This is a genomic window from Streptomyces shenzhenensis, assembly GCF_021462265.1.
GTDB lineage: Bacteria > Actinomycetota > Actinomycetes > Streptomycetales > Streptomycetaceae > Streptomyces > Streptomyces shenzhenensis.
Genome location: NZ_JAJONF010000007.1, coordinates 227,958 through 285,628 on the forward strand (window position 1 = coordinate 227,958; position 57,671 = coordinate 285,628).

A 57,671-nucleotide genomic window follows, 5' to 3' on the forward strand; every position below is an offset into this window, starting at 1 on the left:
CGCCGCTGCCCGACGCCGAGCCCCTCACCAGTGAACCGCCGCTGGCCGACGCGGTCCCGCTGACCAGCGAGCCGGGGTTGTAGATGAACGAAGCCCTGGACCCGGGGCTGTGCCGGCTCGCGGAGCTGCACGGCGTCGCCACCTCCTACAGCCCCGCCCCGGACCGTACGGTCGCCGCCTCCGCCGGGGCCGTGACCGCCGCGCTGGGCGCGCTGGGCGTCGACGCGAGCGGCCCGGAGGCCGTCCGCGCCGCCCTCGCCGACCGGGAGCGGGAGCTCGCCGGACGGCTGCTGCCGCCGACGGTCGTCCACTGGGCGGGCACCGGCGAGATCGCCCTCGGCCTGCCCGCCGGCACCCGCCTTCAGGTGCGGACGGAGGACGGGGAGAGCCGGGAGGACGTGCGGGACCTGCCGCCCGGGGTGCATCTGCTGACCGCCGCCGCGCCCGACGGCCGCACCGCCCGTGCCCACCTGATCGTCGCCCCCGACCGGCTGCCCACCCCCGCCACCCGCTCGTACGGCATCCTCGTCCAGCTCTACTCGCTGCTGTCCCGCCGCTCCTGGGGCATGGGCGACCTCGGGGACCTCGCCGAGCTGGCCGACTGGGCCGGACGCACGGCCGGGGCGGGGTTCGTACAGGTCAACCCCTTGCACGCGGCCGTACCCGGAGCCCCGACCGACCCCTCCCCCTACCGCCCCTCCTCCCGCCGGTTCCCCGACCCGGTGCACCTGCGGCCGGAGGCCGTCCCCGAGTACACCGCGGTCCCTGCGGTCACGGACCGTGCCGGGCGGCTGCGCTCCGCCGTCCTCGACCAGGGCGCCCTCATCGACCGGGACGCGGTGTGGGAGCTGAAGCGCGAGGCGCTGGCCACGGCGGCCGCCGCACCGCTCGGCCCCGACCGGCAGGCCGCCTACGACGCGTTCCGCGCCGCGGAGGGGCAGGCCCTGGACGACCACGCCACCTGGTACGCGCTCGCCGAGCGGCACGGCCCCGACTGGCACCGGTGGCCCGAGGCCCTGCGCGACCCCCGCTCGCCGGAGACCGCCCGCGCCCGCGCCGAGCTGGCCGACCGCGTCGGCTTCCACGCCCGCCTCGCCTGGCTCACCGTCAGCCAGCTCACCGCGGCCCAGCACGCCGCCCGCGAGGCCGGCATGCCGGTCGGGATCGTGCACGACCTCGCCGTCGGCGTGCACCCCGCGGGCGCCGACGCCTGGGCCCAGCAGGACCACTTCGCCGCCGGGATGTCCGTCGGCGCCCCGCCCGACGCCTTCAACGCCCGCGGCCAGGACTGGGGGCTGCCGCCCTGGCGCCCCGACCGCCTCGCCGCCTCCGGCCACGCGCCCTTCCGGGAGCTCCTGCGCGCCCTCTTCCGCTACGCCGGCGCCCTGCGCATCGACCATGTGATGGGCCTGTTCCGGCTCTGGTGGGTGCCGCAGGGCAGCCCGCCCACCGAGGGCACCTACGTCCGCTACGACGCCGAGGCCATGCTGGCCCTGCTGGCCCTGGAGGCCACCCGGGCCGGGGCGGTGGTGATCGGAGAGGACCTGGGCACGGTGGAGCCGGGGGTGCGCGAGACGCTCCAGCGGCACGGGGTGCTCGGCACGTCCGTGCTCTGGTTCGAACGGGACTGGGCGGGCGACGGCCGCCCCCTGCCCCCGGACCGCTGGCGCGCCGACTGCCTCGCCACCGCCACCACCCACGACCTGCCGCCCACCGCCGCGCGCCTCACCGGCGAACACGTCGAACTCCGCGACCGCCTCGGCCTGCTCACCCGCCCGCTCGGGACGGAACGGGCCGAAGCGGCGGCCGACACCGCGGAGTGGCTGGCCCTGCTGACCCGGCTCGGCCTGCTCGCCGCGGCCGAGTCCGGCGACGAGGAGGCCGAGATCCGTGCCGTCCACCGCTTCCTGCTGCGCACCCCGGCCCGCATGATCGGCGTCTGGCTCCCGGACACCGTCGGCGACCGCCGCCCCCAGAACCTCCCCGGCACCTGGGACCAGTACCCGAACTGGCGCCTCCCCGTCGCCGACACGAAGGGCCGCCCGGTGACCCTGGAGGAGCTGACGGCCTCGGAGCGGGTACGGGCGCTGTTCCGGACCCTGCACACGGACAGCCCGTCCACGCCCTGACGACCCCGCCCGGTCCGTGACCACCCGCCGCGGACGGGAGGACGCGGACCGGGCGGAGCCGGACCGGGCAGGCCTGGATCGGGTGGACGTGGACGGGTTGACATGGACCGGGCGGACTTGTACCCGGTAGGCCTGGATCGGGTGGCCTGGACCGGCAGGCCTGGATCGGGTGGCCTGGACCGGCAGGCCTGGACCGGCAGGCCTGGATCGGGTGGCCTGGACCGGCAGGCCCGGACCGGGTGGCCTGGACCGGCAGGCCCGGACCGGGTGGACGCGGACCGGTCCGTGAGCTCGGGAAAGGTGGCCGGAGGCCGGGGCGGGGCGCCGGTCCGGGATCCTTGAGTCATGCGTGCCGCCCGTCTGATCCGCATGGCGCTTCTCGTCCAGTCGAGCCCAGGGATGACCGCCGACGCCCTCGCCCGCGAGCTGGACGTCTCCAGGCGCACGGTGATCCGCGACGCCCAGGCCCTCCAGGAGGCGGGCGTCCCCCTCCGGGCCGAGCGCGGCCGGGCGGGCGGCTACCGGCTGGCGCCGGGCCACCGGACCCGGCTCACCACGCTCCACCCCACCGAGGCGGAGACGCTCTACCTCTCCGGTCTGCCCACGGCCCTGCGCGACCTGGGACTGTCCGACGCGGCCGACACGGCCCGGCTGAAGCTGTCGGCCACCCTGCTGCCCTCGCTGCGCGCGGCCGCCGAGTCGTCGGTGCGCCGCTTCCACCTGGACGCCCCGGCCTGGTTCCGCGAACCGTCGGCCCCGGAACTGCTCCCGGAGCTGGCCCGCGCCGTCTGGTCCGACCGCACCGTCGAGCTGGACTACGCGCGGCCGGGCCGCGACGGCGCGCCGCCCCGCACGGTGACCCGCCTGCTGGAGCCGTACGGACTCGTTCTGAAGGCAGGCGTCTGGTACGTCGTGGGCCGGATACCGGCCGGCCGGACGACGGGCCGGGACGCTGTCTGGCGCACCTACCGCGTCGACCGCGTCACGGCCCTGTCGCCCGCGCCCGCCGGTGACCCCTTCGTCCGCGACCCGTCCTTCGACCTGGCCGCGCACTGGCAGGCCCAGGCCGCCGGGTTCGCCCGGGCGCTGCTGCGCACGACCGTCACCGTGCGGCTGACCGGGCGCGGCCTGCGGCGCCTGCCCTCCGTGACGGACCCGGCGGGGGCGGCCGGGGCACTGGTGTCCGCGGCGGCGGCCGTGCCGGACGCCGCGGGGCGGGTCACGCTCGACCTGCCGGTGGAGTCGGAGGACATCGCCTTCGGCCAGCTGACCGCCCTGGGCGCGGACGTCGAGGTGCTGGCCCCGGCGGGCCTGCGCGCCCGCTTCCGCGAGCACGCGCGGGCCCTGGCCGCGCTGTACGACGCGGCGCCGGAGGATCAGCGGTAGTCGTCCGGCGAGCCGTTCTTCCCGCCGAACCTGACCTCCTCGAAGTACGCCAGCGCGTCCGGCCGGCTGCCGTCCACGTCCCGTACGCCGTAGGCCCTGGCGAGCTCCGCGCTGGAGGTGGACCTGCCGTTCCAGCGGGCGGCCCGGTCCGGGTCGGCGGCGAGCGCGGCGACCGCGCGGGCGAGGTAGTACGGCGACTCGGCGACGGCGAAGTCCGGTTCCCGGGCGACGGCGTCCCGCCAGTTCTCCTCTCGCACGCCGAAATGGCTGAGCATCTGCTCCGAGCGCAGGTAGCCCGGCGTGACGGCGACCGCCGTGCCGCCGTACTCCGCCAGCTCCTGGCCCAGCCCGAACGCGATGCGGATCGGGGCGGTCTTCGCGAGGTCGTAGTAGAGGTTCTCGCGGTAGCGGCGGTTGAAGACCGCCGTGCCGTCGGTGACCTCCACGTGCAGCGGCGCGTCCGAGCGGACCAGGAGCGGGAGGGCGAGTGCCGCGGTGATCACGTGCGAGCGCACCCCGAGGTCCAGGATGCGCAGGCCGTCGGCGAGCGGGGTCTCCCAGCTCTTCTTGCCGAAGACGGAGCCGACGAGCAGGTGCTCGCCGCCCCAGAGGTCGTTGACGAGGATGTCGAGCCGCCCCTGTTCCCGGCCGATCCGCTCGACGAGGACCCGGACCCGGTCGGGGTCCAGATGGTCGGTGGGGACGGCGATGCCGGTGCCGCCGGCCGCGGTGACCAGCTCCGCGGTCTCCTCGATGGTCTCGGTGGTCCGGCCGACCTCGCTCGCGTGCTCGCGGGTGGTGCGGCCGGTGACGTAGACGGTGGCGCCGGCCCGGCCGAGTTCGACGGCGAGGGCCCGTCCGGCGCCGCGGGTGGCCCCGGCGACCAGCACGATCCGGCCGGCCAGCCGCGTGCCGGTGTCCGGGGAGCCGGTGCTCTCGGTGCCGGGGTCTTGGTTGCTGACGTCTTGCTTGCCGACGTCTTGCTTGCCGGCGTCTCGGTCGCTGAGGTCCTGGTTGCAGGTGTCCTGGTCCATGGCACCACGGTGCCCGCCAAAGGTGACAGTTCACGTCACCTTTTTCCGGGAATCCTCCCGGCTGAGGGGTGATGGCGGCTTACGGGCACCCCGGACGCGCGCCCTCCAGGCCGGCCCGCTAACTTTGGCTTCGTGGACAAGAAGAACGCCCTGCGCGCCGGCGCCCTGGCTGCCGGTACGACGCTGATGATGCTGCTCATGTCGTCGCCCGCCCTCGCGCTCGCGCGTGACGACGGTGACGACCCCGGCAAGGGCCTGAGCGTCGTCCAGACGCTGGGCCTCTACGTCCTGATCCCGCTCGTGCTGTTCGCGGTCATCGCCGGCCTCGTGATGGTGCTGGACAGGTCCAAGGTCCGGGTCACCAAGCCGAAGGCCAAGGCGTAGGACCTGGGCCTCCCGCTCCACCGAGGGCGCCGGCCGGTCTCCGTACGTGCCGCACGTACGGGAGCCGACCGGCGCCCTCGGCGTGTCGCCCAGAGGACCGGCGCGGTCGGACACCGCGTCGCTCAGGGGACCGGCGCGGTCAGGTACCGCTGCACGGTCGGCCCGAGCCACGCCACGATCTCGGCGCGCGCCAGCGCCACCACCGGCGGCAGCCGCAGCACGTAACGGGTCAGGGCGAACCCCATCAGCTGCGCCGCGCACAGCCCCGCCCGCGTCGCCACCTGCTCCGGGTCCGGGCACACCCGCTGCGCCACCGGGACCACCTGCTCCTGGAAGATGCCCTGCAGGCGCTCCGCTCCCGCCTTGTTGGTGACGGCGACCCGCAGCATCGCGGTGAGCTCTTCGTTCGCCTCCCAGATGTCGAGGAAGTGGCCCGTCAGCGCCTGCCCGACCTCGCCCCGCGGCACCTGGGACACATCGGGCATCCGCAGGTCCAGCGTGACGGCGGCCGCGAAGAGGCCGTCCTTGCTGCCGAAGTAGCGCATGACCATCGAGGGGTCGATACGGGCGTCCTTGGCGATGGCCCGGATGGTGGCGCGCTCGAAGCCGTCGGCGGCGAAGCGCTCGCGGGCGGCGGCCAGGATGGCGGAGCGGCTGGCGTCCGAGCGGCGAGCCGCCGGGCCGTTCGCGGACTCTGTGCTTCTACTGGGGGTGCCGGTCATGCCAACGAGCGTAGGCCAACGAACGTGGGCCAACAAGCGTGGGCCAACAAGTGTTGACTGTGAAATGAGCCCGGCCTAGGGTGGTCAACAGTTGTTGGCCAACGAGCGTTGGTCAACAATCGTGGGTCAACAAGCGTTGGCAAACAACTGTTGGTAAACAACTGTTGGCAAACATGGCACAGGCATCCAGGAGGCCCCCATGAACGGCACGACCGGCACCCCCGGCTCCCCTTCCGGCGCCGCCCCCGAAACCGCCCGTGTGATCGTCGTGGGCTCCGGCCCCACCGGCCTGCTCCTCGCCGGTGACCTGGCCGCCGCCGGCATCCCGGTCACCCTCCTCGAAAAGCGCCCCCACAAGATCAGCAACCTCTCCCGGGCCTTCGTCCTGCACGCCCGTGCCCTGGAGCAGCTCGACGCCCGGGGCCTCGCCGACCAGCTGGAAGCCGTCGGCCGGCCCCTCGGCCGCCTCAACCTCTTCAACGGGCTCAGCCTCGACCTCGGCACCCTGCCCTCCCGCTTCCGGCACGTCCTCGTACTGCCGCAGTACGAGGTCGAGAAGGTGCTGGAGCGCCGGGCGGCCGAGGCGGGCGTCGACTTCCGCAACGAGTGCGAGGTGACCGGCCTGACCCAGGACACGGCCGGGGTCACCGTGCACGTCAAGGGTGCCGAGAGCCTGCGCGCCGCGTACGTGGTCGGCACCGACGGCATGCGCAGCGTGGTGCGGGAGGCGGTCGGGCTGCCGTTCCCGGGCAGGTCGGCGATCCGGTCGGTCGTCCTCGCCGACGTACTGCTCGCCGAGAAGCCCGAGGCGCTGCTGACGGCCGCCGCGGTCGGCGACGCGTTCGCGTTCCTGGCGCCCTTCGGCGACGGCTACCACCGGGTCATCTGCTGGCACCGCGGCCGCGACGTCCCCGACCACGAGCCGGTCGGCCTCGACGAGGTCAGGGAGATCACCCGGCTGGCGCTGGGCAAGGACTACGGGATGCACGACGCCCGCTGGATGTCCCGCTTCCACAGCGACGAGCGGCAGGTGCCCAGCTACCGGGTCGGCCGGGTCTTCCTGGCCGGTGACGCGGCGCACGTGCACACCCCGGCCGGCGGCCAGGGCATGAACACCGGCCTGCAGGACGCGGCCAACCTGAGCTGGAAGCTCGCCGCCGTGCTGCACGGCCACGCGGACCCCGCCCTGCTCGACACCTACCACAGCGAACGGCACCCGGTCGGCAGGTCGGTCCTGCGCAGCAGCGGTGCCATCGTCCGCCTCGCGATGGCCAAGGGCCCCATGCTGGCCGTGCGCAACGTACTGATCCGCGCGCTCGGCCACGTCGGCCCGGTCCGCCGCGGGATCATGGCCCAGGTCACCGGCGTCGGCTACCACTACCCCGCACCGCGGGGCGCCCACCGCCTCGTCGGCACCAGGGTCCCCGACCTCACACTGGCCGACGTCTCGCCCGACGTCTCGCCCTCGCCCGGCGCGCCGGGCGGCGCCGCGGCCGACGGCGGCCGCCTGTACGAGGCCCTGCGCGGCGGCCGGTTCGTCCTGGTCACCCCCGCCGCCGGCCCGTACGGCACGGGCACGGCGGCGCGGTACGGCGACCGGCTGGCCGTGGCGCACTGGCGAAGCGACCGGCGTACGGCCCTCCTGGTGCGCCCCGACGGCTACGTGGCCTGGGCGGCCGAGGACGCCCAGGCGCCCGGCATCGAGCAGGCGCTGGCCACCCACCTCGGGTGACCGGTTCAGGCGAGGGTGCAGTCCGTGGCCCTGGTGTCGAGGGTGGCGCGGCCGTCCCGTGCCGTCGCGGGGACGGCGCTGTGCCAGGCGCCGTCCCGGGCACTCGGCTCGTCCTGGGGGATGGGCACTGCGCGAAGGAGGCGGGGCGCCCGGTGTCCGTCACACCGGGCGCCCCGCCGCCGTACCGTCTGATGGCCGGCCGGCCGGCCGCTGCTGCCTACTGGGCGGCCGCGTCCGCCGCCTGGGCCCGCAGGGCGCGCTCGACGCCCGCGCGGGACTCCGAGACGAGCCGGGCCAGGGCCGCGTTGGGCTGGGCCGAGGCCAGCCAGGCGTCCGTCTTGGCGAGGGTCTCCCGGGAGACCTGGAGGGACGGGTAGAGGCCGACCGCGATCTGCTGGGCGATCTCGTGCGAGCGGGAGTCCCACACCGACTTCAGGATCTCGAAGTACCGGTCGGTGTACGGCGCCAGCAGCTCGCGCTGGTCGGTCTGGACGAAGCCGCCGATCACCGCCTCCTGCACCGCGTTGGGCAGCTTGTCGGAGTCGATGACCGACGCCCACGCCTCGGCCTTGGCCTCCTCGGTCGGGCGGGCGGCGCGGGCGGTGGCCGCGTGACGCTCGCCGGCGGCGGTCCTGTCCCGCTCGTACTCGCCCGCGATCTCCGCCTCGTCGAAGCGGCCGACCGCCGCCAGCCGTTCCACGAACGCCCAGCGCAGCTCGGTGTCGACGGCCAGGCCCTCGATGGTGTGGGTGCCCTCCAGCAGGCTCTCCAGGAGGTCCAGCTGCTCGGGGGTGCGGGCGGTGGCCGCGAAGGCGCGGGCCCAGGCCAGCTGGTGGTCGCTGGCCGGCGCGGCGGACCGCAGGTGGGCCAGCGTGGCGTCGGTCCAGCGGGTGAGCAGGGCCTCACGGGTGGCCGGGTCGGCGTACTGCTCGATGGCGAGCTTCACCTGGCGGTGCAGGGACTGCACGACACCGATGTCGGACTCCTTGCCGATGCCGGACAGCACGAGGGACAGGTACGCGCGGGTGGGGAGTTCGGCGTCCCGGGTCATGTCCCAGGCCGACGCCCAGCACAGCGCGCGGGGCAGCGAGGACTCGAAGTCGCCGAGGTGCTCGGTGACGAAGCGCAGGGACTCCTCGTCCAGGCGGACCTTGGCGTACGACAGGTCGTCGTCGTTGAGCAGGAACACCGCCGGGCGGCGGCGGCCGGCCAGCTGCGGTACGGCCGTCAGCTCGCCGTCCACGTCCAGCTCGAGCCGGTCGGTGCGGACCAGCTTGCCGGTCGCCTCGTCGAGGTCGTACAGGCCGACCGCGATCCGGTGCGGGCGCAGGACCGGCTCGCCCTTGGCGCCGGCCGGCAGCGCGGGGGCCTCCTGGCGGATGGCGAAGGAGGTGACGACACCGTCGGCGTCCGTCTCCACCTCCGGACGCAGGATGTTGATCCCGGCGGTCTGCAGCCACTTCTTCGACCAGGTGCTCAGGTCGCGCCCGGAGGTCTCCTCCAGGGCGCCCAGCAGGTCGGACAGGCGCGTGTTGCCGAACGCGTGCCGCTTGAAGTACGCCTGCACGCCCTTGAAGAACTCGTCCATGCCGACGTACGCGACGAGCTGCTTGAGGACCGAGGCTCCCTTGGCGTACGTGATGCCGTCGAAGTTGACGAGCACGTCGTCCAGGTCGCGGATCTCGGCCATGATCGGGTGCGTGGAGGGCAGCTGGTCCTGCCGGTACGCCCAGGTCTTCATCTGGTTGGCGAACGTCGTCCACGAGTGCGGCCAGCGCGAGCCGGGGGCGTACGCCTGGCAGGCGATGGAGGTGTAGGTGGCGAACGACTCGTTCAGCCACAGGTCGTTCCACCACTCCATGGTGACCAGGTCGCCGAACCACATGTGGGCCAGCTCGTGCAGGATGGTCTCGGCGCGCGTCTCGTACGCCGCGTCCGTCACCTTGGACCGGAAGACGTACTGGTCGCGGATGGTCACCGCGCCCGCGTTCTCCATCGCGCCCGCGTTGAACTCGGGCACGAACAGCTGGTCGTACTTGGTGAACGGGTACGCGTAGTCGAACTTCTCCTGGAACCACTCGAAGCCCTGCCGGGTCACCTCGAAGATCGCGTCCGAGTCGAGGAACTCCGCGAGGGACGGCCGGCAGTAGATGCCCAGCGGGACGCTCTGGCCGTCCTTCTCGTACACGCTGTGCACGGAGTGGTAGGGGCCGGCGATCAGGGCGGTGATGTACGACGAGATGCGCGGCGTCGGCTCGAAGACCCAGGTGTCGTCCTTGGGCTCGGGCGTCGGCGAGTTCGAGACGACCGTCCAGCCGCTCGGTGCCTTCACGGTGAACTGGAAGGTCGCCTTCAGGTCCGGCTGCTCGAAGGAGGCGAAGACCCGGCGGGCGTCCGGCACCTCGAACTGGGTGTAGAGGTAGGCCTGCTCGTCGACCGGGTCGACGAACCGGTGCAGACCCTCACCCGTGTTGGTGTACGCGCAGTCGGCGGTCACCCGGAGGACGTTGCGGCCCGCCGGCAGGCCGGGCAGCGCGATCCGGGAGTCCGCGAAGACCTCGGCGGGATCGAGGGCGTCACCGTTCAGGGTGACCTCGTGGACCGCGGGGGCCACCAGGTCGATGAAGGACGCGGCGCCGGATTCGGCGACGTCGAAGCGCACCGTGGTCACGGACCGGTAGGTACCGCCCTCCTGCGCGCCGGAGAGGTCGAGATCGATCTCGTACGAGTCAACGGTGAGCAGCTTTGCCCGCTGCCGCGCCTCTTCGCGAGTCAGGTTTGTGCCAGGCACGCGGTCATCTCCTCGTTATGTGTGGGTTGCGCCATCCTTCCACGGGACGGGGCCCGGGGCGTCTAGGGAAAACCCCAGAGATCCCTTGGTCAGCGCTGTCAGGCCGCCGTCGTGCCGCCGTCGACCGGCACCGCCGCGCCGGTGACGAAGGAGGCGCGGTCGCCGCACAGCCACAGCGCGGCCTCGGCGACCTCGGCGGGCCCGGCCATGCGCTTCTGGAGCGTCTCGCCCTCGAACCTTTCCCGCAGCTCCGGCAGTTGCTCGAGGGCCCGGTCCATCATCTCGGTGCGGGTGCTGCCGACCACCAGCGCGTTGACCCGGATGCCGCGCTCGGCGTACTCGGCCGCGGCCGCCCGGGTGATCCCGAGGACCGCGTGCTTGGCGGCCACGTACGCGGCGGACGCGCCGGTGGCCCGCTGCCCCGCGACGCTGGAGGTGTTGACGATCGAGCCGCCGTTCTCGAGCATCTCGGGGATCTGGAAGCGCAGGCAGTTCCAGACACCGCGCACATTGACGTCCATGGTCCGCTCGTAGACGTCCTGGCCGGTCTCGTGCAGGTCGGTGCCCGCGGTGCCGTACCCGGCGTTGTTGAAGGCGCAGTCGAGGCGGCCGAAGGTGTCGACGGCGGCCCGGACCACCCGCTCGACGTGCCCGGCGGACACGATGTCCCCCGGCACGGCCAGGGCCCGGCCGCCGTCCGCGCCGATCTCCTCGACCAGCGCGGCCAGCCGCTCCGCCCGCCGGGCCGTCAGCACGACGGCCGCCCCCTCCCGGGCGAACAGCCGCGCGGCGGCCGCCCCGATCCCGCTGGACGCGCCGGTGATCATGGCGACCTTGCCGTCGAGAACGTGTGAGCCGTCGCAGACCTGCTGGGTGTTCGTCATGGTGTGGTGCCTCCCCCGATCGGGGCCGCCCATGCTCAAGGGACGCTGTACCCGCGGCAGGGGCGGTCACCCGGCCCGTGGCGGGTCCGGGTGACCGCCCCCGCGAACGCGGTGCCTACTTCGCCGACAGCTCCGCCGCCACCAGCTCCGCGATCTGCACCGCGTTGAGCGCGGCACCCTTGCGGAGGTTGTCGTTGGAGACGAACAGCGCGAGGCCGTTCTCCACCGTCTCGTCGCGGCGGATCCGGCCCACGTACGACGGGTCCCGGCCGGCCGCCTGGAGCGGGGTGGGGATGTCGGACAGCTCGACGCCCGGGGCGGTCGCGAGCAGCTCCGTCGCCCGCTCGGGGGAGATCGGGCGGGCGAACCGGGCGTTGACCTGGAGGGAGTGGCCGGAGAACACCGGGACGCGGACACAGGTGCCGGAGACCTTGAGGTCCGGGAGCTCCAGGATCTTGCGGGACTCGTTGCGCAGCTTCTGCTCCTCGTCGGTCTCGTTCAGACCGTCGTCGACGAGGTTGCCGGCGAAGGGCAGCACGTTGAAGGCGATGGGCCGCTTGTAGACCTGCGGCTCGGGGAAGTCGACCGCGCCGCCGTCGTGGGTGAGCTTGTCCGCGTCGGCGGCGACCTTCTGCACCTGCCCGTGCAGCTCCGCGACGCCCGCGAGACCGGAGCCGGACACCGCCTGGTAGGTGGTGGCGACCAGCGCCTGGAGGCCCGCCTCCGCGTCCAGCACCTTCAGGACCGGCATCGCGGCCATGGTCGTGCAGTTCGGGTTGGCGATGATGCCCTTCGGGCGGTCGGCGATCGCGTGCGGGTTCACCTCGGAGACGACCAGCGGGACCTCGGGGTCCCGGCGCCAGGCGGAGGAGTTGTCGATCACGACGGCACCCTGGGCGGCGACCTTCTCCGCGAGCGCCTTCGAGGTGGCCCCGCCCGCCGAGAACAGCACGATGTCCAGGCCGGAGTAGTCGGCGCTCGCCGCGTCCTCCACCGTCACGCCGTCGAGCACGGTCCCGGCCGAGCGGGCCGAGGCGAACAGGCGCAGTTCCGTGGTCGGGAAGTTCCGCTCCTTGAGGATCCCGCGCATGACCGTGCCGACCTGACCGGTGGCTCCGACGATTCCGACCCTCACAGCGACTCCTTCTGCATACGTTGACGTGTGTCTGCGGCCTTTCCATCATGCGGCCGACCCGGGTCAGCCTGTCCAATTCTTTGGGTTCTTTGCGCGCCCCGCCCACCCACTGGACCACCCGCCCCGTGGAACTCCCGCCCGCACCCCCGCTGAGCTGCAGAAATTACCTCCACTTGGCCGTCGTACCGCAAGCTGTACTGCGCCGCGCGCCGGTGTGACGTACGCCTCGGAAAAGATTTCCGGGGAGCGGGGCGAACGTTTCCGGGGGCCCGGGCGTCGTAGGGGAAACGCGGTGAGGGGGTGGGTTGTGCTGCGCAGAAAGGCCCGCCGCGCCCAGGGGGACCAGCACGGGGACCCGCTGGACGCGGACCAGGAGCGCCGGGTGCGGGCGGTGCTCGCGCTGGGCGGCGTACCGCAGGCGGACCTGCCGGACGGGGTGCAGCAGGTACGTCTGCGGTTGCTGGAGCGGGCCGCGAGCGGCCAGGAGGCGCCGCGGGACGTGTCGGCGTGGGCGGCGGTCGTCGCCTCCCGGCTCGCGATGGACTGGCACCGCGCCAAGCGCCGCCAGGAACGCCTCGGCGAACGCCTCGCCTCCCTCCGCCAGCCCGACCACGCCTCGGGCGAGGACAACCGGCTGCTCTCCGTCGCCGTCGCCCGCGGCCTGGACGGGCTGCCCGACGCCCAGCGCCAGATCCTCGTCCTGCGCTTCTACGCCGATCTGCCGGTACGCGGGATAGCCGAGGAGCTGGGCATCCCCGAGGGCACGGTCAAGAGCCGGCTGCACACGGCGGTACGGGCCCTGCGCGCCCGCCTGCACGAGGACGAGGTGGTGTGAACATGTCCGCCGACCACGAGCGGTACGACGACCGGGGCGGACCCGGCGACCAGGACGGGGTGGAGACCGACGCGCTGTTCGCCGTGCTCTACGACGAGCCGCTCTCCGCCGGACAGCTGGCCGACCCCGCCTTCATGGCCGAGCACCGCGCCGCCACCGCCGACCTGGCCCTCCTGCGCGCGCACCTCACCGGCATCGGCGACGCCCTCGCCGGGCCGGACGCCCGGCCGGCGCCCCGGCCCCGCCCGGCCGAGCGCCGCAGGCGCCGGGCGCACCCCGGCGTCCGTGCCCTCGGTCTCGCCGGCGCCCTCGCGGCCGCGTTCGCCGGGGCCGTGTTCGGCATCGGCTGGCTGCTGGCGGCGAACGGCGGTTCGGGAGCCATGTCGAACGGTGCCAGTGCGGACAAGGCCGCCGGCGCGGCGAGCTCCCCGGGACGGGGCGGCGAGGAACACGACGGCGGTCCCGGCTACCTCGCCTGCGCCCGGCTGGTCGTCGAGGGCACGGTCACCGGAGTGCGGCAGCTCGCGGGCTCCGGCGAGGAACGCGTCACGCTGCGCGTGACCCGCGCCTACAAACCCGCGAAGACCGCCGCGGAGGTGGAGTTCCTCTTCGGAGCCGGCACCGACGCCCGGGTCCGCACGGGCGCCCGCCTCCTGGTCGGCATCCCCGACGGGCGGCAGGTGCCCGACCGGTACGCGGTCGGGGAGGCGGAGATCGCCCCGGAGCGGACCTGGATCGTCCGCGACCTGCCCGAGTCGCGGACCACGACGTGCCAGGACGGCTGACAGGGCGGGCGCCCCACCGGACGCCCGCCCCCACCAGCGGATGTGCTTACTGCGTGACCTTCTCGATCTTCACGCTGCCGACGCCCGCGGCCGTGCCGCGCGCGTTGACCAGCCGGACCTGCCCGAAGAACTCACGTCCCTCCGGGGCCGCCGCGGCCGCCGTGACCTGGCCGGTCACCGTGGCCGATGCGCCTGTGCCGAGCCTGACCGGCGTCGAGCCGTCGACCGTGACGGATCCGAGCGCGGTGGAGAAGAACACGTCCCGGTAGTCGTAGTCGGTGGAACCGGACGGGACCGAGTAGCCCACGACCTCGATCGTGTAAGTCCCGGCGGCCGGCGAGGCGATGGAGACCGCCTCCTCCGAGTCGCCGTCGGCGGACTGCGCGACCTGCTTGCCGGACGCGTCGTACACGGTCAGGTCCAGGTCGGCCGAGGCGTCCGACACGTTGCCGATCGCCACGTCCAGGGACGTCGCGCCCTCCGGCACGGTCACCGTCGTCGCCTGGGTCTCGCCCTCCTTGATGGCCGGGCGGGTCGTCTTCGAGGAGCCGAGCGGGCCGCCGACCAGCTTGCCGTCGAGGGCGGCGAACTCGTTGGTCACCTTCCAGGAGGCGGTGACCGGGGTGCCGACCTTGGCCTCGGGAACGGTCACGGTCTCCGGGTCGAAGGCCGCGCCGAGCACGGTGACGTCCAGCCGGTAGGGGTTGTCGAGCAGCGGCGAGGTGCGGCGCGCCTCGACCTCGATCTCCCAGACCCCGGCCTGCGGATCGGCGTACGAACGCACGTCCGGTGCGCAGCCGTTGCCATTCAGGTAGTTGTTGTAGCAGTACGGGGTGCCGGTGTTGTCGACCGGGACGCCGTAGGGGTGGATGGCGATGAACCGTGTCTGGCTCTTGCCGGCGAGCCCGCTCATCGCGACCTCGAGGGACCTGGCGCCCTCCGGCACGGTCACGAAGTACGACGTGGAGCTGTTGCGCTGCACCGAACCCGACGCCGAGTACGTGTAGTCGACCGGAGCCGACACCACGACGGTCGTCAGGATCTGCTTGTCGACGCCCTCGGTCCGCGGGTCGTCGACTTCCAGGATCGCCGACTTGATGCCCGCGCTCTTCGCCCTCGCCTGCACCTGGACCGTCACCGGCTGGTTCAGCGGCAGCTTCACCTCGTCGGAGCCGAGGATCTTGAAGGTGTGACCGGCGTTGTTCTCGAAGTGCAGCTGGTGCCGGACCGCCCGGTCGGCGCCGGAGGTCCGGGTGATCGTGATGTCGTACGTCTTCTTCTGCCCGGCCTTCAGGCCGCCCTCGCGGTCGTAGAGCCCGGTGCCGTAGCCCGGGGTCTTCAGCGCGGAGTCGATCGCGGTGTCGACCGGCGCCTTGACCGAGTAGTCGTGCGCGGTGGCGTGGTCGCGGATCGACTCCCACGCGTCGACGATGTTGATCCGGCCCGCCCCCTCCTCGTAGGCCTGGACACCCTTGATGTGGTCGGCGGTCGAGGTCAGGGCGGTGCGCAGGTCGGCGGGGGAGAGGGCGATGCCCTTCTCCTTGGCCGCGCTGAGCAGCAGCGCCGAGGCGCCCGTGGCCTGCGGGGAGGCCATCGAGGTGCCCTGGAGCATGGAGTAGCCGGCCGGCAGCGAGTAGCCCGCCTCGGCGACCGGGGCGCCCGGCAGCCAGGTCTGGGTGGTGTTGATCGCGGCGCCGGGAGCGACCAGGGTCGGCGTGAAGCCGCCGTCCTCCCGCGGGCCGCGCGAGGAGAAGGGGAGCAGCTGGTACTTGGTGGTCACCTGGGAGCCGTAGTTGGCGGCCCAGGTCGCCTTGGAGATGGCCGCGCCGACCGAGATGACCTTGTCGGCGAGACCGGGGTCGCCGATGGTGTTGGCGCCCGGACCGGAGTTTCCTGCCGAGATCACGAGCTGCACGCCGTAGGTGTCGATGAGCCGCGTGTACAGCTCGGCGCGGGCGTTGTTGCCGTCGTTCAGCGCCGGGAGGCCGCCGATCGACATGTTGACGATGTCGACGCCCCGGTTCGCGACCAGGTCGATCATGCCCTCGGTGAGGGCGACGTTGGTGCAGCCGCCGGTCCAGGTGCAGGCCCGCGATGAGACGATCTTCGCCCCGGGGGCCGCGCCGTTCATCCTGCCGCCGAACAGGCCGTTGGCGGCGGTGATGCCGGCGACGTGGGTGCCGTGCTCGGACTCGATGACCCCGATGTTGACGAAGTCGGCCTTCGCGCCGGACGCGTTGTAGACGACGTCCTTGCGGATCTCGACCACGAACGGGATGCGCTCGACGACGTCTGTCGCCGGGTTGTCGGTCCCGAAGTAGCCGATCTGGTAACCGTCCTTGTACGGCTTCATTGGTACGTCGTCGGTGAAGTCGAGGTTGTCGTTCAGGTCGACGCGCGCGGTACCGGAGGCGGGATCATACAGCACGCCCCAGGCGTCGCTGGTGTCGCCATCGCGGTTCAGGTCGCCCTTCATGTCGCCACCCGTGGTGGCGGACTCGTACATGTAGTTGAACTTGTACGTGCCCTCGGGCGCCTTGAAGTTCTCGGTCCCCAGGCTGACCGTGGTGATCGAGAAGGACGGGCCGGAGGCCGAGGTGGTCATCCGCCGCCAGGTGCCGTCGTCGTCGTTGACCGGGTCGGTCGAGGTGACCCAGTCGACGATCTTCCGCTCGCCCGTGGTGGTCTTCTGCAGCGCCGGGTGGCCGAGGTCGACGCCGGAGTCCAGGATGCCGATGGTGATGCCCCGGCCGTCCGCCTTCGGGTGCTCCTTGACGAAGTCGACGGCGCCCGTTTCGAAGGAGGGGTTGTAGGGGTTCTCGGCGGGGGTGTTCTTGTTCGGCCCCGAGTAGGAGGACGTCGACTTGGCGGCCTTCGCGTCCGTCCCGCTCGCCGTCGGGTCGTCGAGCTTGACCTCCTGGCGCAGGTCGATCGCGTGCACCGAGGACAGCTTCGCGGCGGCGGCGATCGCCGAGTCCGCCCGCCCCGTGGGGACGGTGGCCCGGACGTAACCGATCCGGTCGTACGTGCGGCCCACCGAGCCGCCCCTGACCGCGTCCAGCTCCCGGGCGACCTGCTCGGTCTGCCCCGGCGCGGTCGCGATCATCATCGTGACGTTCTTGGCGTTGGTCGCCTTGGCCTCGGCGAGCAGTTCGGCGTCGTCCGAACCGAGCTTGTCATGGGCCGACTTGACGCCGGGGTCGGCGGTGGTGGCGGACGTGGCGGAGGCCTGGGCCGCGGCGGCGGCCAGGGGCACCGGCCCGGCGGCGGCGAGCGCGGCCACCACACCGACGGCGACGGCCAACCGGCCCAGACGTCTGTGGCCCGGTATCGGGTCGTGCTGGGGGGTGAGGGTCATCTGCATCCCTTGTAGGTAAAGGAACGAGCGTTGAGTAACCGGACACGGTCATGTCCGGCGCGTAGGCGCACAGCTTTTCCCAAGGGCACGGTCTTTTGGGAACGTTGACCGAATCGATATGAACGTATGGGGAAAACCCCCGGTCCTCGTCCGGTCCCGGAGCGGAAGTGCCGGTGTCTGCCCAGCCCTTGGCGCTGCGAGGCGTCCCAGGAAGCCGGTCGCGTACTCGCGTACCGGCCTCCCTGGTCTGCAGTGCCTGCACCTTTTGGCGCGAGCGCCCACTGCGAGGGGCGCATCCAAGTCCAGAGACCCTCCCGTGCCGTCCCTGAGCAGTGAGGGGGAAGCGGCCCGTCTCATTGGCACGCCCCGAACGATCTTGGGCGCACTGGGCGTCCGGTTTCGCGTCCCGGGCGGAGACACGGATCCTGTCCGTGGTTCGAGCCGGGCGGGCGGAGTTCCTCACGGCCTGGCCTGTGGGCGCGGGCAGAGGTGACGGGGCGGCCCTGAACCATCTCGCTGGTGAAGCAGGGGCACCGTCCGCTGGCATTGCAGTCGCCTATGGCGTGACCTTCTCGATCTGCACGCTGCCAGTGCCCGCGACCGCGCCGCGGACGGCGGAGAGGAACGCGGTACCTGTCTTGGCTTCTTGAAGCCGGTGTCGTACAACTCGCGGAGCGGAGCCCGGCAGTGGTGATTTCCGGGCTCCATCCGCCTATCGTCCGACGGTAAGTGCCCAGCGGACGCTGGACGGAGCAGTCACGCTAACCGTTCCGTGTCCGCGGTCACGCTTCAGATCCAGTTGATTGAAAGTGCTGCTGACCTCTCCGTTCACGCATTCGAGAGGAAAACTCAGCCCGACCGGTTCCAATGAGACGGTGAGTTTTCCCTGGCCCTGACAATTCACCAGGACCGACAGGGCCCCGGCCTTGATTCCGCCGCGGATTTCCATCTCGCGGTTTCCGCTGGCATTCGCCACCTGCGCGACGATTTCTCCTTCGGGAAGGACCGGCGCCCTGCTCACGGTCTCCCCGGGGACGTACTCGGCACGGCCCGATGTCGATGTCGCTGTGGGTGATGTGGAGTGGGACGCGAGCGTGTGATGAGGACGCGCCGTGCCGTCCTGACCGCTGGTGCAGCCAGTCAGCATTACCACAGCGGCTAGTCCCCCTGCTGCGGCGAGAGCCCTCAGCTTTCCCATAGATACCAGCCGACCCGATAGGGGGAGTAGCTGACGACAGTGTGCTCCGGCGAGCTCGTGCAGTTCTGGTGGACCACGTAGGTCTTGCCCGTGTGTTTGAGCCGATAGACGCCATATTTGGCGTGCGTGGTCGTGTGTGCTGGCGTGTCCACGGAGATTGAGTTCCCGAGTTTGGCTGTGAGCTTCGCCGACACGGTGACGTTGAACTTGGCCTTGATCTTGACCAGCATTGTATTGACCGAGGTCTCCAGGTCGCCGCTGATGGCGACACCCACCTCGCCCGTCACCTCCGACGTGAACGTCGACCTCGCCGTTCTTGACGTGCCGTTGTAGTTCGAGTTCGTGGGCCCGACACCATGGTGGTACTGCTTGCCTTGATCCGTCGGAACGTAGACGCCGTGGGCCGGGCTGCAGTCCGCGGGATTGGTCGACTCTCCGGGCTGAGGCTTGCCGGTGTAAGTGGGCTCGTCCGTGGGCTCATCCGTTGGATCGGCGGCGGTGTCGTCCGGGATTTCCGAGATGCTCTCCTCGGGCTCCTCAGGCGGAGCCGTGTTGATGACCGGGTCGTCGGCCGAGGCGGACGCCGACGGTGAAGCGGCTGGAGTTGTCTCCGTGGCCAGTGCAGGGCCCGTAAGAGCCGTGCACAGCAGGAGCGTTGTCGAGGAGAGAAAGATGGTGCGGCGTACTGATGTATTCAAGGAACGCCTATCCGGTGGGGACCGCGCTGTTGGCGGTCGGACACGATGACCGTATGGCAGGGACATGGCGGTAGCGAAGGTTCCGGTGATTTCCTGAGGGGGATTTGAGGAAGGTGACGGCTGTCCGATCCAGGGTGGGGAACCGACTGTCTGTGCCCTCGCCGTGAATGGAAATCCTCTTGGACGCCGGCCATGGCGCCCCCTACCGTGCCGACGTGCGCGAGAAGCTCAGGGTGGCGGCCTACGCCGTGTGCGTCCGTGACGGTCAGATCCTGCTCGCCCGGTCACCGGCCGACGACGGCACCCCCGAGTGGGTCCTGCCCGGCGGCGGCATGGAGCACGGCGAGGACCCGTACGACACGGTCCGCCGCGAACTCATGGAGGAGACCGGCTACCGCATCGAGGTGACCGGCCTGCTGGGCATCGACTCCCACCGCCTCAGCCTGCCCCGCGCGGGACTGCGGCGACCCGCCACCGACCACCACGGCGTGCGGATCATCTACAGCGGCGAGATCACCGGCGGCGAACTCAGGAACGAGGTCGGCGGCTCCACCGACATGGCCGCCTGGCAGGACCTGGACGCCGTACCGTCCCTGAGGCACATCCGGCTGATCGACGTCGCCCTGCGGCTGTGGCGGGAGCGGCCGGCGGCGGGACGGTTCGCACAAGAACAGCCGTGAGCGCCGAAGACCCTCCGCTACCCCGGCAGATGAACGCGCAGTAACCGGGTCCCGGACGCCCGCGATCCGCTCCATGACCGGTTCCCACCCGACCTGATCCACGTACGGTGATCGGCGCTGCGCGTTGCGGCCGCGTTCACGCACAGGTCACCCCCGATGCCAACGATCCGAAGTGAGCGGGAAGTTCGCGGAAGCGATCGCCCGCGACCACTGCCGACGCGTTCGTACTCGGGGAGATCGCGCCATGTCGCGCATACGCTCAGTCGCCACCTCCGCGGCCCACAAGGGCCGTGAGGCACTGGAGATCAACCGCCGTACCGTGCTCGCCGCCACCGGAGCCGTCTCGCTCTCCGCGGGCGTCGGTTACGCCCTGCGCCCCACCGACAGCGAGGCCGCCCCCGCCGTGGCCGCCGAGCAGCAGCCGGTCGCCGAGGACCGCCGGGCCGCGGCGGCCCCCCTCGCCCCCTACACCAGGGGCACCACCCTCGCCTCCGTCGCGGCGCCCCGGAACAGCTCCGGCTACCGGCGGCTCGGCGACGGCGCCGGCTGGGCGCGCGTGCTGCGCTCCGACCTGGCCGCCGCCAAGTCCGGCCGGGCCGGCCGCCGCACCGCCCTCGCCGCGTTCGTGCAGTTCACCGACCTGCATCTGATGGACGTTCAGCACCCGGTGCGCCTCGAGTTCGTGCGTGCCCACGACCCGCACGCCTGGCGCCCGCACGAGGCGCTCACCGTGCCCGGCGCCATCTCGCTCGTCGAGCGGGTCAACGCGCTGCGCGGCGCCCCGGTCACCGGCTCGCCGCTGCACTTCGTGATGACGACCGGCGACAACACCGACAACAACGCCCACTCCGAACTGGAGTGGTTCATGAAGGTGATGAGCGGCGGCCGGATCACCCCGAACACCGGTGACCCCAAGCACTACGAGGGCGTCCAGAACAGCGGCCTCAAGCTGTACTGGCAGGCGTCCGCCACCGTCCGCGACCACGACAAGGCGCTCGGCTTCCCGCACCTCGCCGGCTTCCTGGCCGCCGCTATCCGCGAGGTGCGCAGCCCCGGCCTCAACCTCCCCTGGTACTCCACGGTCGGCAACCACGACGCCCTGCCGCTCGGCTGCTTCGGCTCGCACGCCGACCCCTACCTCGCCGCGTTCGCGATCGGCGGCAAGAAGCTGATGACGGTGACCGACGCCGAGGCCAAGAAGCTCCAGGACTCCATCCGGGGCGCCCAGGACCCCAAGGGCAGCGGCTACCGCGACTTCCTCAAGGCCCACGCCCGGTCGATGCGCTCGGTCACCGCGGACGACAAGCGCGCCCCCTACACGGCCGCGGACTACCTCAAGGCCCACCTGGACCCGGCCTACCAGGGCCTCGGCCCGGTCGGTCACGGCTACTCGACCGCCAACGTGGCCGCGGGCACCCAGTACTACGCCTTCCGCATCTCCGACGACGTCATCGGCATCAGCCTCGACACGACGGACGCGGGCGGCCACTACGACGGATCGATCGGAACGGCCCAGCTGGCCTGGCTGGACAAGACCCTGAAGGAGAACAAGGACTCCTACGCGGTCGTCTTCAGCCACCACACCAGCCGGACGATGACCAACACCCGCCCCGACCCGGCCCACCCGGGCGAACGCCGCCACACCGGCGCCGAGCTGGTCACCCTGCTCAACCGCCACGCGGGCGTGCTGGCCTGGGTCAACGGCCACATCCACCGCAACCTCATCACCCCGCACAAGGCCGCCGACGGCAACTCCTTCTGGGAGATCACCACCGCCTCGCACGTCGACTACCCGCAGCTCGCCCGGGTCGTCGAGGTGGCGGACAACAAGGACGGCACGATCTCCCTGTTCACCACCCTGATCGAGTCGGCCGCCCCGCACCGCACCGACTTCTCCGACCTGTCCCAGACCGGCCTCGCCGCCCTCTACCGCGAGCTGGCCTTCAACGCGCCCGGCGCCGGCAAGGCACTCGGCGGCGACACGACGGACCGGAACACGGAGCTGGTCCTGAAGAAGGGCTGACACCCGTTCGGCCGGCCCGCGGAGAAACGAACTCCGGCGCGACCCGAGAAATCTTCGGCGGTGATGTCGAGAACCCGTGACCGGCTCCGTCCCCGGGGTGAAGGCGACCACAATGGGCCGCATCAGTACCGAGGAGAACCACGATGGCCAAGTACCTGCTTCTGAAGCATTACCGCGGCGCCCCGGCCCCGGTCAACAACGTGCCCATGGACCAGTGGACGCCCGAGGAGATCTCGGCCCACGTGCAGTACATGAACGACTTCGCGGCCAGGCTGGAGAAGACCGGCGAGTTCGTCGACGGCCAGGCCGTCGCCCCGGAGGGGCTGTGGGTCCGGTACGACGGCGAGGGGCGCCCGCCGGTCACCGACGGCCCGTTCGCCGAGACCAAGGACCTGATCGCCGGCTGGATGGTGATCGACGTCGACAGCCAGGAGCGTGCCCTCGAACTGGCTGGTGAACTGTCGGCGGCTCCCGGGGCGGGCGGCAGGCCGATCCACGAGTGGCTGGAGGTGCGCCCGTTCCTCACCGCGGCACCCGGCGGCATGGAGTGCCACGCCGGTGGATGAGGCACTGCTCAGGAGCCTCACACCGAGCGTGCTCACCGTCCTCGTCCGCCGCGGAGCCGACTTCGCGGCGGCCGAGGACGCCGTCCAGGACGCCCTGGTCGAGGCGATCCGGGTCTGGCCGGCGGATCCCCCACGGGACCCGAAGGGCTGGCTGGTCACCGTGGCCTGGCGGCGGTTCCTGGACGCGACCCGCGCGGACACCGCACGCCGCCGCCGTGAGGAGCGCGTGGACGAGGAGCCGCCACCCGGCCCGGTCCCCGCCGCGGACGACACCCTCCAGCTCTGCTTCCTGTGCGCCCACCCCTCCCTCACGCCCTCCTCCGCGGTCGCGCTCACCCTGCGCGCGGTCGGCGGACTCACCACCCGGCAGATCGCCCGGGCCTACCTGGTGCCCGAGGCGACCATGGCCCAGCGCATCAGCCGGGCCAAGCGGACCGTGGCCGGCGTGCGGTTCGACCAGCCCGGTGACGTGGCCACCGTGCTGCGCGTCCTCTACCTGGTCTTCAACGAGGGCTACTCCGGTGACGTCGACCTCGCCGCCGAGGCGGTCCGGCTCACCCGGCAGCTCGCGGCCCGGGTCGACCACCCCGAGGCGGCCGGGCTGCTCGCCCTCATGCTGCTCCACCATGCCCGGCGGGCCGCCCGGACCGCGCCCGACGGCAGCCTGGTCCCGCTCGCGGAGCAGGACCGCGGCCGGTGGGACACCCGCCTGATCGCCGAGGGCGTCGGGATCCTCCAGGCGGCCCTCGCCCGCGACCGCCTCGGCGAGTTCCAGGCGCAGGCCGCCATCGCCGCCCTGCACGCGGACGCGCCCACCGCCGCGGAGACCGACTGGGTGCAGATCGTCGAGTGGTACGACGAACTCGTCACGCTGACCGGCAGCCCGGTCGTCCGGCTCAACCGCGCGGTCGCCGTCGGCGAGGCCGACGGCCCCCGCGCCGGCCTCGCCGCACTCGCCGGGCTGGACGCCGCCCTGCCCCGGTACCCCGCGGTCGCCGCCTACCTGCACGAACGCGACGGCGATCCGACGACCGCGGCACGGCTGTACGCCGAGGCGGCCGGCAAGGCCACGAACCTCGCCGAGCGGGATCATCTGACCCGCCAGGCCGCGCGCCTCAACACCCGCCGCCGCCGGTGACATCGTCGCGCGTCCGGACGTCCCGCTTGCCGATTCTTTGCCGTCGGCCGCGCTCGTCCGGAGCGCGCGGGGGAGCCGGCTGCCCTGGCGAAACACCAGGTCAGAGGGGTGGCGGTGAGGTAAGCGGAATGCTGCCGGCGACCTGGGGCCGGGCGCTCGCCGTGTAAACGCAGCCGACTCCGGGACGAGACATTCCGTTCATTCGAATGAAACGTCCGTACCGCCTCATATCGGCTAACCCGCGGATCCCGGGGATGGCTCGATCTGGTGCAAGGCTGGTGGTCGTGTGAGCGCTCGGCTCGGACTTCGCGTGCTCTCGGTCTACGAGGGTTTTTTCTCCGGGGGAGCCCGGATCGTGCACAGTGATGTGCTGCTGGGCCTGGTGGAGGGCGGACAGCAGTGGCACCGGGTGCTGAGTCTGCACGGTGAGGTCCACCGGGAAGCCACCGCGCAGCGCATGGAGGACGACGCCTGTTACCGGGCCCTTACGGCCGGTGGCATCGAGGTCACCTCCCTGGGCCGCAGCGCCGGGCTCGTCGACGGCACCGTCGCGGCGTCGGTTTTCAGCGGACCCGAGCTGGCCGATACGGCGCGGGCCATGGCCGGCGCCGACGTCATCCTGTCGCTGAAGGAGCAGCCGCTCGCGCTGCTCAACCAGAACGGGCTGCCCCGCCGTCCCGTCGTCGTCTGCCTGCACCGGTCCGACCCGGAGAACCAGGGCCCGGCGCTGGACGAACTGAAGGCCGCCATCGCGGACGGGACCGTCGTGGCGTGCGTGTGCTGCGCCGAGTCCACCCGGGACGCGTACGAGGCCGCCGGGATCCCCGGCGAGCTGCTGCACGTCATCCCGAACGGCGTCGACCTGCTCCGCTTCCGGCCGGACGCCGCGGCACGGCTCGCCTTCCGCGAGTCCCTCGGCGTCTCCGCCACCGCGCCCGGCGCCCCCGGCGCCCCCGTTGTCGTGTTCGCCGCCCGGTACGCCGGCATGAAGAACGTGCCGCTCTTCCTGCGGGCGGCGAGGGCCTGGCTGGCCCGCGAGGGCGGCGGGCACGTCGTCATGTGCGGGGCCGGGATGACCGAGGACAACCCCGCTCTCTGGGCCGACATCGAGGTCGCGTTCGGCCCCGACCGGGCCGCCCTCGGCGACCGCCTGCACCTGCTCGGCGTACGCCACGACATGGAGACCGTCTACGCCGGCTCGGACGTCGTCGCCCTCACCTCCGCCTCCGGCGAGGCGGCGCCGCTCTGCCTGATCGAGGGCATGATGTGCGGCGCGGTCCCGGTCACGACGGACGTCGGCGACAGCGCGTCGATCGTCGAGGGACACGGGTTCGTGACGCCCTTCGACCCCGACGCGATCGCCTTCGCCTGGTCGGCGGCGGTGGCCGACAGAGAGCTCTTCGCTCCCGCGCTGGCGGCGAGCCGCGAGCGGTTCAGCCGGACCCGGATGATCGCCGCCTACGCCGACCTGCTCGCCCATGTCGTCGGCGACGTGCGCGACGAACTGCGCCCCGGCGTCGGCGGGCAGTAGCCCCGGCCCACGGACTCGCTCGCGCCCACCGCGAGCGGTCCTCTCGCGCAGCCGCCCCGCCACAGGGGAAGAGGCCGCCGGTCCCCCTCCGGACCGGCGGCCCCTCGCTGTCCCGGACGCCGCGCCTAGCGAGGCAGCACCACCACGTACGCGGCCGGATCGCGGTCGCCGGCCGCCATCAGGGCCGTGCGGACCACCGCCGCCTGCTGCTCCATCGCGGAGCGGAGCTTCTTCGGGGTGAGGTACACGACGGTGATGCCGAGGCGCTCCAGGTGCTCCCGCTTGCGGGCGTACTCGGACCACAGGGCGTCGTCTTCTTCCTTCCGGTGGCCCTGGCGCGGTGCCCGGGTGTCCAGTTCGACGGCGACCGCCTGCTCGGGCCAGTAGGCGTCGAAGCCGCCCAGACGGGGGCCGCCCGGCAGCCTCAGGTCCACGTTCCAGACCGGGGCGGGCAGGCCGTACTCATGGACCATCCGGTAGAGGCGGTCCTCCGCGATGGCCCGGCCCTCGGCGACGAGCGACTCCACGGCGTCCACCACATGCGGGCGGGAGAGCAGCTTGGCCTGGGTCAGCTCCCGCACCACGGCCGCCGGTTCGCAGTGGCCGCCGCGCACCGCCTCGGTCAGCAGCCGCCGTACCGCCTCCGCCTCGGTCAGGTCCGCCACCGCGTCCGCGAGGGCGCGCGGCACCGGCGCGACCGGGAGGCCCGTCACCTGCACGGGGTCCGGCAGGGACGGGGTGCGGAGCACCCGGACGTAGGAGATGGAGCGCAACCGGCGCATCCGCGGGACCAGGACGTCCACATGGTCCAGGGAGAGCAGCGGCGGGGTCGCGGAGAAGCCGTGCAGGGTCAGCGCCGCCAGGCCCGTGATCACCGCGTCCGCGTAGACCGGGCGGTGCGGGGAGTGGGGGGTCGGCTGCGCCGGGACGCCCGGGGCCGGTTCGCGCGCGCTGAACAGGAGGGCGCCGTGCAGGCGTTCCTCGCTGGTCGGCGGGCCGGGGTGGAGCAGGACCACGCCCGGGAGCAGTTGCCGCCAGGGGCCGCCCGGCCGGCACTGCTCGGCGATCTCGGTGGCCGGGACGCCGTGCGAGCGGAGCTGAGTCGTCGTCAGCACCCGGCGGTGGACGTCGGACAGGTGGCGCAGAGGGCGGGGGGAGAGCGGGGTGTTGTGGGTCATGACCTCGGGATTCCCGGGGCCGGCCGGGTCCTTAACCGGTGTTACGTGTTCGTCGATGAATGCGGACAACACGGGACTAAAGGACGGGTGTTCGGGTGCCGAGTAGGGACGCAAAACCCCTGGTCCGGATGGGTGGGGACCAGGGGTTACGGCCATGATTGACTGAATTGCGTAACGGTCACCCGGCGAGCGACCTCTGGCCAAAGATCAGTCGGCGGAGGCCGCCCCGGCCCGCGCGTCGCACTCCTGTCCGCGCAGCGTCCGCGCCAGGTCGTCCCGGGCCTCCAGGACCAGCCGGCGCAGCGCCGGGGGCGCGTCGGCATGGGCCGTCAGCCACGCGTCCGTCGCCTCCAGGGTCTGCGGGCTGTCCTGCAGGGAGGGGTACAGACCCCGGACCACGTCCATGCCGATCTGGATCGAGCGCTCCGCCCAGATCCGGGCGATGACCTCGAAGTACTTCTGCGTGTACGGCGCCAGCAGCTCCCGCTGCGACGGCTGGGCGAAGCCCGCGATCGTCGCCTCCACCAGCGCGTTGGACAGCGCCTGCGACTCCACGACCTGCGCCCACGCCTGCGCCTTCACGGCCTGTGACGGGCGGGCGGCCAGACAGCGCACCTGGTGGCGCTTGCCCGACGCCGTGTCGTCCCGGGCCAGTTCGGCCGCGAGGACGGACTCGTCGGCGGCGCCGTGCGCGGCGAGGGGTTCGAGGAACGCCCAGCGAAGCTCCTGGTCGACGTCCAGACCATCGATCGTCGCCGTGCCCGCCAGCAACTCCTCGAGCAGCCGGAGGTCGGTGTCGGCCGCCGCCGTCGACGCGAAGAACCGCGCCCAGGCGAGCTGGTGCTCGCTGCCCGGCGCCGCCTGCCGCAGCTCCCGCAGGGCGCCCTCGGAGAGCAGCCGCCCGGCCGTCTCCCGCCACCCCGGCGCCACATAGTGCACCAGCGCCGACTCCGCCCACGCGTGGAGCATCTGGAGCACGCCGATGTCCGACTCGCGGCTCGCGAACCGCAGCACCAGGTCGACGAAGTCCCGGGCGGGCAGCAGCGCGTCCCGGGTCAGGTTCCACAGCGCCGACCAGCACAGCGCCCGGGCCAGCGGGTCGGTGAGCGAGCCGAGGTGGCCGCGCAGGGTCGCCAGCGACGTCTCGTCGAAACGGATCTTGCAGTAGGTGAGGTCGTCGTCGTTGACCAGGACCAGCTCCGGGGCCTCGGCACCGGCCAGCTCGGCGATCACCGTGCGCGGGCCGTCGACGTCCGCCTCGGCGCGCGCGTACCGCACCAGCTCGCCGTCCCGCAGCCGGTAGAGGCCGATCGCGACCCGGTGCGGGCGCAGCTCCGGGTGGGACTCGGCGGCCTCCTGCACCACGGCCAGCTCGTCGATCCGGCCCTCGGCGTCCAGCAGCACCTGCGGGGTCAGCGAGTTCACCCCCGCCGTCTGCAGCCACTTCCCGGCCCAGGCGCTCATGTCCCGGCCGCTGGTCTCCTCCAGGACCGACAGCAGATCACCGAGCCGGGTGTTGCCGTACGCGTTGCGCTTGAAGTAGCGGCGGGCGCCCTCCAGGAACGCGTCCTGGCCGACGTACGCCACCAGCTGCTTGAGGACGGAGGCGCCCTTGGCGTAGGTGATGCCGTCGAAGTTGAGCTTGGCGTCCTGGAGGTCGCGGATGTCGGCCGTGACCGGGTGCGTGGAGGGCAGCTGGTCGGCGCGGTACGCCCAGGCCTTGCGGCGGTTGGCGAAGGTGGTCCACGCGTTCTCGAAACGGGTCGCGCCGACGTTCGCGAACGTGCCCATGAAGTCCGCGAAGGACTCCTTCAGCCACAGGTCGTCCCACCACACCATGGTGACCAGGTCACCGAACCACATGTGCGCCATCTCGTGCAGGATCACGTTGGCGCGCGCCTCGTACGACGCCTGCGTCACCTTGCCCCGGAAGATGTACTCCTCCCGGAAGGTCACCAGACCCGGGTTCTCCATCGCGCCGAGGTTGTACTCGGGCACGAACGCCTGGTCGTACTTCCCGAACGGGTACGGGTAGTCGAAGTGGTCGTGGAAGAAGTCCAGGCCCTGCCTGGTGACGAGGAAGACGTCGTCGGCGTCGAAGTAGGGGGCGAGGCCCTTGCGGCACATCGCGCCGAGCGGGATCTCCAGCGTCGAGCCGTCCGGCAGGGCGCGGGAGTAGGAGTCCGTCACGTAGTGGTAGGGCCCGGCCACCACACACGTGATGTACGTCGAGATCGGCTTCGTCTCCGCGAACCGCCAGACGCCGTCGGCGAGTTCACCCGCCCCGTTGCTCCACACCGTCCACTGTTCGGGCGCCCGCACCTCGAAGCGGAACGGCGCCTTCAGGTCCGGCTGCTCGAAGTTCGCGAAGACCCGGCGGGAGTCGGCCGGCTCGTACTGCGTGTAGAGGTAGACCTCGCCGTCCTCGGGGTCGACGAAGCGGTGCAGGCCCTCGCCGGTGCGGGAGTAGGCGCACCGGGCGTCCACCACCAGCTCGTTCTCCGCGGCCAGGTCCTCCAGGGTGATCCGGGTGCCGTCGAAGACCTCGCCGGGGTCGAGGTCCTTGCCGTTCAGGGTCACGGCGGTCACGCTCGGCGCGATCAGGTCGGCGAAGCTGGCGGCTCCCGGCTCGTTGCAGCGGAAGCGGATCGTGGTCACCGAGCGGAAGGTGCGCGGCTCGTCCTGGCCCTCCCCGACCGCGGACCGTACGTCCAGCGACACGTCGTATCCGTCGACCGACAGCAGGGCGGCCCGCTCCCGGGCCTCGTCGCGGGACAGGTTCTCACCGGGCACGGGCGGCACTCCTTCTGGTCGATGCACATCGTTGTCGGTACGCCGGAACAGCACCGATCCTCCCACGCGCCCCTGACGGCGGGCACCGGGAATGGGGTGGCCGGTGCCGGTGTTGCCGCTGCAAAAGGACCGTATTCCGAGGAGAGCCATGTCCGAGACCGTGACCAGCTCCGGCAAGACCCCCGTCGACTTCTGGTTCGACCCGCTGTGCCCCTGGGCCTGGATGACCTCCCGGTGGGTCCTGGAGGTGGAGAAGGTCCGCGACATCGAGGTCCGTTGGCACATCATGAGCCTCGCCGTGCTCAACGAGCCCAAGCTGGACGAGCTGCCCGAGGAGTACCGCGAGCTGCTGGAGACCAAGGCCTGGAAGCCGATCCGGGTGGTCACCGCCGCCTGGCAGAAGCACGGCGCCGACATCCTCGGTCCGCTGTACACCGCGCTCGGCACCCGCATCCACAACAACGACGAGGGTCCGACCGTGGAGGCCATCGCGGGCGCCCTCGCCGACGTCGGCCTGCCGGCCGACCTGATCGACTACGCCGACCAGGAGGACTTCGAGTTCGACGCCCAGCTGCGGGCCTCCCACAAGGAGGGCATCGAGAAGGTCGGCCAGGACGTCGGCACCCCGGTCATCGCGGTCCCCGGCCCCGACGGCGAGCAGATCGCCTTCTTCGGCCCGGTCGTCACCCCCGCCCCCAAGGGCGAGGAGGCCGCCCGCCTGTGGGACGGCACCCTCGCGGTCGCCTCCGTCCCCGGCTTCTACGAGATCAAGCGGACGCGCACCAAGGGCCCCGACTTCAGCAACCTGTAGGCCATCGTCGTCCGAAAGCCCGCCGGGCCCGGAAGGGGAACCTGTGACTCCCCTTCCGGGCCCGGCGGCCGTCCGCGTCGGCGGGTGCGGGGGCGGAGGTCCGGCTTCTCCTCGTGGACGCCCCCCTGCGGCAGCGGTGCCTCCCTCGCCGGATCCTTGTCTCACCCCGCCTGGTCTCACCCCGCCTGCCCGGCACCGTCCTGCCACGCGGCGGACGCCTGCCAGGCCTCGACCGCCCGCTCCGCGCAGGCGACGTCGTCCGCGGGGTCCGGGGCTCCGCTGACGCCGACGGCGCCCGAGATCCGTCCGTCGGGCCCGCACAGCGGGATGCCGCCGCCGAAGATGACGTAACGGCCGTGGGCGGCGGCGTGCAGGCCGAAGAGCGGCCCGCCGGGAGCGGCTGCCCGGGCGAGTTCGTGGGTGGGGGCGCTGTTGGCGACCGCGGTGTAGGCCTTGTCGGGGGCCAGGACGGTGCCGGCGATCTCGGCACCGTCCATCCGCGCGAAGGCGACCAGGTTGCCGCCGGCGTCGACCACGGCGGCCGAGACCAGCAGGTTCCGCTCGCCCGCCGCCGCGAGCGCGGCGGCGCACAGCGCCTGGGCCGTGGCCAGATCCGGCGTGCTCACGCGTCGTCCTCCACGCCCGCCAGCACCTCGCCGGCCCGGGCCAGCAGTTCCGGACGCCGTCGGCCGAGCACCGTGGCGACCGCCGCCAGCAGCAGGATGTAGCCGAGCACCGCGTAGGGGAACCAGTTGTACGGCGCGGCCGGCACCGGCCAGACGCTGCCGTAGACCGGGATGACCATCAGCGCGATCGCCAGCACGGGCAGCACCACGTGCCGCAGCGGCTTGAACTGCTCGGGACGCTGCTTGCGGAAGAAGCGCATGCACGCGACGTTGGTCAGCCAGTAGACCGGGATGATGCCGAAGGTCAGCACCGCGCCCAGGTAGGCGTAGGTGTTGAACGGCCCCACCCAGAAGCCCATCACGACGGTGACCACCACCGCGAACGCGGACTGCGCGCACACCGCGAACGCGGGCGTCCCGAGCCGAGGGCTGACGGTGGCGAGCCGGCGGGGCAGCATGCCCTCGCGGCCCATGGCGAACAGGATGCGGACGATGCCGTTGTTGGAGTTGACGGTGACGGCGAAGATGCTGGAGATCCCGGCCAGCCCCACCAGCAGGTCCATCCACGGCGCGTAGGTGTGCCCGAGGGTGGTGAACGGGGCCGGGTCGGAGGCCAGCTTGGCCACGGCCGCGTCGGAGGTGCCGAAGCCCACGGTCTCGGCGTAGGTGCAGAACAAATAGATGACGCCGACCAGCACCACCGCGAACACCAGACCGCGCGGGACGTTGCGGCGCGGGTTGTGGGTCTCCTCGCCGAGCGTCGCCGCCGCCTCGAAGCCGACGAAGGACAGCACGCCGTAGACCATGCCGAGCGCGATCCCGCTCAGCCCCTTGGACGAGGTCGAGGGCGACAGCGGCGTCGCGGAGAGACCATGGGCGCCGCCCTTGGCCACGATGATCACGCTCAGCACGAGGATCACCGCGACCTCGCAGGAGAACATGACCAGCGCGACCTTGATCGAGCCGCCGATCCCGCGTACCGAGAGCAGCGTCATCAGCGCCGCGGCCAGCAGTGATATCACCACCCACGGCACATGGACGCCGTGCTGTCCCAGCAGGTCGTGCGTGTAGTTGCCGAAGAGCGCCAGCTCGGCCGGCACCAGGAGCGCGTACGCGACGAACATCAACCCACCGGTCACGAAGCCGGTCCGGGCGCCCACCCCCCGCGCGACGTAGGTGTAGAACGCCCCGGCGCTGGGCAGTTCGCGGGCCATCTCCATGATCCCGTTGGCGACGATCAGCGAGGCCACCATGGAGAGCACGAAGACGAACGGCGTCGCCGCGCCCGCCTGGGCGGCGACCAGTTGCGGGTTGAAGTAGACCGATACCGCCGGTCCCATCAGTGCGGCGGACATGACCACGGCGCCGCCGAGGCCGATCGCGCCGCGCTTGAGGCCGTGCGGAGGGGTCGAATGCGCGGTCGGGGCGCTGGTGGAAGGTGCTGACGACATGGGTGGATCCGCCTGTCCGCCTAAGCGACGTCTGGCAACGTCTGGGGCGCACAGACTCCCCTTCTTCCACCGCCGTGGACAGCGACCGGATGTCAACCGCACGGGGCCCCGCCTATACAGTCTGTCGCGCTCCGGCCGGACTTCACGATGTCGTCCCGGACCGGTCTCGCGCCGCGCGGCCTCAGGCGCCGCGCCCTTGATCCCCTCAGGCCGCCAGGGATCGATTGGCGGAACCCCACAGGGCTGTGCAGTGCCGTTGGCGTGAGCGAGGCATCTCTGCCTCAGTGATCGACGTCACCCCGTGCCCGGTATGACCCGCACCCTTTGTGGGGAGTCCACCAAGGGGCGCTTCCGCCCTTTGTCGACCGCTGACGTGTTCGGCTCAGACGGGCCGGGATAGCGTCACGGTGTCCCCTGCTTGCCTGTCCACCCTCACCCCGCGGAGTCCCCCATGAGCACCGCCACCGCGTCCGCCCGCCCCGGCATCGTCCTCGCCGACCTCCTGCCCACGTCCCGGGTGCGCGACGCGGCCCTCGTGGCCGGCGGCGCCGCGCTCACCGGCCTCGCCGCCCAGATCGCCGTCCCGGTGCCCGGCTCCCCGGTCCCGGTGACCGGCCAGACCTTCGCGGCCCTGCTCGTCGGCACCGCCCTCGGCGCCCGCCGCGGTCTGCTCTCCCTCGCCCTGTACGCGCTGGCCGGTCTCGCGGGCGTGCCGTGGTTCGCGAGCGGCACCTCCGGCGTCTCCGTCTCCTTCGGCTACGTCCTCGGCATGATGCTCGCCTCCGCCGTCGTCGGCGCCCTGGCCCGGCGCGGCGCCGACCGCGGAGTGCTGCGCATGGCGGGCACGATGCTCCTCGGCGAGGCGATCATCTACGCGGTCGGCGTGCCGTACCTGGCCTACGCCGCCGGTATGTCGGCGTCCACGGCGATCGCCGCCGGCCTGACCCCGTTCCTGATCGGCGACGCGGTGAAGGCGGCCCTGGCGATGGGCGCGGTGCCGGCCGCATGGAAGCTCGTCGACAAGCGCTGACCCGGCCGGCCGCGGCGGGGCCCGGGATGCCTCGGCACCCCGGGCCCCGCCGCCGTAGGCATCCCTGGCAGGCGCGGCCGCTCCCGTCGGCCACGGCGACGACGGCCCAGGTCAGCCATGCCCCTCGCACGGGTGAACGGGGTCTTCTTCCCGCGAGGTCCCGCGGTGCCACTCACTGTTTCCGGGGCCCGGCCCCGCCCCTGCCCCGCTCTCACACCCGTGTCACACTCATCCCATGCGCGTGTATCTCGGCTCCGACCATGCGGGCTTCGAACTCAAGAACCACCTCGTCGAGTGGCTGAAGGCGGCGGGCCACGACCCCGTCGACTGCGGCCCCCACATCTACGACGCCCAGGACGACTACCCGCCCTTCTGCCTCCGCGCGGCCGAGCGGACGGCGGCCGACCCCGAGGCCCTCGGCATCGTGATCGGCGGCTCCGGCAACGGTGAGCAGATCGCCGCGAACAAGGTGAAGGGCGTGCGGGCGGCGCTCGCCTGGAGCGAGGAGACCGCGTCGCTCGGCCGGCAGCACAACAACGCGAACGTCGTGGCGGTGGGCGCGCGCATGCACACCCGGGAAGAGGCGACCAAGTTCGTCGAGACCTTCGTCAAGACGCCCTTCTCCCAGGACGAGCGCCACATCCGCCGCATCGACATGCTGACGGCCTACGAGACGACGGGCGACCTCCCGCCGGTCCCGGGCCACCACCCGCAGCCGTAGGCTCTCCGCCCACCCACCTGCCCGACTCGGTCGCCCGAGAGGCGAGGCGGGGGGCTGCCGGCGAGCCGCAAACCGGATCCAGCCCCGCGCCCCTCCGGGGCGCTGCGGCCGGGCCCGTTCTACGTTCGCCTTTCCACCGACCGAGCCGGGTGGGTGGGCGGGAAAGGAATCGCCGACGTGCCGGAAGGGCACACGATCCACCGGCTCGCGCTGGACTACCGCCGGCTCACCGGACCCGTGAGGGTCACCAGCCCGCAGGGCAAGTTCTCCGACGCGGCGAGCCTTCTCGACGGCGCCGAACTCACCCGCACCGAAGCCCACGGCAAGCACCTCTTCCTCGGCTTCCGCGACAGCGCCTGGGTGCACGTCCACCTCGGCCTCTTCGGCAAGGTCACCTTCGGCGACGCCCCCGCGCCCCCGGCCACCGACACCGTCCGCCTGCGCCTGGCCGGCCCCACCGCCTACGTCGACCTGCGCGGCCCCACCACCTGCGCCCTGATCACCGACGACGAGAAGAACGCCGTACACGCCCGCCTCGGCCCCGATCCGCTCCGTGACGACGCCGACCCGGACGCGGCGTACCGCAGGATCTCCCGCAGCCGTACGACGATCGCCGCCCTCCTGATGGACCAGAAGGTCATCGCAGGCGTCGGGAACGTCTACCGCGCCGAGGTGCTGTTCCGGCACGGGATCGACCCGTACCGCGCGGGCAGGGACCTCACCCCCGCCGAATGGGACGCCGTCTGGGCCGACCTCGTCGCGCTGATGCGCGAGGGCGTCCGCAACAACCGCATCGACACCGTCCGGCCCGAGCACACCCCGGAGGCGATGGGCCGCCCGCCGCGCGTGGACGACCACGGCGGCGAGGTGTACGTCTACCGCCGGGCCACCCTGCCCTGCCACCTCTGCGGCACCGAGATCCGCACCGCCGCCCTCGCCGCCCGCAACCTCTTCTGGTGCCCCGGCTGCCAGCGGCGCTGACCGCGGGGGAAGGTCAGAAGCCGTGCGGCAGCCAGGGCACGACCGGGGAGCCGAACGCCACCGACGCCTCCGCCAGCGCCCCGGGCCGCAGTTCGCCCACCCGGCCGGCCCGCGCCAGCGACAGCAGGGACACGCCACCGAGGTACGCCGCCGCCAACTCCCGTACCGACAGCGTGAGCTCGGCCGGGTCCGTCGTACGCTCGCAGGACGCCCCCTTGGCGTCCCCGGTCAGCCGCCAACGCCCCGCGTTCCACGGGCAGAAGGCGTCCGCCACCTCCAGCACCACGTCCACCGGCGTCTGATAGGTGCGCGCCGCGAGCGCCGCACCGACGTCGACGAGACGGACGTACCCCATGTCACGCACCCGCGTCAGGCAGCGCCGGATGTCGGAGACCTGGTACTGCCAGGCGTCGTCGACCGGCCGCCCCCGCACCGTCAGCTTCGACATCAGGTCGATGCCGAACAGGAACCGCCACAGCGCCGCGTCGCTCGCCGGATCGAGCGCGGCGAGGTCCTCCAGCGACACCGTGCCGTCGTGCCCGCTCGGCGACCAGCCCAGCCTGGTACGGAACCGGGCGTACCCGGTGACCTCCCCGTCCCGCTCCACGACCACGCACTGCAGCGCCGACGCCCCGTCCCGCCCGATCTCCGGGTCGAACACCCCGACCCGTTCCCAGCCCGCCTGCCGGGCCAGCATCCCGGGCCGCAGCGGCACCAGCCGCGCGTAGACCGCCTCGCACGCGCCGAGCACGTCGGCCGGGGCGGCGTACCGCACCCGTACGTCACCGGTGCCGGCCGGCACGTCCAGCGTCACCCGGCTCGTGTCGATCTCGGCCTGCAGCTGGAAGGCCGCGGCGCCGTACCCGAAGCGGCCGTAGATGGCCGGCTCGGAGGCGGTCAGCGCGGTCAGCGGCTCGCCCCACTCCCGGATGTCGTCCAGCTGGCGGCGCATCATCGACGTCAGCACCCCGCGCCGCCGGTGCGTCGCGGCCACGCTCACCATGGAGATCCCCGCGGTGGGCAGCACGGCACCGCCAGGCACCGTCATCCGGAACCGGAACGCCCCCGCCGTCCCGACCAGTTCGGAGCCGTCCCAGACGGCCAGCGAACGCTCGGGCTCCGTGAGGGACCGGTCCAGATCGCGCTCCTCGGGCGGCGTCGGACCCGCGCCGAAGGCCCGCACCAGGTGCTCCCACCACCCGTCGAACTCCTCGGCACGCAGCACCTTCAACTCGGTCGCAGGTTCGATCGCCATGAGCCATGCCTACCAAGCCTGTTGCAGACGAGCCAGCGAATTTCTCCCGGACGGCGACGCGGGGGCTTCCGGTGAAGTTCACTGTGAAGTCGCACCCGAAGGCGAGCCTCGGACGGGGGACAAGTGGGACCTCCCGTGCCAAGCGGCTGGTCCGATGGATAGGGTCCCGAACTAATGGCAGTAGACCGAGAGCGGCGCGCGAAGGCCGAGACGCTTCCGGCCCGGTGGAAAGTGCAGTGGCACCGGGCCCGCGTCGGCGTGCGCAGAAGCGCCGTGGACTACTTCCGGGGCGACGGCTCCGACTGGATCGCCCTGATCGGGCTGTTCCTGACCGTCCCGGTCCTCGCGGCCATGAGCCTCGCCAACCCGGTCTGGTTCTCCCCGGCCGCGCTGGTCCTGCCGATCGTCGCGGGCGGCCTGCTGCTGCGCCCGGCGAGCCTGCTCGGCCTGTACGCGGCGGCGGCCACCGCGCTGATCGTGGAGTCGGTACGGCTCGGCCCCTACACCGAGGGCCCCTCCCGGGTCACCCCGGGCGTGGTCCTGGTCGTGGCCGCCTGCGGTTTCTTCGGTCTGCTCACCGCCCAGTTCCGCAGCCGGGTCGGCGTCCCCTGGCGGCGCGGCGGCACCATGCTCTTCGACCTGCGCGAACGCATCCGGGTGCAGAGCAAGCTGCCGAAGCTGCCGCCGGGCTGGCACCGCGAGATGGCCCTGCGGCCGGCCGGCGGGCAGTCCTTCTCCGGCGACTTCGTGGTCGCGGCCCGTACGAACAACGGCCGCACGATGGAGGTCGTCCTCACGGACGTCTCCGGCAAGGGCATGGACGCGGCGTCCCGCGCCCTCCTCCTCTCCGGTGCCTTCGGCGGCCTCCTCGGCTCCCTCCCGCCGCACGCCTTCCTTCCCGCCGCCAACGGCTACCTGCTCCGCCAGGACTGGGACGAGGGCTTCGCGACCTCCATACACCTGGTCCTGGACCTGGACTCCGGCGACTACGAGCTGTACTCCGCGGGCCACCCGCCCGGTCTCCAGCTCAGCGCCGGCAGCGGCCGCTGGGAGGAGAAGGCCGCCGAGGGCCCCCTCCTCGGTGTGTACGACGGCGCCCAGTTCGACCCGGTGAAGGGCTCGCTGCGCCCCGGCGACGTCCTGATGATCTTCACGGACGGCCTGGTGGAGACGTCCGAGCGGGACATCGTGGAAGGCATAGACCGCCTGACGGGAGAGGCCGACCGCTACGTGGCCGGCGGCTTCCACGGCGCCGCCTGGCACCTGATCGAGGCGGTGGCGAAGGACGTCAACGACGACAGGGCGCTGCTGCTGATCTGCCGGGAGGCAGCGAGGTGACCACGGTCGGCGGCGCCGCCGCTGCGGCCGGGGGGGCGTCCCCACGGCGCCCCTCGGACCCGGTGACACCCCCACCAGGTCATCCGTTCGACAGGGGAAAACAGTCACGCCGGGCCCGGAGGCCGGCGGCCCTCTTGCCGGACCGCGGAAAACATGACGGGGAGCCGGCGGACCGTTGACGGCTGCGGGCTGCGGGCTGCGGGCTGCGGGCTGCGGGTTGCGGCTGCGGGCTGGTCGCGGTGCGGGGTGCGGCTGCGGGCTGGGGGCTGGTCGCGACGCGCTGGCCGCCGGAGAGCTGGGCGGGGCGGCGGCCGCCGTAGCCGTCGAGGATGACCTCCGCGAGGGCCTTGCGGGCGCAGCTGGGGCCGTCGGCGGCTGCGGGCTGGGTGTGGGCTGGTCGCGGCTGCGGGCCGTTGGCGCCTGCGGGTGCGTGGGGGCTGGTCGCGCAGTTCCCCGCGCCCCTGAAGGGGCGCCCAGCGGCGGGGCTCATTCAGCGGCGGGGCTCGTCCAGCGGCGGGGCTCATTCAGCGGCGGGGCTCGTCCAGCAGTGGTGCTCGTCCAGCAGTGGTGCTCGTCCAGCAGCGGCGCTCGTTCAGCAGCGGCGCTCGTTCAGCGGCGGGGCTCATTCAGCCGCGGGCAGTCGTGCCTCCCCCAGAGCCTTAAGGGCCTGGGAGGTGCCCCCAGGGCGGCACGGGTGGGCGCGGGCGGTGCCCGGCAAGCGCCGGTGAGTGTCCCCACCCCACGTCGGCCACGAGATACTCGCACCGTGACCACCCCGACCCCCCTCACCCTCCCAGAGGTCGAGAATCTCGCCCGAGCCGCTCACGCGGCGCAGACCGACAAGGCCGGCCGCCCCTACGCCGAGCACCTCGCCGCCGTAGCCGCCGGCGTCCGCGCCCGCGGCGGCGACCCGGACCAGATCGCCGCCGCCTGGCTGCACGACGCCGTCGAGGATCACGCCCTGACCGAGGAGTGGCTGGACACGGCCGCCCTCAGCCCCCGCACGAAGGCCGTCGTCCTCGCCCTCACCAAGCACCCCGGCGAGCCCCCCGAGTCGTACGCCCGCCGCATCCTCGCGACCCCCGGCGCCCTGCTCGTCAAGGAAGCCGACCTCGCGCACAACGCCGACCCCGCCCGCCTCGCCGTCCTGGACGCGGCCACCCGCGACCGGCTGACCGAGAAGTACGCCCGGATGCGCGCCCTCCTCGGCCTGCCCGCGTGAGCGGACCGAGCGGCGTCAGGCGCGGGCCGTCGACAGGTTCTCCCGGCTCTCCCCGCTCCGCGGGCTCCGCTCCCGGGCCAGTTCCGCCGCGTCCCGCCGGAACGCCCACTCCATGCCCGGCTCCATGGCGAACCGGAACACCCGCCGCACGGGCCGGGTGCACAACAGCGTCACGCAGGCGCCCGCGAGCGCGGTGACGAGGATCTCGCCGAGCGGCCCGTGCAGCCACGCCGGATCGAACCAGCCCTCGTGGACGCCGTACTTCACCACGAAGCCGTGCAGGAGGTAGCCGTACAGCGTGCCGGCGCCCAGCGCCGTGAACCACGTCCGCCGGCCCGGTACCCAGGAGAAGAAGCCGGCCGTCAGCACCGTCGAGCAGCCGAACATGGCGAGCACCATCACCGGCCCGCACCACCACGGCGCGCCCAGCTCCTGCGCGGAGTCCCGGTGGTAGAACCACGCGGTGTTCATCCGCGGCACCGACCACCACGCGAACACCAGAGCGAGGGCGAACACCGGCACCGCGGCGATCCGCACCGGCCACCGGCGCACCAGCCGGAAGTGCTCGGGCCGCAGGCACAGGCCGAGCACGAAGTACGGCAGGAACTGCAGGACCCGCTGGAGGTCGAGGTCGTCGCCGATGGACGGGGACACGGAAGCCAGCATGGCGATGCCGAAGGCGACCGGCAGCGGACGGCGGATTGCCTTCCACAGGGGCGTGGTCAGGCGCCAGACGAACAGCGCGCACAGGAACCAGGTCAGGTACCAGGGGTCGAGCAGGCTGATGTCCTGGCCGGGGGAGCCGACGACGAAGCGCTGGAAGAGCGAGTAGGCGGTCTCGAACAGGACATAGGGGACGACGACCCCGGTGACCAGCCGCCTCAGCCGGTCCGGGCGCATGTCGAAGGTCCGGGAGAAGTAGCCGGAGACGACGATGAACGCCGGCATGTGGAAGGCGTACACGACGCAGTACGCCGCTTCCAGAACGCGGCTGCCGCCCTTCAGCGGCTCCCATGAGTGACCCATCGCGACGAGCACGATCGCCAGGTACTTGGCGTTGTCGAAGAACGCGTCGCGCCGGCCGTCCGCCGGCGGCCTGGCCGGGGGACGCGGTGTTCGGTTCTGACCGGGGTACGTGGCGGCGTCGGACATTTGCGGAACCCTAGCGTCGCCTGTGCGATTCCGTAAAACCACCGATGTGAATCCCGCTAAACGGCGACGGCGGCCTGTGAAGGACCGGGTGATTTACCGCGGCAGATGCCTGCGTCTATGCGCTTCCATGCGGCACTTACATCAGTAATGTCCCTTTTCATCCCGAATAATTGGCGCATAACGCCCGGCGATGATCGCTTCTTGTCGCGCCTGTGTCAATAATTCGAATGAGCTGCGCGCCAGTTGTGTGGACACCGAAACGATGTCTGTCAATTGCCCTGGATCCACCGGCGGGTGGGCTCTCGAATTGCAGTGCGGGCGGTTGTCGGTGTGGGGCGCGATGTCGACGTTGTGTCACGAACCGCATAGTGCGGCCGGGTTGGTGGCACGATGGATCTGACGGGGGTGCGGGGCCGTACCCCAGGGCCGGAGAGCGGACCGACCGAGGGTGTGATCAGTTGTGGCCATTTCACTGTCTGTGGTGTTGCTGTTGGCGATCATCCTTGTGGTGATGATGAGAGGGGGGAGCATCAAGGCGGGCCCCGCCATCGTCGCCGTCCTCTTCGGGTTCTTCCTCGCCTCGACCGGGATGGCCCCGTCCATCCAGCGCTTCCTCGACTCGCTGGCGCAGACCATAAACTCGATCAACTTCTGACCGCGCCGGCGAGCGCGGCGCGGCCGGCGTCCGCGCCTTGGGGCCCCGTGAACGCGCGAAAGGCCCAGGAAGAGGAGGTCCGCAACCTCTCACCTGGGCCTTCGCCATCAGAGCGGGCGACGGGAATCGAACCCGCGTAGTCAGTTTGGAAGACTGAAGCTCTACCATTGAGCTACGCCCGCACCACATGTGCCGCAGCTCGGTGACCGCGGCACAGAAGGCATCGTAGCGGGTCGTCCGCCGGGGAGGCCAACACGTTGGTCTGCACCGACGCGATCCCGACGTGATCCCGACGCGATGCGGACGCGGGTGAACAAAGCGTCCGACGCGGGCGGCCCGGGCATGTACCCTACGTGTCGCACCGGAACGGGGTGTGGCGCAGCTTGGTAGCGCGTCCGCTTTGGGAGCGGAAGGCCGTGGGTTCAAATCCCGCCACCCCGACCACCACCTGACGGCGTCCGTCTTGATCGCCTTTTGGGGCCCTGAGCCGCTGCGGTTACTATGCAAGCTGCGCGCCCGCGTGTCCCGGCCCCCAGACGGCGGCCTACGAACTCCTCCGGGCGGCGAAACTCCGCCGGGCCCCTCTGGCGCCAGCGGAACCCGAGAAGTCAGCCACAAGGAGACCGAACCGTGAAGAGCGCCGTGGAGACCCTGAACCCGACCCGGGTTCGGCTCACTGTCGAGGTGCCCTTCGAGGAGCTCAAGGACAGCCTCGACGCGGCGTACAAGAAGATCAACCAGCAGGTCACGGTGAAGGGCTTCCGCAAGGGCAAGATCCCGGCCCGCGTCATCGACCAGCGGTTCGGCCGCGGTGCGGTCCTGGAAGAGGCCGTCAACGACGCGCTGCCGAAGTTCTACACCGAGGCCGTCAACGAGGCCGAGCTGAACCCTCTGGGCCAGCCCGAGGTCGACATCACCGAGCTGAAGGACGGCGAGACGCTGAACTTCACCGCCGAGGTCGACGTCCGCCCGACCCTGGAGATCCCGGACTACTCCGGCATCGAGGTCGAGGTCGACGCGGTCGAGGTCAGCGACGAGGACATCGAGAAGTCGGTCGAGCAGCTCCGCGAGCGCTTCGCCTCGACCTCCCCGGTCGAGCGCGCCGCCGAGGACGGCGACGTCGTCACCATCGACCTGGAGGCCAAGGTCGACGGCGAGGTCCTGGAGGACGGCATCGCCAGCGGTGTCTCCTACACCATCGGCTCCGGCGAGCTCCTCGACGGCATCGACGACGCCGTCAAGGGCCTGGAGGCCGGTGGCGAGGCCACCTTCACCTCCGAGCTCAAGGGCGGCTCGGCGGCCGGCCGGGAGGCCGAGGTCACCGTCAAGGTCACCCAGGTCGCCGCCCGCGAACTGCCCGAGCTGGACGACGAGTTCGCGCAGCTCGCCTCCGAGTTCGACACCCTGGACGAGCTGAAGGCCGACAGCCGCAAGCGTCTCGCCAACATGAAGACGTACGACCAGGCCACGCAGGCCCAGGAGCGCGTCCTGGAGAAGCTGCTGGAACTGGTCGAGGTGCCGGTCCCCGAGAAGCTGCTCGAGGACGAGATCAACACCCGCAAGCACAACCTGGAGCACCACCAGCTCGCCCAGATGGGCCTGGACCTCGACAAGTACCTGGAGATCCAGGGCAAGACCGCCGAGGAGTTCGAGACCGAGACCAAGGAAGCCGCGGTCAAGGGCATCAAGACCCAGTTCGTCCTCGACGAGCTGGTCAAGCAGGAGAAGCTCAACGTCAACCAGGAGGAGCTCACCGAGCACCTCATGCGGCGCGCGGCCTCCTCCGGCATGTCCCCCGACCAGTTCGCCCAGGCGGTCGTCGAGGGCGGCCAGGTCCCGCTCCTGGTCGGCGAGGTCGCCCGCGGCAAGGCCCTGGCCGTCGTGGTCGAGGCCGCCACGGTGAAGGACACCAACGGCGAGATCGTCGACCTGGACGACGAGGACGACGAGGACGAGACCGGCGCGGAGGCCCCTGAGGCCGCCGCCGAGGCCGCCGACGCCACGGACGAGGAGAAGGCCGAGGGCTGAGCTCCACGGCACCCGTAACAGCGCACAGGGGCTCCTGGGACCCGTCCCGGGGGCCCCTTTGCCATCCCTTGGGCCGCAGCGCCCCGTAGGGGCGCGGGGCTGTGCTTGATCTGCGGCTGCCGCCGCGTGGGCGCGAGCGACCGACCACGCACCCGCACGCACGCCCGCGCACCCTCACAACCACGGCGAGTGGCCGTCGGCCCACCGCCGTAGGCACTACGCCCCCGGCGAACAGCCCTGTTACCGGGATTCCCCGAAGGGACCATCGCGTTAGGGTCCATGAGTACGAGGGCAGCCAAGCCCCCGGCTACGGAAACGTGAGACGGCCCGGCGCCGTCGTAAGACGAGCAGGTGGATACGTGACGAATCTGATGCCCTCCGCCGCCGGCGAGCCTTCCATCGGTGGTGGCCTCGGCGACCAGGTATACAACCGGCTGCTCGGCGAGCGGATCATCTTCCTCGGCCAGCAGGTCGACGACGACATCGCCAACAAGATCACCGCGCAGCTGCTGCTCCTTGCGGCCGACCCCGACAAGGACATCTTCCTCTACATCAACAGCCCCGGCGGCTCGGTGACCGCCGGCATGGCGATCTACGACACCATGCAGTTCATCCCGAACGACGTGGTCACCATCGGCATGGGCATGGCGGCCTCGATGGGCCAGTTCCTGCTCACCGGCGGCACCGCCGGCAAGCGCTTCGCCCTGCCGCACACGGACATCATGATGCACCAGGGCTCCGCGGGCCTCGGCGGTACGGTCTCGGACATCAAGATCCAGGCCCAGTACCTGCTGCGCACCAAGAAGACCATGACCGAGCTGACCGCGCTCCACTCCGGCCAGCCGGTCGAGACGATCCTGCGCGACGCCGACCGCGACCGCTGGTTCACCCCCGAGGAGGCCAAGGAGTACGGTCTCATCGACGGGATCATCACGCATGCCTCCGGTGTTCCGGGAGGCGGTGGCACCGGCGCCTCCTGAGCCCGGCCACGCCACGCTCCGCCGATACCCCAGCCCCCCGAACGCCACCAGGACGGTGAACACCCCCATGACCAACTTCCCCGGCGCCGCCGACGCCCGTTACGACGGCCCCCGGCCCGACGCCCGCTATGTCATCCCGCGCTTCGTGGAGCGCACCTCCCAGGGCATCCGCGAGTACGACCCCTACGCGAAGCTCTTCGAGGAGCGGGTGATCTTCCTCGGCGTCCAGATCGACGACGCCTCCGCCAACGACGTCATGGCGCAGCTGCTGTGCCTGGAGTCGATGGACCCGGACCGGGACATCTCGATCTACATCAACAGCCCGGGCGGCGACATGACCGCCCTCACGGCGATCTACGACACGATGCAGTTCGTGAAGCCCGACATCCAGACGGTCTGCATGGGCCAGGCGGCCTCCGCCGCGGCCATCCTGCTGGCCGCCGGCACGCCCGGCAAGCGCATGGCGCTGCCGAACTCCCGCGTGCTGATCCACCAGCCGGCCGGCTCCACCGGCCGCGGTCAGCTCTCCGACCTGGAGATCATCGCCAACGAGTTCACGCGGATGCGTGAGCAGCTGGAGAACATGCTGGCCAAGCACTCCAACCGGTCGCTCGAACAGGTCCGCGAGGACATCGAGCGCGACAAGATCCTCACGGCTGAGGAAGCGCTCGAGTACGGCATCGTGGACCAGATCATCTCCACCCGGAAGATGAACAACGCTGAGGTCCGCTGACAGAGGCCGCCGGCAGAGAATGTGTTCTCTGTCGCCCTTGGCACGGTTTGGCTGCGCGTACGGCAAGGCGCACGTCAAAGTGAACCGTGCCAAGGGGGGCCCGTACGAGGGGCCCGGCAAGGTACCGTCGACATAAGGCAGCACCAGGAGCCGCTGGACTCGAAAGTGTCCAGGCGTCTCCCAGGCGAAGGGGAAGCACACCGTGGCACGCATCGGTGACGGCGGCGATCTGCTCAAGTGCTCGTTCTGCGGCAAGAGCCAGAAGCAGGTCAAGAAGCTCATCGCAGGGCCCGGTGTGTACATCTGCGACGAGTGCATCGATCTCTGCAACGAGATCATCGAGGAGGAGCTCGCCGAGACGAGCGAGGTCCGCTGGGAGGAACTCCCCAAGCCCCGCGAGATCTACGAGTTCCTCGAGGGCTACGTGGTGGGCCAGGAGCCCGCCAAGAAGGCCCTCTCGGTCGCGGTGTACAACCACTACAAGCGCGTCCAGGCAGGGGAGAACGGCGGCGCCCAAGGCCGCGACGACGCCATCGAGTTGGCGAAGTCCAACATCCTGCTGCTGGGCCCCACCGGCTCCGGCAAGACGCTCCTGGCGCAGACCCTGGCCCGCATGCTGAACGTCCCGTTCGCGATCGCCGACGCCACCGCGCTGACGGAGGCCGGCTACGTGGGCGAGGACGTGGAGAACATCCTCCTCAAGCTGATCCAGGCCGCCGACTACGACGTCAAGAAGGCCGAGACCGGGATCATCTACATCGACGAGATCGACAAGGTCGCCCGTAAGAGCGAGAACCCCTCGATCACGCGAGACGTCTCCGGCGAGGGCGTGCAGCAGGCCCTGCTGAAGATCCTGGAGGGCACCACGGCCTCCGTCCCGCCGCAGGGCGGCCGCAAGCACCCGCACCAGGAGTTCATCCAGATCGACACGACGAACGTGCTGTTCATCGTGGGCGGTGCCTTCGCCGGCCTGGAGAAGATCATCGAGTCCCGGGCGGGCGCCAAGGGCATCGGCTTCGGCGCGACCATCCGCTCCAAGCGGGAGCTGGAGGCCAAGGACCAGTTCGAGGACGTCATGCCCGAGGACCTGGTCAAGTTCGGCATGATCCCGGAGTTCATCGGTCGTCTCCCCGTCATCACGAGCGTCCACAACCTCGACCGGGAAGCCCTTCTCCAGATCCTCGTCGAGCCGCGCAACGCGCTCGTCAAGCAGTACCAGCGTCTCTTCGAACTCGACGGCGTGGAGCTGGACTTCGAGCGCGAGGCCCTGGAGGCCATCGCCGACCAGGCCATCCTGAGGCAGACCGGCGCCCGCGGGCTGCGCGCCATCATGGAGGAAGTCCTCATGTCCGTGATGTACGAGGTCCCGTCCCGCAAGGACGTGGCCCGCGTCGTCGTCACGGCCGACGTCGTCCACTCCAACGTCAACCCGACCCTGATCCCGCGCGACGCGCGCGGCCGCGGCTCGGGCGAGCAGAAGTCGGCGTAACCCCGTCAACGCCGAAGCGCCGGGCCCTCCTGGGAGGAGGGCCCGGCGCTTTCGCGTGCGTGAGCGTGCGTCCGTGTGCGCCGGCGGCTACCTGGCGACGCGCACGTCACCGCGCACATCGGCCGCGATCTTCGCCGACTCGTCCAGGGTGTACGTCCTCACCCCCGCCGTCGGTTCCACGATGCCGATGGTGCTGTAGTCCGCCCAGACGCACATGTACGCCGTCTGGTCCTTGCCGGTGAGCTGGCTCTTGCCCTTCACCTGCTGGCACTTCATCACCGCGCCGTCCAGGCCGTCGGGCGAGACGGACTGCGCGTCGCCGACCAGCTTCCCGTCGTCGGAGGAACTGCTCGCCTTCATCTGCGTGAAGGTGGCGTCCAGCGCCGCCTGCGGGTCCTTCACCGCGCCGTAGAAGCCGACGAGGGTGAAGTTCTCGGCGGTCTGCGCCTTGGCCACACTCGTCGGGTCGGTGGTGTCGAGGGAGTTCAGGTCGATGGTCGAGTAGACCGCGCCGACCGAGGTGGCGTCGGTGACGCCGGCCTTGGCGAGGTCCTTCGCGTCGCTCGAACTGGCCTTCTCCTGCGAGGGGGCGCCGTACCGCTGGTACTTGCCGGACAGGACCGAGGCCGGCGCGGTCAGCTTGTGCGGCCCGTCGTCCTTCAGCGCGCCGGATCCGGTCCCGCCGAGCACGAAGTACGCCCCCACCCCGATCGCCGCCACCACGGCGACCGCCCCGATGATCAGCCCCGTCCTCTTCTTCCCGCCGCCCGGCGCCGGCGGCTGCGGAACGCCGTAGGGAGGCTGGCCGTACGGGGGCTGCTGACCGTACGGGTTCGGCTGCGGGGGAACGCCCTGCTGCGGGTAGCCGTAGCCCGGCTGCGGCGGCTGGCCGTAGGGACCCGGCTGCGGCGGGGCGGCCTGCGGAGCCTGCTGGGGGTAGCCGTAGCCGGGCTGCGGCGCCTGCGGCGGCTGACCGTACGGACCCGGCTGCGGGCCGTAGGGTCCCGGCTGCTGCGGCGGCGGCCCGCCGTACGGGCCCGGCTGGTTGTGGCTCATCTCTGGGTTCCCCTCCAGATGCTTATGTGTTCCTGACATCCTGGCCCAGCCACTGGGGAATCACGGCGCGGGGGTGCCCACCGTTACAGAACAAACGCGTTTCGGGACAGCTCCGGGACACCTCTAAACTGAGCCCCGTGACCGAGAACGCTCAGCAGCAGCCCACAGCGCCCAGCACCGAACTGCCGACCCAGTACGCGCCGGCCGATGTAGAGGGGCCGCTGTACGAGAGCTGGGTGGAGCGCGGTTACTTCGGGGCCGACGCCAAGAGCGACAAGCCCGCGTACACCATCGTCATCCCCCCGCCCAACGTCACCGGCTCGCTGCACCTGGGCCACGCCTTCCAGCACACGCTGATGGACGCGCTGACCCGGCGCAAGCGCATGCAGGGCTTCGAGTCGCTGTGGCTGCCCGGCATGGACCACGCAGGCATCGCCACCCAGAACAAGGTCGAGCAGCAGCTCGCCGAGGAGGGCAAGTCCCGTCAGGACCTCGGCCGGGAGGCGTTCGTCGAGCGCGTCTGGCAGTGGAAGGAGGAGTACGGCGGCAGGATCCTCGGCCAGATGCGCCGGCTCGGCGACGGCGTCGACTGGGACCGTGAGCGCTTCACCATGGACGAAGGCCTGTCCAAGGCCGTCCAGACCATCTTCAAGAAGCTGTACGAGGACGAGCTGATCTACCGCGCCGAGCGCATCATCAACTGGTGCCCGCGCTGTCTGACGGCCATCTCGGACATCGAGGTGGAGTACCAGGAGGACGACGGCGAGCTGGTCTCCATCAGGTACGGCGAGGGCGAGGAGACACTGGTCGTCGCCACCACGCGCGCGGAGACGATGCTCGGCGACACCGCCGTCGCCGTCCACCCCGACGACGAGCGTTACCGGCACCTCGTCGGCAAGCACATCAAGCTCCCGCTGACCGACCGCACCATCCCCGTCGTCGCGGACACGCACGTCGACCCGGAGTTCGGCACGGGTGCCGTCAAGGTCACCCCGGCCCACGACCCGAACGACTTCGCGATCGGCCAGCGGCACGGCCTGGAGTCCATCACCGTCATGGACGAGCGGGCGGTCATCACCGTCCACGGCCCGTTCGCGGGCCTGGACCGTTTCGAGGCGCGCTCCACGATCGTCGCCGCGCTGCGTTCGCAGGGCCGGATCGTCGCCGAGAAGCGGCCGTACGTCCACAGCGTCGGCCACTGCTCGCGCTGCGGCACCACCGTCGAGCCGCGGCTGTCCATGCAGTGGTGGGTCAAGGTCGGCCCGCTGGCGAAGGCCGCCGGTGACGCGGTCCGCGACGGGCGGGTCAGGATCCACCCCGAGGACATGTCGAAGCGGTACTTCGACTGGGTCGACAACATGCACGACTGGTGCATCTCGCGCCAGCTGTGGTGGGGCCACCGGATCCCCGTCTGGTACGGCCCCGAGGGCGAGGTCGTCTGCGTCGGCCCCGACGAGGAGCCGCCCGGCACCGAGGCGGAGGGCTGGAAGCAGGACACCGACGTCCTGGACACCTGGTTCTCCTCCGGCCTGTGGCCGTTCTCCACCCTCGGCTGGCCCGAACAGACCGCGGACCTGCGGAAGTTCTACCCGACCGATGTCCTGCTCACCGGCCACGACATCATCTTCTTCTGGGTCGCCCGGATGATGATGTTCGGCCTCTACGCCATGGACGGCGAGGTCCCCTTCAAGACCATCGCGCTGACCGGCCTGGTCCGCGACGAACGCGGCAAGAAGATGTCGAAGTCCTTCGGCAACGTCGTCGACCCGCTGGACTGGATGGACAAGTACGGCTCCGACGCCGTCCGTTTCACCCTGGCCCGCGGCGCCAACCCCGGCACCGACGTGCCGATCGGCGAGGACTGGGTCCAGGCGTCCCGGAACTTCGCCAACAAGATCTGGAACGCGACCCGCTTCGCGCTGATGAACGGCGCGACGGTCCAGGGCCCGCTCCCGGACGCGTCCGAGATGTCGGCGACGGACCGCTGGATCCTCTCCCGCCTGAACAAGACGGTCGCCGAAGTCGACGCGTTCTACGACGACTTCCAGTTCGCGAAGCTCTCCGACGCCCTCTACCACTTCGCGTGGGACGAGGTCTTCGACTGGTACGTCGAGCTGTCCAAGACCACGTTCCAGGCGGGCGGCCGCGGCGCCGAGGTCTCCCGGCGCGTCCTCGGCGAGGTCCTCGACGTCACCCTGAAGCTGCTGCACCCGGTCGTCCCGTTCGTCACGGACACCCTGTGGACGACGCTGACCGGCGGCGAGTCGGTCGTGATCGCCGACTGGCCGGCCGACAGCGGTTTCAGGGACGAGGCGGCGGAGCGGGAGATCGAGAGCCTGCAGTCCGTCATCACCGAGGTCCGTCGCTTCCGCGCCGACCAGGGCCTGCAGCCCGGCCAGCGGGTCCCCGCCCGGCTGACGCTGGACGGTACCGCCCTCGCCCCGCACGAGGCGGCCATCCGCCAGCTGCTGCGCCTGCAGCCCGAGGGCGACGCCTTCGCGGCGACGGCCACCCTCCCGGTCGCCGGTGCCACGGTCGCCCTGGACCTGTCCGGCACCATCGACGTGGCGGCGGAGCGCAAGCGTCTGGCCAAGGACCTCGCCGCCGCCGAGAAGGAGAAGGCCCAGGCCACGGCCAAGCTGGGCAACGAGGCGTTCCTGGCGAAGGCCCCGGACAACGTGGTGGACAAGATCCGCACGCGGCTCGCGAAGGCCGACGAGGACATCGCGCGCATCCAGGCCCAGCTGGACCGCCTTCCGCAGGCGTAGTCGAAGCGGCGCCCTCACAGGCGTACCGAGGCGTTCCCGCAGGCGCCCGGCGGCCCCTTCCCCTGGGGCTGCCGGGCGCCCGCGCGCAAGGTCCCGCCCTACAATCCAAAAGAAGGAACATGACCTTAATGTTCCGCTTTGGTGCTTTGTGGCGGAGGGAACGCCCACATGCAGCGCAGGGGCCGAACGAGGACACCTCCGCACCGGGGGCTGGTCCCCCTGACGACTGTCGCGGGCGCCCTGCTCGCCGTGCTGATGGGCCTCGTCTTCCTGATGCTGGTGCTGGCGATCCAGGACGCCCGGCACTCCCTGCTCTCCGCCCGCAGCGGCCGGCCTGCCCTGGACCAGCTCGGGGTGGTCCAGGGGATCGTCCTCGACATGGAGGGCGGGCAGCGCAGCTACGTCATCACCCGCCAGGACGAGTTCCTCGCGCCCTGGCGGACCGGAAGGGCCGCGTTCCCCGCGCAGGCACAGCGGCTCGTGGACATCAGCACGTCCCCCTCCCAGCGGCAGCTCGCCCGGCAGATCCAGCGGGCCGGGCAGTCCTTCGTCGACGACTACTCGGTCCCGCTCGTGGCCGCGGCCCGGCGCGGCGATCCCGACGCGAGCAGCACGGCGCGGACGCTGGAGGGCAAACAGCGGCTCGACGCGCTCCGCGGCCAGTTCTCCCGCTACCTCCACGACGAGCGCCTCGCGATCAACCACCGCGAGAACGCGCTGGAGGCCCGGATGCGCATGCTGACGATCGCCGCGTCCGCCGGCGTCACCGTGGCCGTCGTCCTGATCGTCGCCTTCGGCGCCTACGTGACCCGGGTGATCGTCTGGCCGGTGCGCAGGATGGCCCGCTTCGCGACCCGGCTCGCCGCCGGAGACCTCAGCGCGCGGGTACCGCTCTCCGGGCGCCGGGAGATCGGACAACTGGAGGCGGCGTTCAACACCATGGCCGGCTCGCTGGAGAAGAGCCACCGGCGGCTGCGGCTGCTCTACGACGCCGGCACCGCCGTCGGCAACACCCTGGACGTCGGGCAGACCGCCGACGAACTGGTGCGGGTGGCCGTCCCCCGGTTCGCCGACTTCGTCACCGTCGACGTGGAGGAGCCCGTACTGCGCGGCGCCGAGCCGACGGCCGCCGAGACCGTCCTGCGGCGCGTGGCCCGAGGCGGTGTCCGCGACGACTCACCGCTGGCCGCGGCCGGTGCCCCGATCACCGTGGACCCGCCCCCCGGGGGCGTCCGGCGCAGCGGCACCGGCGCGGCCCTCATGGCCGATCTGCGGGTCACCAGCAGAGCGGTGTTTCCCGACGCGCGGTGCAGCGAGCGCCTCCTCGAATACGGCATGCGCTCGCTGATCACCGCGCCGCTGTCGGCACAGGGCGTCCTGATGGGGGTGGTCGTCTTCTGGCGCACCCGGGACTCCCCGCCGTTCGAGGAGGACGACCTGTCCGACGCCGAGGAACTCGCCGCGAAGGCCGGGGTCGCCATCGACAACGCGCGGCGCTACGCCAGGGAGCGCGAGACCGCGCTGGCACTCCAGCGCAGTCTGCTGCCGCACGTCCTGCCCGCCTCCCCGAGCGTCGACCTCGCCTACCGCTACCTGCCCACCGGCACCCGCGCCGGAGTCGGCGGCGACTGGCTCGACGTGATCCCGCTGTCCGGCACCCGGGTGGCCCTGGTCGTCGGGGACGTCGTCGGCCACGGCATCCAGGCCTCCGCCACCATGGGCCGGCTGCGTACGGCGGTCCGCACCCTCGCGGACGTCGACCTGCCCCCCGACGAACTCCTCACCCATCTGGACGACCTGGTCCTGCACCTCGAGGACGGCGCCGGGGAACAGGCCGGCGAGGTCGGTTCGACCTGCCTGTACGCCGTCTACGACCCGGTCTCGCGGCACTGCTCGCTGGCCAGCGCCGGCCATCCGCTGCCCTTCGTGATCTCTCCCCAGGGCGCGGTGGAACCGGCTCCCGGCCAGGCCGGCCCGCCGCTCGGGCTCGGCGGGCTGCCGTTCGAGACCACCGACCTCCTCCTCTCCGAGGGCGCCACCCTCGCGCTGTTCAGCAACGGCCTGGTGCACTCCCGCGACCTCGACCTGGGCCACGGCCTGGACCGGCTGCGCCACGCGCTGGCGGCGTCCGAGGAGGGGGAGTCGCTGGAGGCGGCCTGCGACCGGGTGGTGGCCGCGCTGCGCACCGGCGAACCCGCCGACGACGTCACCCTGCTGCTCGCCCGGACCCGCGCCCTGCCCGGCGACCGAGTGGCCACCTGGGAGGTCCCGGCGGACCCCGAGCACGTCGCGCGGGTCCGGACCCTGACCACCGGCCAGCTCGGCGCCTGGAAACTGGACGAACTGTCGTTCACCACCGAGCTGGTGGTCAGCGAACTCGTCACGAACGCCATCCGCTACGGCGGCTCCCCGATCCGGCTGCGGCTCATCCGCGACACCGGGACGCTGATCTGCGAGGTGTCCGACGGCAGCAGCACCGCCCCCCATCTGCGGCGGGCCCGGGTCTTCGACGAGGGCGGCCGGGGCCTGCTGCTGGTGGCCCGGCTGAGCCGGCGGTGGGGGACCCGGCAGACCGCGGCGGGCAAGACGATCTGGTGCGAGCAGGCGCTGCCGGCGACCGGCGCGTCCACGCGCTCGCCGGGCTCCGTAGACTGGTCCCGTGAGTGATCTGCCTCCGCACGACCCCCATGAGAGCTTCGACGAGCACTTCGACGACATCGTCGAGGCCGAGACGGAGCGCGACCCCGATCTCGCGCTGATCGAGGCCGGCAGCCGGACCCTGCGCACGCAGGGCGGCCGGCAGCAGGCCGACGTCCCCGGCCGGCCCGAGGACCCCGAGGTCGACAAGGCCCTGCGCGAGGTCGAGGCGGAGCTCGCCACCCGCTGGGGCGAGACCAAGCTGGAGCCGTCGGTCGCCAGGATCGCCGCCCTCATGGACGTGCTGGGCGAGCCGCAGCGGTCGTACCCCTCGATCCACATCACCGGCACCAACGGCAAGACCTCCACCGCCCGCATGATCGAGGCCCTGCTCGGCGCCTTCGACCTGCGCACCGGCCGCTACACCAGCCCGCACGTGCAGTCGATCACCGAGCGCATCAGCGTCGACGGCGCCCCGGTCTCCGCCGAGCGGTTCATCGAGACGTACCAGGACATCAAGCCGTACATCGAGCTGGTCGACTCCCAGCAGGAGTACCGGCTCTCCTTCTTCGAGGTGCTCACCGGGATGGCGTACGCGGCCTTCGCGGACGCCCCCGTGGACGTCGCCGTCGTCGAGGTCGGCATGGGCGGTTCCTGGGACGCCACGAACGTCATCGACGGGGACGTCGCCGTCGTCACCCCCATCGACCTCGACCACACCGACCGGCTCGGCACGACCACCGCCGAGATCGCCGCCGAGAAGGCCGGGATCATCAAGCCGGACGCCACCGTGATCCTGGCCCAGCAGCCGGTGGACGCGGCCCAGGTGCTGCTGAAGAAGGCCGTCGAGGTGGACGCCACCGTCGCCCGTGAGGGCCTCGAGTTCGGGGTCGTCGCCCGCCAGGTCGCCGTCGGCGGCCAGCTGCTGACCCTGCGCGGTCTCGGCGGCGAGTACGACCAGGTCTACCTGCCCCTGCACGGCCCCTACCAGGCCCACAACGCGGCCGTCGCGCTCGCCGCGGTGGAGACGTTCTTCGGGGTCGGCTCGCAGCACCCCGGCCCCCTGGACACCGACACGGTCCGCAAGGCCTTCGCGGCCGTCTCCTCCCCGGGCCGCCTGGAAGTCGTACGGCGCTCTCCCACCGTCGTCCTCGACGCCGCCCACAACCCGGCCGGGGCGCGGGCCACCGCCGAGGCCGTCGGTGAGGCCTTCGACTTCAGCCGGCTGATCGGCGTCGTCGGGGCCAGCGGCGACAAGAACGTCCGGGGTGTCCTGGAGGCCTTCGAGCCGATCTTCGCCGAGGTCGTGGTCACCCAGAACTCCAGCCACCGCGCGATGGACGCGGACGAGCTCGCCGCGATCGCCGTCGAGGTGTTCGGCGAGGACCGTGTCCAGGTCGAGCCGCGGCTGCCCGACGCCCTGGAGGCCGCGATCACGCTGGCCGAGGAGGAGGGCGAGTTCGCCGGCGGCGGGGTGCTCGTCACCGGCTCCGTCATCACCGTGGGCGAGGCCCGCCTGCTCCTGGGGAGGGGCTGACCGTGCGCACGCTGTGTTCCTCCACCCTGATCGGCGAGTTCTTCGTCATCGGCTTCGCCGCCCTGGTCGCCATGAAGGACCCCGGCCTGTCCGCCTCCACGGTGTGGCTGGTCAGCGGCATCGCGATGGTCCTGTGCGTGGCCCTGTGCGGAGTGATCACCCGGCCGGGCGGCGTGGCCCTCGGCTGGGCCCTGCAGATCGCGCTGGTCGCCTCGGGTGTCTTCGTGCCGACGATGTACTTCCTGGGCGCGGTCTTCGCGGGTCTGTGGTGGGCGTCGGTGCACTACGGCAAGAAGATCGACGAGGCGAAGGCCCGCTCCGCGGCGCAGAGCACGCACGACAGCCCGTCGGGAGCGTGAGGACGAAGGCCGGACAGCGCCACATCTCAGCCTGTCCGGCGTTCGAGGACGAGGGCGTCCAGGCCGAGGCGGGGGTCCGGGGGCGGCAAGCCCCCGAAGGCGGCCGGACCAGCCGACCCGCACACTGAGTAACGGACGCTCAGACCAGCCCTGTAGCCTCTCCTCACCGCACCCGGCCAGTACCGAAGGAGCCCTCCCGTGACCCAGCGCACCCTCGTCCTGCTCAAGCCCGACGCCGTCCGTCGGGGCCTGACCGGCGAGATCATCGGCCGTATCGAGCGCAAGGCCGGCTGGCAGATCACCGCGCTGGAGCTGCGTACCCTGGAGCGCGCCACGCTGGAGCAGCACTACGGCGAGCACGTCGGCAAGCCGTTCTACGAGCCGCTGGTCGAGTTCATGGCCTCCGGCCCGGTCGTCGCCCTGATCGTCGAGGGCGAGCGGGTCATCGAGGGCATCCGCGCCCTGGCCGGCCCCACCGACCCGATCGCCGCCGCGCCCGGCTCCATCCGCGGTGACTTCGGCGTCATCGTCCGCGAGAACCTGATCCACGCCTCCGACTCGGAGGAGTCCGCCGAGCGCGAGGTCAAGATCTTCTTCCCGGGCCGCGCGTAGGGCCTGTCGCGAAAGTGGTGTCGTCGCCCCAAGGGCGTCGCGCGGCAGACGGCACCTTCGCAGCGGACCTAGCGCCTGTCTGACCATTCCCGTCGTCGCCCGAAGGGCGGCCTCGCGGCGTCAGGTGCGTGCTCTCGGCGTGCCGGGCGTGGGCCCTCGTACTGGACGTACTCGGGTCCGCGCCCGGTGCGGCGAGTGGGGGTACCCCCTCTGGGGGAGCGTGCATGGCGTCGCGCGGCAGACGGGAATTGTCAGACAGGCCCGAGCCTCTCCGGGGCCCTGGAACGGGCCCGTACGGAGTTTTCGTGGACGTTTTTGACGAGGCGTCAGTCCAGTGGGCTGCATGACCTGGGACGGCCGGACGATTTCGGCCGTCCCTCGGCATATGCGTGCCGATCGGGGGAACGAGTGGCCCCGTTGGCCCGTCTCCACAAGCGAGGCGGCTCGGTACGTGCTGACAATGGCGAAGACCCTCGCGCAGTGTTCGTGCAGGCGCGTCTACGATGTAAGCCTTCACGCCACAGCACCCACTTCGCCGACCTGAAATGCCCTCAAAAGCTCCCGGGAAGGCCAGACGAATCCTGATGGGGAACTCAATGTCGTTCATTGGCCGTGACATGGCTGTCGACCTCGGGACCGCCAACACGCTGGTGTACGTCAGGGGTCGCGGGATCGTACTCAACGAGCCGTCCGTTGTCGCGATCAACACGAACACCGGTGGAATCCTGGCGGTCGGCGCGGAGGCGAAGAAGATGATCGGGCGCACGCCCGGCAACATCGTCGCCGTGCGCCCGCTGAAGGACGGCGTGATCGCCGACTTCGAGATCACCGAGCGGATGCTCCGCTACTTCATCCTGAAGATCCACAAGCGACGGTATCTGGCCCGCCCGCGGGTCGTCGTGTGCGTGCCCTCCGGAATCACCGGAGTCGAGCGCCGTGCCGTCATCGAGGCGTCCTCGCAGGCCGGTGCCCGCCAGGTGCACATCATCGAGGAACCCATGGCGGCCGCCATCGGCTCCGGCCTGCCGGTCCACGAGGCCACGGGCAACATGGTGGTGGACATCGGCGGCGGCACCACGGAGGTCGCGGTCATCTCGCTCGGCGGCATCGTCACCGCCCAGTCCATCCGCGTCGCCGGCGACGAACTGGACAACGCGATCATCCAGCACATCAAGAAGGAGTACAGCCTCCTCCTCGGTGAGCGGACGGCCGAACAGATCAAGATCACCATCGGTTCGGCGTACGAACTCGACTCCGACGAGCACACCGAGATCCGCGGCCGGGACCTGGTGTCCGGGCTGCCGAAGACCGTGGTCATCTCCGCCGCCGAGGTCCGCAAGGCGATCGAGGAACCCGTCAACGCGATCGTCGACGCCGTCAAGACCACCCTCGACAAGTGCCCGCCGGAGCTGTCCGGCGACATCATGGACAGGGGAATCGTTCTGACCGGCGGCGGAGCGCTGCTGCGCGGTCTGGACGAGCGGCTGCGCCGCGAGACCGGCATGCCGATCCACATCGCCGAGGACCCGCTGGACAGCGTGGCGCTCGGTTCCGGCAAATGCGTCGAGGAGTTCGAGGCGCTCCAGCAGGTCCTGGACGCCCAGCCGCGCAGATGACGTAACTCTTCGATTCCGCCGTACGAGATGATCTCCCCTCGTGCGGCGGATCGTTGATATGGAGGCATAGGCTCGCCCAGGGCGAGCTCCCCACACCGACAAGCCTCCCCGCACCCCCCACATGCTCCACAAGCTTTCGCAACAAGCCCCGCAAGTTCCTATCGAGGAAGGCACGGCCGCCGCACGTGAGGGACACGAAAGAGAGCCGGCTGCTCCTGGTGCTGCTGATCGCCATCGCGTTCGCGCTGATCACAGTGGACATCCGAGGTGGCAGGAACTCCCCGGTCGACGGCGCCCGGCAGGCCGCGGCCGCGGTCTTCGGCCCGATCGAGAACGGCACGTCGACGGTGGTGGACCCGGTCGGAAACGCCGTCTCCGCCATCCGTGACTCCGGAGAGCGGCACGACCGGCTGGCCCGGCTGGAGAAGGAGAACGCGACCCTCAAGGCGAAACTCGGCAGCGGCGACCGCAACCGCAGCCGCCTGGCGCAGCTCGACAAGATGCTGAACATCGCCGCCGAGGGCCAGTACGGCATCAAGGGCGCCCAGGTCATCGCCATAGGGTCGGCGCAGGGCTTCTCCTGGACCATCACCATCGATGTCGGCTACAACGACGGCATCAAGCGGGACATGACCGTACTCAACGGCGACGGCCTGGTCGGCCGCGTGACCACCGTCGGCCCGGACGCCTCCACCGTGCTCCTCGCCAACGACCCCGACTTCACCGTCGGCACCCGCATGGAGGGCAGCGACGAACTCGGCTTCGCCTCCGGGCAGGGCGACCGCCCGCTGCGCGTCGAACTCCTCAACGGCAAGGCCGAGGTGAAGAAGGGCGACCGGATCGTCACCTTCGGCTCCCAGAACGACAAGCCGTTCGTTCCCGGGGTCCCGGTCGGCACCGTCACCGGCGTCGACCCGTCCAACGGCGGCCTCACCCGCACCCTGTACGTCACGCCGTTCGTGTCCTTCACCAAGCTCGACGTCGTCGGCGTGGTCGTCGAGGCACCGAAGAAGGACCCACGTGACGAGGTGCTCCCGGCCAAGCCCAGGCCGACCCCGACCCCGACGGTGACCGTCACGGTCACCCCGTCCGCGAGCGCGAGCGCGGGCCCCAACGGCACCGGCACCAACAACCAGCAGCAGTAGGAGCGAATCCCCCATGCGTGTCAACCGGATCCTGCTCTCCTCCGCCCTGGTCGTCGTCGCCCTTGTCATCCAGGTGAGCGTCCTCGCCCGCCTCCACCTGCCCGGCGCCGTCCCCGATCTCATGCTGCTCACCGTCCTCGGCCTCGCCATGGTGTACGGCCATGTGGGCGGCGCCCTCGTCGGTTTCGGCGCCGGACTCCTCGCCGACCTCGCCCCGCCCGCCGACCACGCGGCCGGCCGCTACGCCCTGGTGCTGTGCGTCGTCGGCTACTTCGCCGGCCTCATCAAGCCGGAGAACGGCCGCCTGAAGTCCGCGACCGGCCCGATGCTCGTCGTGGTCGCCGCCGCCATCGGCTCCACCCTGCTGTACGCGGGCGTCGGCGCCCTCGTCGGCGACACCGCCGCCCGGCACGTCGGCATGACCAGCCTGCTGGTCACGGCCGGCCTCTACGACCTGCTGCTCGCCCCGTTCGTGGTCCCCGGCGTCAT

At 71.6% G+C, this 57,671-nt stretch carries 47 protein-coding genes and 2 tRNA genes (2 of these 49 cut by a window edge); 32 read left to right on the forward strand and 17 right to left on the reverse strand.

Features of this window, described 5'->3' with window-relative positions; translation table 11 throughout:
- The 3 genes from LQ326_RS13030 to LQ326_RS13040 all read left to right on the forward strand — a co-directional run.
- On the forward strand, window positions 1-83 hold the final stretch of the coding sequence (locus tag LQ326_RS13030) for a hypothetical protein (RefSeq protein ID WP_234535992.1). Its footprint begins 127 nt before the window's first position; only the last 83 of its 210 coding nucleotides appear in the window; its start codon lies beyond the left edge, outside the window; its stop codon occupies window positions 81-83.
- Window positions 84-2,129, forward strand: coding sequence for a 4-alpha-glucanotransferase (malQ, locus tag LQ326_RS13035; protein WP_234535907.1), 2,046 nt, complete (start codon window positions 84-86; stop codon window positions 2,127-2,129). It begins immediately after the preceding gene.
- A 345-nt stretch (window positions 2,130-2,474) separates the two neighbouring features.
- Window positions 2,475-3,515, forward strand: a complete 1,041-nt coding sequence (locus LQ326_RS13040) for a helix-turn-helix transcriptional regulator (protein ID WP_234535909.1) — start codon at window positions 2,475-2,477, stop codon at window positions 3,513-3,515.
- On the opposite strand, the gene LQ326_RS13045 is transcribed toward LQ326_RS13040, so the two are convergent.
- A complete protein-coding gene (locus LQ326_RS13045; protein WP_234535910.1) occupies window positions 3,506-4,549 on the reverse strand; it encodes an SDR family oxidoreductase in 1,044 nt (347 codons plus the stop codon). The two genes, LQ326_RS13040 and LQ326_RS13045, sit on opposite strands and share 10 nt — an antisense overlap.
- Before the next feature lie 132 nt (window positions 4,550-4,681).
- Here LQ326_RS13045 and LQ326_RS13050 point away from each other — a divergent pair, with 132 nt between their 5' ends.
- Window positions 4,682-4,933: a hypothetical protein gene (locus LQ326_RS13050; RefSeq protein ID WP_234535912.1), complete on the forward strand. Its 252-nt coding sequence runs from the start codon at window positions 4,682-4,684 to the stop codon at window positions 4,931-4,933.
- Between the two features lie 122 nt (window positions 4,934-5,055).
- Here LQ326_RS13050 and LQ326_RS13055 read toward each other — a convergent pair whose 3' ends face one another.
- Window positions 5,056-5,655, reverse strand: coding sequence for a TetR/AcrR family transcriptional regulator (locus LQ326_RS13055; RefSeq protein ID WP_234535914.1), 600 nt, complete (start codon window positions 5,653-5,655; stop codon window positions 5,056-5,058).
- A 199-nt stretch (window positions 5,656-5,854) separates the two neighbouring features.
- Between LQ326_RS13055 and LQ326_RS13060 the strand changes: the two genes are divergently transcribed.
- Entirely contained in the window at window positions 5,855-7,387 is a 1,533-nt protein-coding gene (locus tag LQ326_RS13060) for an FAD-dependent monooxygenase (protein ID WP_234535916.1), read from the forward strand.
- Between the two features lie 5 nt (window positions 7,388-7,392).
- Here the strand turns inward: LQ326_RS13060 and LQ326_RS47835 are convergent, their stop codons facing one another.
- The 4 genes from LQ326_RS47835 to LQ326_RS13075 all read right to left on the reverse strand — a co-directional run bounded on the left by LQ326_RS47835 (window position 7,393) and on the right by LQ326_RS13075 (window position 12,197).
- Window positions 7,393-7,515: a hypothetical protein gene (locus tag LQ326_RS47835; protein WP_268206968.1), complete on the reverse strand. Its 123-nt coding sequence runs from the start codon at window positions 7,513-7,515 to the stop codon at window positions 7,393-7,395.
- 89 nt (window positions 7,516-7,604) lie between these two features.
- Entirely contained in the window at window positions 7,605-10,178 is a 2,574-nt protein-coding gene (gene pepN / locus LQ326_RS13065; protein ID WP_234535918.1) for an aminopeptidase N, read from the reverse strand.
- A gap of 98 nt (window positions 10,179-10,276) precedes the next feature.
- A complete protein-coding gene (locus tag LQ326_RS13070; RefSeq protein WP_234535921.1) occupies window positions 10,277-11,062 on the reverse strand; it encodes an SDR family NAD(P)-dependent oxidoreductase in 786 nt (261 codons plus the stop codon).
- A gap of 115 nt (window positions 11,063-11,177) precedes the next feature.
- A complete protein-coding gene (locus LQ326_RS13075) occupies window positions 11,178-12,197 on the reverse strand; it encodes an aspartate-semialdehyde dehydrogenase (RefSeq protein ID WP_234535923.1) in 1,020 nt (339 codons plus the stop codon).
- A gap of 307 nt (window positions 12,198-12,504) precedes the next feature.
- On the opposite strand from LQ326_RS13075, the gene LQ326_RS13080 reads away from it, so the two are divergent.
- Both LQ326_RS13080 and LQ326_RS13085 read left to right on the forward strand, forming a co-directional pair.
- Window positions 12,505-13,032: an RNA polymerase sigma factor gene (locus tag LQ326_RS13080; RefSeq protein ID WP_181807106.1), complete on the forward strand. Its 528-nt coding sequence runs from the start codon at window positions 12,505-12,507 to the stop codon at window positions 13,030-13,032.
- Between the two features lie 2 nt (window positions 13,033-13,034).
- Window positions 13,035-13,817 (forward strand): hypothetical protein, encoded by a 783-nt coding sequence (locus tag LQ326_RS13085; protein ID WP_234535925.1) that lies wholly within the window; start codon window positions 13,035-13,037, stop codon window positions 13,815-13,817.
- 46 nt (window positions 13,818-13,863) lie between these two features.
- Here the strand turns inward: LQ326_RS13085 and LQ326_RS13090 are convergent, their stop codons facing one another.
- From LQ326_RS13090 to LQ326_RS13100, 3 genes are all read right to left on the reverse strand, one after another.
- Entirely contained in the window at window positions 13,864-17,175 is a 3,312-nt protein-coding gene (locus tag LQ326_RS13090; protein ID WP_234535927.1) for a S8 family serine peptidase, read from the reverse strand.
- Window positions 17,176-17,887: 712 nt separating this feature from the next.
- Window positions 17,888-18,196, reverse strand: coding sequence for a hypothetical protein (locus LQ326_RS13095; RefSeq protein WP_234535928.1), 309 nt, complete (start codon window positions 18,194-18,196; stop codon window positions 17,888-17,890).
- Window positions 18,197-18,360: 164 nt separating this feature from the next.
- Window positions 18,361-19,071 carry a hypothetical protein gene (locus LQ326_RS13100; protein WP_234535929.1) on the reverse strand — a complete coding sequence of 237 codons (711 nt, stop codon included), beginning with the start codon at window positions 19,069-19,071 and terminating at the stop codon, window positions 18,361-18,363.
- Between the two features lie 233 nt (window positions 19,072-19,304).
- Here LQ326_RS13100 and LQ326_RS13105 point away from each other — a divergent pair, with 233 nt between their 5' ends.
- From LQ326_RS13105 to LQ326_RS13125, 5 genes are all read left to right on the forward strand, one after another.
- Entirely contained in the window at window positions 19,305-19,751 is a 447-nt protein-coding gene (locus tag LQ326_RS13105; protein ID WP_234535988.1) for an NUDIX hydrolase, read from the forward strand.
- A 244-nt stretch (window positions 19,752-19,995) separates the two neighbouring features.
- The gene (locus tag LQ326_RS13110; RefSeq protein ID WP_234535930.1) at window positions 19,996-21,774 is read left to right on the forward strand and encodes a TIGR03767 family metallophosphoesterase; all 1,779 of its coding nucleotides are present in this window, start codon (window positions 19,996-19,998) and stop codon (window positions 21,772-21,774) included.
- A gap of 143 nt (window positions 21,775-21,917) precedes the next feature.
- Entirely contained in the window at window positions 21,918-22,340 is a 423-nt protein-coding gene (locus LQ326_RS13115) for a YciI family protein (RefSeq protein ID WP_234535931.1), read from the forward strand.
- Window positions 22,333-23,478: an RNA polymerase sigma factor gene (locus LQ326_RS13120; RefSeq protein ID WP_234535932.1), complete on the forward strand. Its 1,146-nt coding sequence runs from the start codon at window positions 22,333-22,335 to the stop codon at window positions 23,476-23,478. Before LQ326_RS13115 ends, LQ326_RS13120 begins: the two co-directional genes overlap by 8 nt.
- A 310-nt stretch (window positions 23,479-23,788) precedes the next feature.
- A complete protein-coding gene (locus tag LQ326_RS13125) occupies window positions 23,789-25,009 on the forward strand; it encodes a glycosyltransferase (RefSeq protein ID WP_234535990.1) in 1,221 nt (406 codons plus the stop codon).
- A gap of 125 nt (window positions 25,010-25,134) precedes the next feature.
- Here the strand turns inward: LQ326_RS13125 and LQ326_RS13130 are convergent, their stop codons facing one another.
- On the reverse strand, window positions 25,135-26,187 hold the full coding sequence (locus LQ326_RS13130) for a hypothetical protein (protein ID WP_234535933.1): 1,053 nt from the start codon (window positions 26,185-26,187) through the stop codon (window positions 25,135-25,137).
- A 207-nt stretch (window positions 26,188-26,394) separates the two neighbouring features.
- Window positions 26,395-28,980, reverse strand: coding sequence for an aminopeptidase N (gene pepN / locus LQ326_RS13135; protein WP_234535934.1), 2,586 nt, complete (start codon window positions 28,978-28,980; stop codon window positions 26,395-26,397).
- 148 nt (window positions 28,981-29,128) lie between these two features.
- Between pepN (LQ326_RS13135) and LQ326_RS13140 the strand changes: the two genes are divergently transcribed.
- Window positions 29,129-29,791 carry a mycothiol-dependent nitroreductase Rv2466c family protein gene (locus LQ326_RS13140; RefSeq protein WP_234535935.1) on the forward strand — a complete coding sequence of 221 codons (663 nt, stop codon included), beginning with the start codon at window positions 29,129-29,131 and terminating at the stop codon, window positions 29,789-29,791.
- A 176-nt stretch (window positions 29,792-29,967) separates the two neighbouring features.
- Here LQ326_RS13140 and LQ326_RS13145 read toward each other — a convergent pair whose 3' ends face one another.
- The gene (locus tag LQ326_RS13145) at window positions 29,968-30,417 is read right to left on the reverse strand and encodes a GlcG/HbpS family heme-binding protein (RefSeq protein ID WP_234535936.1); all 450 of its coding nucleotides are present in this window, start codon (window positions 30,415-30,417) and stop codon (window positions 29,968-29,970) included.
- Window positions 30,414-31,868, reverse strand: coding sequence for an APC family permease (locus tag LQ326_RS13150; RefSeq protein WP_234535938.1), 1,455 nt, complete (start codon window positions 31,866-31,868; stop codon window positions 30,414-30,416). Before LQ326_RS13150 ends, LQ326_RS13145 begins: the two co-directional genes overlap by 4 nt.
- A 451-nt stretch (window positions 31,869-32,319) precedes the next feature.
- Here LQ326_RS13150 and LQ326_RS13155 point away from each other — a divergent pair, with 451 nt between their 5' ends.
- The 3 genes from LQ326_RS13155 to LQ326_RS13165 all read left to right on the forward strand — a co-directional run bounded on the left by LQ326_RS13155 (window position 32,320) and on the right by LQ326_RS13165 (window position 34,600).
- Window positions 32,320-32,898 carry a biotin transporter BioY gene (locus LQ326_RS13155; protein ID WP_234535939.1) on the forward strand — a complete coding sequence of 193 codons (579 nt, stop codon included), beginning with the start codon at window positions 32,320-32,322 and terminating at the stop codon, window positions 32,896-32,898.
- Between the two features lie 235 nt (window positions 32,899-33,133).
- Window positions 33,134-33,619 (forward strand): ribose-5-phosphate isomerase, encoded by a 486-nt coding sequence (locus LQ326_RS13160; RefSeq protein ID WP_234535940.1) that lies wholly within the window; start codon window positions 33,134-33,136, stop codon window positions 33,617-33,619.
- A 177-nt stretch (window positions 33,620-33,796) separates the two neighbouring features.
- Window positions 33,797-34,600, forward strand: coding sequence for an Fpg/Nei family DNA glycosylase (locus tag LQ326_RS13165; protein ID WP_234535941.1), 804 nt, complete (start codon window positions 33,797-33,799; stop codon window positions 34,598-34,600).
- Window positions 34,601-34,613: 13 nt separating this feature from the next.
- Here LQ326_RS13165 and LQ326_RS13170 read toward each other — a convergent pair whose 3' ends face one another.
- On the reverse strand, window positions 34,614-35,855 hold the full coding sequence (locus LQ326_RS13170) for a GNAT family N-acetyltransferase (RefSeq protein WP_234535942.1): 1,242 nt from the start codon (window positions 35,853-35,855) through the stop codon (window positions 34,614-34,616).
- Between the two features lie 174 nt (window positions 35,856-36,029).
- On the opposite strand from LQ326_RS13170, the gene LQ326_RS13175 reads away from it, so the two are divergent.
- Both LQ326_RS13175 and LQ326_RS13180 read left to right on the forward strand, forming a co-directional pair.
- Window positions 36,030-37,193, forward strand: coding sequence for a PP2C family protein-serine/threonine phosphatase (locus LQ326_RS13175; protein ID WP_234535943.1), 1,164 nt, complete (start codon window positions 36,030-36,032; stop codon window positions 37,191-37,193).
- A 766-nt stretch (window positions 37,194-37,959) separates the two neighbouring features.
- Window positions 37,960-38,415 carry an HD domain-containing protein gene (locus LQ326_RS13180; RefSeq protein WP_234535944.1) on the forward strand — a complete coding sequence of 152 codons (456 nt, stop codon included), beginning with the start codon at window positions 37,960-37,962 and terminating at the stop codon, window positions 38,413-38,415.
- A gap of 15 nt (window positions 38,416-38,430) precedes the next feature.
- Here the strand turns inward: LQ326_RS13180 and LQ326_RS13185 are convergent, their stop codons facing one another.
- Window positions 38,431-39,567, reverse strand: coding sequence for an acyltransferase family protein (locus LQ326_RS13185; RefSeq protein WP_234535945.1), 1,137 nt, complete (start codon window positions 39,565-39,567; stop codon window positions 38,431-38,433).
- Window positions 39,568-40,027: 460 nt separating this feature from the next.
- Between LQ326_RS13185 and LQ326_RS13190 the strand changes: the two genes are divergently transcribed.
- Entirely contained in the window at window positions 40,028-40,222 is a 195-nt protein-coding gene (locus tag LQ326_RS13190; protein WP_093503029.1) for a hypothetical protein, read from the forward strand.
- Between the two features lie 111 nt (window positions 40,223-40,333).
- Here LQ326_RS13190 and LQ326_RS13195 read toward each other — a convergent pair.
- Window positions 40,334-40,404, reverse strand: a tRNA-Gly gene (locus LQ326_RS13195).
- Window positions 40,405-40,589: 185 nt separating this feature from the next.
- Between LQ326_RS13195 and LQ326_RS13200 the strand changes: the two genes are divergently transcribed.
- From LQ326_RS13200 to clpX, 5 genes are all read left to right on the forward strand, one after another.
- Window positions 40,590-40,666, forward strand: a tRNA-Pro gene (locus tag LQ326_RS13200).
- A gap of 186 nt (window positions 40,667-40,852) precedes the next feature.
- On the forward strand, window positions 40,853-42,250 hold the full coding sequence (tig, locus tag LQ326_RS13205) for a trigger factor (RefSeq protein WP_234535946.1): 1,398 nt from the start codon (window positions 40,853-40,855) through the stop codon (window positions 42,248-42,250).
- Between the two features lie 371 nt (window positions 42,251-42,621).
- Window positions 42,622-43,230 carry an ATP-dependent Clp protease proteolytic subunit gene (locus LQ326_RS13210; protein WP_234535991.1) on the forward strand — a complete coding sequence of 203 codons (609 nt, stop codon included), beginning with the start codon at window positions 42,622-42,624 and terminating at the stop codon, window positions 43,228-43,230.
- A 67-nt stretch (window positions 43,231-43,297) separates the two neighbouring features.
- A complete protein-coding gene (locus LQ326_RS13215; protein ID WP_234535947.1) occupies window positions 43,298-43,963 on the forward strand; it encodes an ATP-dependent Clp protease proteolytic subunit in 666 nt (221 codons plus the stop codon).
- Between the two features lie 202 nt (window positions 43,964-44,165).
- Complete coding sequence (clpX, locus tag LQ326_RS13220; RefSeq protein WP_234535950.1) at window positions 44,166-45,452, forward strand: ATP-dependent Clp protease ATP-binding subunit ClpX; 1,287 nt, start codon at window positions 44,166-44,168, stop codon at window positions 45,450-45,452.
- An 87-nt stretch (window positions 45,453-45,539) separates the two neighbouring features.
- Here clpX and LQ326_RS13225 read toward each other — a convergent pair whose 3' ends face one another.
- Window positions 45,540-46,508, reverse strand: coding sequence for a hypothetical protein (locus LQ326_RS13225; RefSeq protein WP_234535951.1), 969 nt, complete (start codon window positions 46,506-46,508; stop codon window positions 45,540-45,542).
- A gap of 137 nt (window positions 46,509-46,645) precedes the next feature.
- On the opposite strand from LQ326_RS13225, the gene LQ326_RS13230 reads away from it, so the two are divergent.
- From LQ326_RS13230 to mreD, 8 genes are all read left to right on the forward strand, one after another.
- Window positions 46,646-49,276 carry a valine--tRNA ligase gene (locus tag LQ326_RS13230; protein ID WP_234535953.1) on the forward strand — a complete coding sequence of 877 codons (2,631 nt, stop codon included), beginning with the start codon at window positions 46,646-46,648 and terminating at the stop codon, window positions 49,274-49,276.
- Between the two features lie 168 nt (window positions 49,277-49,444).
- A complete protein-coding gene (locus LQ326_RS13235; protein ID WP_234535954.1) occupies window positions 49,445-51,943 on the forward strand; it encodes a SpoIIE family protein phosphatase in 2,499 nt (832 codons plus the stop codon).
- A complete protein-coding gene (folC, locus tag LQ326_RS13240; protein ID WP_234535955.1) occupies window positions 51,936-53,450 on the forward strand; it encodes a bifunctional tetrahydrofolate synthase/dihydrofolate synthase in 1,515 nt (504 codons plus the stop codon). Before LQ326_RS13235 ends, folC begins: the two co-directional genes overlap by 8 nt.
- Before the next feature lie 2 nt (window positions 53,451-53,452).
- The gene (locus LQ326_RS13245) at window positions 53,453-53,809 is read left to right on the forward strand and encodes a DUF4233 domain-containing protein (RefSeq protein ID WP_234535956.1); all 357 of its coding nucleotides are present in this window, start codon (window positions 53,453-53,455) and stop codon (window positions 53,807-53,809) included.
- 198 nt (window positions 53,810-54,007) lie between these two features.
- Complete coding sequence (gene ndk, locus LQ326_RS13250) at window positions 54,008-54,421, forward strand: nucleoside-diphosphate kinase (protein WP_234535957.1); 414 nt, start codon at window positions 54,008-54,010, stop codon at window positions 54,419-54,421.
- Window positions 54,422-55,017: 596 nt separating this feature from the next.
- Window positions 55,018-56,037 (forward strand): rod shape-determining protein, encoded by a 1,020-nt coding sequence (locus LQ326_RS13255; protein ID WP_046734341.1) that lies wholly within the window; start codon window positions 55,018-55,020, stop codon window positions 56,035-56,037.
- 185 nt (window positions 56,038-56,222) lie between these two features.
- Complete coding sequence (gene mreC / locus LQ326_RS13260; RefSeq protein ID WP_234535958.1) at window positions 56,223-57,182, forward strand: rod shape-determining protein MreC; 960 nt, start codon at window positions 56,223-56,225, stop codon at window positions 57,180-57,182.
- 13 nt (window positions 57,183-57,195) lie between these two features.
- A protein-coding gene (gene mreD / locus LQ326_RS13265) for a rod shape-determining protein MreD (RefSeq protein ID WP_234535959.1) crosses the window boundary here: on the forward strand, window positions 57,196-57,671 show its 5' portion. Its footprint extends 202 nt past the window's final position; 476 of the gene's 678 nt are visible here — the first part of the coding sequence; the start codon lies at window positions 57,196-57,198; its stop codon lies off the right edge, out of view.

Bases quoted from the DNA above. Each gene is read 5' to 3' on its own strand.
- LQ326_RS13235 (WP_234535954.1), top strand. From the start codon at position 49,445: ATGCAGCGCAGGGGCCGAACGAGGACACCTCCGCACCGGGGGCTGGTC.
- LQ326_RS13090 (WP_234535927.1), bottom strand. From the start codon at position 17,175: ATGACCCTCACCCCCCAGCACGACCCGATACCGGGCCACAGACGTCTG.
- LQ326_RS13160 (WP_234535940.1), top strand. From the start codon at position 33,134: ATGCGCGTGTATCTCGGCTCCGACCATGCGGGCTTCGAACTCAAGAAC.
- LQ326_RS13115 (WP_234535931.1), top strand. From the start codon at position 21,918: ATGGCCAAGTACCTGCTTCTGAAGCATTACCGCGGCGCCCCGGCCCCG.
- LQ326_RS13045 (WP_234535910.1), bottom strand. From the start codon at position 4,549: ATGGACCAGGACACCTGCAACCAGGACCTCAGCGACCGAGACGCCGGC.
- LQ326_RS13110 (WP_234535930.1), top strand. From the start codon at position 19,996: ATGTCGCGCATACGCTCAGTCGCCACCTCCGCGGCCCACAAGGGCCGT.
- LQ326_RS13155 (WP_234535939.1), top strand. From the start codon at position 32,320: ATGAGCACCGCCACCGCGTCCGCCCGCCCCGGCATCGTCCTCGCCGAC.
- LQ326_RS13085 (WP_234535925.1), top strand. From the start codon at position 13,035: ATGTCCGCCGACCACGAGCGGTACGACGACCGGGGCGGACCCGGCGAC.
- LQ326_RS13210 (WP_234535991.1), top strand. From the start codon at position 42,622: ATGCCCTCCGCCGCCGGCGAGCCTTCCATCGGTGGTGGCCTCGGCGAC.
- LQ326_RS13255 (WP_046734341.1), top strand. From the start codon at position 55,018: ATGTCGTTCATTGGCCGTGACATGGCTGTCGACCTCGGGACCGCCAAC.
- LQ326_RS13185 (WP_234535945.1), bottom strand. From the start codon at position 39,567: ATGTCCGACGCCGCCACGTACCCCGGTCAGAACCGAACACCGCGTCCC.
- LQ326_RS13170 (WP_234535942.1), bottom strand. From the start codon at position 35,855: ATGGCGATCGAACCTGCGACCGAGTTGAAGGTGCTGCGTGCCGAGGAG.
- LQ326_RS13175 (WP_234535943.1), top strand. From the start codon at position 36,030: ATGGCAGTAGACCGAGAGCGGCGCGCGAAGGCCGAGACGCTTCCGGCC.
- LQ326_RS13140 (WP_234535935.1), top strand. From the start codon at position 29,129: ATGTCCGAGACCGTGACCAGCTCCGGCAAGACCCCCGTCGACTTCTGG.
- LQ326_RS13055 (WP_234535914.1), bottom strand. From the start codon at position 5,655: ATGACCGGCACCCCCAGTAGAAGCACAGAGTCCGCGAACGGCCCGGCG.
- LQ326_RS13225 (WP_234535951.1), bottom strand. From the start codon at position 46,508: ATGAGCCACAACCAGCCGGGCCCGTACGGCGGGCCGCCGCCGCAGCAG.
- LQ326_RS13130 (WP_234535933.1), bottom strand. From the start codon at position 26,187: ATGACCCACAACACCCCGCTCTCCCCCCGCCCTCTGCGCCACCTGTCC.
- malQ (WP_234535907.1), top strand. From the start codon at position 84: ATGAACGAAGCCCTGGACCCGGGGCTGTGCCGGCTCGCGGAGCTGCAC.
- LQ326_RS13060 (WP_234535916.1), top strand. From the start codon at position 5,855: ATGAACGGCACGACCGGCACCCCCGGCTCCCCTTCCGGCGCCGCCCCC.
- LQ326_RS13040 (WP_234535909.1), top strand. From the start codon at position 2,475: ATGCGTGCCGCCCGTCTGATCCGCATGGCGCTTCTCGTCCAGTCGAGC.
- LQ326_RS13070 (WP_234535921.1), bottom strand. From the start codon at position 11,062: ATGACGAACACCCAGCAGGTCTGCGACGGCTCACACGTTCTCGACGGC.
- LQ326_RS13150 (WP_234535938.1), bottom strand. From the start codon at position 31,868: ATGTCGTCAGCACCTTCCACCAGCGCCCCGACCGCGCATTCGACCCCT.
- LQ326_RS13215 (WP_234535947.1), top strand. From the start codon at position 43,298: ATGACCAACTTCCCCGGCGCCGCCGACGCCCGTTACGACGGCCCCCGG.